The 53587-nt window shown below is 62.3% G+C and carries 68 protein-coding genes and 1 tRNA gene (1 of these 69 cut by a window edge); 15 read left to right on the top strand and 54 right to left on the bottom strand.

The genetic code is table 11. The features are described 5' to 3' along the window. The 7 genes from thiL to nrdR all read right to left on the bottom strand — a co-directional run. A protein-coding gene (gene thiL / locus RAC97_RS07520) for a thiamine-phosphate kinase (RefSeq protein WP_375099183.1) crosses the window boundary here: on the bottom strand, nucleotides 1-536 show its 5' portion. 427 nt of this gene lie to the left of the window's left edge; only the first 536 of its 963 coding nucleotides appear in the window; the start codon lies at nucleotides 534-536; its stop codon lies off the left edge, out of view. An 18-nt stretch (nucleotides 537-554) separates the two neighbouring features. Then, nucleotides 555-1055, bottom strand: coding sequence for a transcription antitermination factor NusB (gene nusB, locus RAC97_RS07515; RefSeq protein ID WP_375099182.1), 501 nt, complete (start codon nucleotides 1053-1055; stop codon nucleotides 555-557). Further along, a complete protein-coding gene (ribE, locus tag RAC97_RS07510; protein WP_186669179.1) occupies nucleotides 1052-1528 on the bottom strand; it encodes a 6,7-dimethyl-8-ribityllumazine synthase in 477 nt (158 codons plus the stop codon). The genes nusB and ribE overlap by 4 nt, the downstream gene beginning before the upstream one ends. A 91-nt stretch (nucleotides 1529-1619) precedes the next feature. Next, a complete protein-coding gene (ribBA, locus tag RAC97_RS07505) occupies nucleotides 1620-2711 on the bottom strand; it encodes a bifunctional 3,4-dihydroxy-2-butanone-4-phosphate synthase/GTP cyclohydrolase II (protein ID WP_375099181.1) in 1092 nt (363 codons plus the stop codon). 18 nt (nucleotides 2712-2729) lie between these two features. Continuing rightward, a complete protein-coding gene (locus RAC97_RS07500) occupies nucleotides 2730-3395 on the bottom strand; it encodes a riboflavin synthase (RefSeq protein ID WP_375099180.1) in 666 nt (221 codons plus the stop codon). 41 nt (nucleotides 3396-3436) lie between these two features. Then, nucleotides 3437-4567, bottom strand: a complete 1131-nt coding sequence (gene ribD / locus RAC97_RS07495; RefSeq protein WP_375099179.1) for a bifunctional diaminohydroxyphosphoribosylaminopyrimidine deaminase/5-amino-6-(5-phosphoribosylamino)uracil reductase RibD — start codon at nucleotides 4565-4567, stop codon at nucleotides 3437-3439. A gap of 2 nt (nucleotides 4568-4569) precedes the next feature. Then, entirely contained in the window at nucleotides 4570-5034 is a 465-nt protein-coding gene (gene nrdR, locus RAC97_RS07490; protein ID WP_375099178.1) for a transcriptional regulator NrdR, read from the bottom strand. 105 nt (nucleotides 5035-5139) lie between these two features. On the opposite strand from nrdR, the gene RAC97_RS07485 reads away from it, so the two are divergent. The 3 genes from RAC97_RS07485 to trxA are packed head-to-tail and all read left to right on the top strand — an operon-like array spanning nucleotide 5140 to nucleotide 7159. Then, complete coding sequence (locus RAC97_RS07485) at nucleotides 5140-5595, top strand: YbaY family lipoprotein (RefSeq protein ID WP_375099177.1); 456 nt, start codon at nucleotides 5140-5142, stop codon at nucleotides 5593-5595. Then, nucleotides 5596-6255: a methyltransferase gene (locus RAC97_RS07480; RefSeq protein ID WP_375099176.1), complete on the top strand. Its 660-nt coding sequence runs from the start codon at nucleotides 5596-5598 to the stop codon at nucleotides 6253-6255. 31 nt (nucleotides 6256-6286) lie between these two features. After that, a complete protein-coding gene (gene trxA / locus RAC97_RS07475; RefSeq protein WP_375099175.1) occupies nucleotides 6287-7159 on the top strand; it encodes a thioredoxin in 873 nt (290 codons plus the stop codon). A 52-nt stretch (nucleotides 7160-7211) separates the two neighbouring features. Here trxA and RAC97_RS07470 read toward each other — a convergent pair whose 3' ends face one another. Further along, nucleotides 7212-7559: a hypothetical protein gene (locus RAC97_RS07470; protein ID WP_375099174.1), complete on the bottom strand. Its 348-nt coding sequence runs from the start codon at nucleotides 7557-7559 to the stop codon at nucleotides 7212-7214. 132 nt (nucleotides 7560-7691) lie between these two features. Between RAC97_RS07470 and RAC97_RS07465 the strand changes: the two genes are divergently transcribed. The 5 genes from RAC97_RS07465 to RAC97_RS07445 all read left to right on the top strand — a co-directional run bounded on the left by RAC97_RS07465 (nucleotide 7692) and on the right by RAC97_RS07445 (nucleotide 11645). Continuing rightward, entirely contained in the window at nucleotides 7692-8279 is a 588-nt protein-coding gene (locus tag RAC97_RS07465; protein ID WP_375099173.1) for a DUF2796 domain-containing protein, read from the top strand. A gap of 1 nt (nucleotide 8280) precedes the next feature. Then, complete coding sequence (locus RAC97_RS07460; RefSeq protein ID WP_375099172.1) at nucleotides 8281-8991, top strand: ABC transporter ATP-binding protein; 711 nt, start codon at nucleotides 8281-8283, stop codon at nucleotides 8989-8991. Beyond that, entirely contained in the window at nucleotides 8991-10256 is a 1266-nt protein-coding gene (locus RAC97_RS07455; RefSeq protein WP_375099171.1) for an ABC transporter permease, read from the top strand. Before RAC97_RS07460 ends, RAC97_RS07455 begins: the two co-directional genes overlap by 1 nt. Before the next feature lie 54 nt (nucleotides 10257-10310). Beyond that, nucleotides 10311-10835, top strand: a complete 525-nt coding sequence (locus RAC97_RS07450) for a DUF3299 domain-containing protein (RefSeq protein WP_375099265.1) — start codon at nucleotides 10311-10313, stop codon at nucleotides 10833-10835. 126 nt (nucleotides 10836-10961) lie between these two features. Further along, nucleotides 10962-11645 (top strand): OmpW family protein, encoded by a 684-nt coding sequence (locus RAC97_RS07445; protein WP_375099170.1) that lies wholly within the window; start codon nucleotides 10962-10964, stop codon nucleotides 11643-11645. Between the two features lie 72 nt (nucleotides 11646-11717). Here RAC97_RS07445 and RAC97_RS07440 read toward each other — a convergent pair whose 3' ends face one another. Continuing rightward, the gene (locus RAC97_RS07440) at nucleotides 11718-12650 is read right to left on the bottom strand and encodes an NAD-dependent epimerase/dehydratase family protein (RefSeq protein WP_375099169.1); all 933 of its coding nucleotides are present in this window, start codon (nucleotides 12648-12650) and stop codon (nucleotides 11718-11720) included. After that, complete coding sequence (locus RAC97_RS07435; protein WP_375099168.1) at nucleotides 12643-13527, bottom strand: sugar nucleotide-binding protein; 885 nt, start codon at nucleotides 13525-13527, stop codon at nucleotides 12643-12645. The genes RAC97_RS07440 and RAC97_RS07435 overlap by 8 nt, the downstream gene beginning before the upstream one ends. Nucleotides 13528-13817: 290 nt before the next feature. On the opposite strand from RAC97_RS07435, the gene RAC97_RS07430 reads away from it, so the two are divergent. The 3 genes from RAC97_RS07430 to RAC97_RS07420 are packed head-to-tail and all read left to right on the top strand — an operon-like array spanning nucleotide 13818 to nucleotide 16525. Beyond that, the gene (locus tag RAC97_RS07430; RefSeq protein ID WP_375099167.1) at nucleotides 13818-14861 is read left to right on the top strand and encodes a TauD/TfdA family dioxygenase; all 1044 of its coding nucleotides are present in this window, start codon (nucleotides 13818-13820) and stop codon (nucleotides 14859-14861) included. A 17-nt stretch (nucleotides 14862-14878) separates the two neighbouring features. After that, the gene (locus RAC97_RS07425) at nucleotides 14879-15670 is read left to right on the top strand and encodes a TSUP family transporter (protein WP_375099166.1); all 792 of its coding nucleotides are present in this window, start codon (nucleotides 14879-14881) and stop codon (nucleotides 15668-15670) included. A 9-nt stretch (nucleotides 15671-15679) separates the two neighbouring features. Beyond that, nucleotides 15680-16525: an alpha/beta hydrolase gene (locus tag RAC97_RS07420; protein WP_375099165.1), complete on the top strand. Its 846-nt coding sequence runs from the start codon at nucleotides 15680-15682 to the stop codon at nucleotides 16523-16525. A 6-nt stretch (nucleotides 16526-16531) separates the two neighbouring features. Here RAC97_RS07420 and RAC97_RS07415 read toward each other — a convergent pair whose 3' ends face one another. Then, the gene (locus RAC97_RS07415) at nucleotides 16532-17344 is read right to left on the bottom strand and encodes a helix-turn-helix domain-containing protein (RefSeq protein WP_375099164.1); all 813 of its coding nucleotides are present in this window, start codon (nucleotides 17342-17344) and stop codon (nucleotides 16532-16534) included. A gap of 180 nt (nucleotides 17345-17524) precedes the next feature. On the opposite strand from RAC97_RS07415, the gene RAC97_RS07410 reads away from it, so the two are divergent. Beyond that, a complete protein-coding gene (locus tag RAC97_RS07410; RefSeq protein WP_375099163.1) occupies nucleotides 17525-18967 on the top strand; it encodes an alanine/glycine:cation symporter family protein in 1443 nt (480 codons plus the stop codon). A 74-nt stretch (nucleotides 18968-19041) separates the two neighbouring features. Beyond that, a complete protein-coding gene (locus tag RAC97_RS07405; RefSeq protein ID WP_375099162.1) occupies nucleotides 19042-20031 on the top strand; it encodes an asparaginase in 990 nt (329 codons plus the stop codon). 68 nt (nucleotides 20032-20099) lie between these two features. Here the strand turns inward: RAC97_RS07405 and RAC97_RS07400 are convergent. The 11 genes from RAC97_RS07400 to RAC97_RS07350 all read right to left on the bottom strand — a co-directional run bounded on the left by RAC97_RS07400 (nucleotide 20100) and on the right by RAC97_RS07350 (nucleotide 32263). Continuing rightward, a tRNA-Sec gene (locus RAC97_RS07400) sits at nucleotides 20100-20195 on the bottom strand. 6 nt (nucleotides 20196-20201) lie between these two features. Continuing rightward, complete coding sequence (gene selB, locus RAC97_RS07395) at nucleotides 20202-22121, bottom strand: selenocysteine-specific translation elongation factor (RefSeq protein ID WP_375099161.1); 1920 nt, start codon at nucleotides 22119-22121, stop codon at nucleotides 20202-20204. After that, nucleotides 22118-23545, bottom strand: coding sequence for an L-seryl-tRNA(Sec) selenium transferase (gene selA / locus RAC97_RS07390; protein ID WP_375099160.1), 1428 nt, complete (start codon nucleotides 23543-23545; stop codon nucleotides 22118-22120). Before selA ends, selB begins: the two co-directional genes overlap by 4 nt. A 159-nt stretch (nucleotides 23546-23704) precedes the next feature. Next, the gene (gene fdhE, locus RAC97_RS07385) at nucleotides 23705-24625 is read right to left on the bottom strand and encodes a formate dehydrogenase accessory protein FdhE (protein ID WP_375099159.1); all 921 of its coding nucleotides are present in this window, start codon (nucleotides 24623-24625) and stop codon (nucleotides 23705-23707) included. 4 nt (nucleotides 24626-24629) lie between these two features. Next, nucleotides 24630-25286 (bottom strand): formate dehydrogenase subunit gamma, encoded by a 657-nt coding sequence (locus tag RAC97_RS07380; protein WP_375099158.1) that lies wholly within the window; start codon nucleotides 25284-25286, stop codon nucleotides 24630-24632. Then, nucleotides 25283-26233: a formate dehydrogenase subunit beta gene (gene fdxH, locus RAC97_RS07375; RefSeq protein WP_375099157.1), complete on the bottom strand. Its 951-nt coding sequence runs from the start codon at nucleotides 26231-26233 to the stop codon at nucleotides 25283-25285. Before fdxH ends, RAC97_RS07380 begins: the two co-directional genes overlap by 4 nt. Then, on the bottom strand, nucleotides 26233-29301 hold the full coding sequence (gene fdnG / locus RAC97_RS07370) for a formate dehydrogenase-N subunit alpha (protein ID WP_375099156.1): 3069 nt from the start codon (nucleotides 29299-29301) through the stop codon (nucleotides 26233-26235). The genes fdxH and fdnG overlap by 1 nt, the downstream gene beginning before the upstream one ends. A 126-nt stretch (nucleotides 29302-29427) precedes the next feature. Then, nucleotides 29428-29616 (bottom strand): rubredoxin, encoded by a 189-nt coding sequence (locus RAC97_RS07365; protein ID WP_186596824.1) that lies wholly within the window; start codon nucleotides 29614-29616, stop codon nucleotides 29428-29430. 51 nt (nucleotides 29617-29667) lie between these two features. After that, nucleotides 29668-30606 carry a LysR family transcriptional regulator gene (locus tag RAC97_RS07360; protein ID WP_375099155.1) on the bottom strand — a complete coding sequence of 313 codons (939 nt, stop codon included), beginning with the start codon at nucleotides 30604-30606 and terminating at the stop codon, nucleotides 29668-29670. A gap of 103 nt (nucleotides 30607-30709) precedes the next feature. Continuing rightward, entirely contained in the window at nucleotides 30710-31579 is an 870-nt protein-coding gene (locus tag RAC97_RS07355) for a DMT family transporter (protein WP_375099154.1), read from the bottom strand. A gap of 66 nt (nucleotides 31580-31645) precedes the next feature. Beyond that, on the bottom strand, nucleotides 31646-32263 hold the full coding sequence (locus RAC97_RS07350; RefSeq protein WP_375099153.1) for a cation:proton antiporter: 618 nt from the start codon (nucleotides 32261-32263) through the stop codon (nucleotides 31646-31648). On the opposite strand from RAC97_RS07350, the gene RAC97_RS07345 reads away from it, so the two are divergent. Further along, nucleotides 32253-32414 (top strand): heme-binding protein, encoded by a 162-nt coding sequence (locus tag RAC97_RS07345; RefSeq protein ID WP_375099152.1) that lies wholly within the window; start codon nucleotides 32253-32255, stop codon nucleotides 32412-32414. The two genes, RAC97_RS07350 and RAC97_RS07345, sit on opposite strands and share 11 nt — an antisense overlap. A gap of 112 nt (nucleotides 32415-32526) precedes the next feature. On the opposite strand, the gene RAC97_RS07340 is transcribed toward RAC97_RS07345, so the two are convergent. Then, nucleotides 32527-33072, bottom strand: coding sequence for a single-stranded DNA-binding protein (locus RAC97_RS07340; RefSeq protein WP_375099151.1), 546 nt, complete (start codon nucleotides 33070-33072; stop codon nucleotides 32527-32529). A gap of 9 nt (nucleotides 33073-33081) precedes the next feature. After that, nucleotides 33082-34476 carry an MFS transporter gene (locus tag RAC97_RS07335; RefSeq protein WP_375099150.1) on the bottom strand — a complete coding sequence of 465 codons (1395 nt, stop codon included), beginning with the start codon at nucleotides 34474-34476 and terminating at the stop codon, nucleotides 33082-33084. A 129-nt stretch (nucleotides 34477-34605) separates the two neighbouring features. Between RAC97_RS07335 and uvrA the strand changes: the two genes are divergently transcribed. Then, entirely contained in the window at nucleotides 34606-37440 is a 2835-nt protein-coding gene (gene uvrA / locus RAC97_RS07330) for an excinuclease ABC subunit UvrA (RefSeq protein WP_375099149.1), read from the top strand. Between the two features lie 60 nt (nucleotides 37441-37500). Here uvrA and bfr read toward each other — a convergent pair whose 3' ends face one another. From bfr to rpsJ, 30 genes are all read right to left on the bottom strand, one after another. Next, the gene (bfr, locus tag RAC97_RS07325; protein WP_375099148.1) at nucleotides 37501-37965 is read right to left on the bottom strand and encodes a bacterioferritin; all 465 of its coding nucleotides are present in this window, start codon (nucleotides 37963-37965) and stop codon (nucleotides 37501-37503) included. Nucleotides 37966-38130: 165 nt separating this feature from the next. After that, on the bottom strand, nucleotides 38131-39570 hold the full coding sequence (locus RAC97_RS07320) for a catalase (RefSeq protein ID WP_375099147.1): 1440 nt from the start codon (nucleotides 39568-39570) through the stop codon (nucleotides 38131-38133). Nucleotides 39571-39742: 172 nt separating this feature from the next. Then, nucleotides 39743-40129: a 50S ribosomal protein L17 gene (rplQ, locus tag RAC97_RS07315; RefSeq protein WP_003255451.1), complete on the bottom strand. Its 387-nt coding sequence runs from the start codon at nucleotides 40127-40129 to the stop codon at nucleotides 39743-39745. A 42-nt stretch (nucleotides 40130-40171) separates the two neighbouring features. Further along, nucleotides 40172-41173: a DNA-directed RNA polymerase subunit alpha gene (locus RAC97_RS07310; protein ID WP_375099146.1), complete on the bottom strand. Its 1002-nt coding sequence runs from the start codon at nucleotides 41171-41173 to the stop codon at nucleotides 40172-40174. Nucleotides 41174-41195: 22 nt separating this feature from the next. Next, nucleotides 41196-41816 carry a 30S ribosomal protein S4 gene (gene rpsD / locus RAC97_RS07305; RefSeq protein ID WP_375099145.1) on the bottom strand — a complete coding sequence of 207 codons (621 nt, stop codon included), beginning with the start codon at nucleotides 41814-41816 and terminating at the stop codon, nucleotides 41196-41198. 15 nt (nucleotides 41817-41831) lie between these two features. Continuing rightward, on the bottom strand, nucleotides 41832-42221 hold the full coding sequence (gene rpsK / locus RAC97_RS07300; RefSeq protein WP_003255454.1) for a 30S ribosomal protein S11: 390 nt from the start codon (nucleotides 42219-42221) through the stop codon (nucleotides 41832-41834). A gap of 18 nt (nucleotides 42222-42239) precedes the next feature. Next, nucleotides 42240-42596: a 30S ribosomal protein S13 gene (gene rpsM / locus RAC97_RS07295; RefSeq protein ID WP_003255457.1), complete on the bottom strand. Its 357-nt coding sequence runs from the start codon at nucleotides 42594-42596 to the stop codon at nucleotides 42240-42242. Nucleotides 42597-42727: 131 nt separating this feature from the next. After that, the gene (gene rpmJ, locus RAC97_RS07290) at nucleotides 42728-42844 is read right to left on the bottom strand and encodes a 50S ribosomal protein L36 (RefSeq protein WP_002555468.1); all 117 of its coding nucleotides are present in this window, start codon (nucleotides 42842-42844) and stop codon (nucleotides 42728-42730) included. Between the two features lie 29 nt (nucleotides 42845-42873). Then, entirely contained in the window at nucleotides 42874-44205 is a 1332-nt protein-coding gene (gene secY / locus RAC97_RS07285) for a preprotein translocase subunit SecY (RefSeq protein WP_375099144.1), read from the bottom strand. Next, complete coding sequence (gene rplO / locus RAC97_RS07280; protein ID WP_375099143.1) at nucleotides 44206-44640, bottom strand: 50S ribosomal protein L15; 435 nt, start codon at nucleotides 44638-44640, stop codon at nucleotides 44206-44208. Nucleotides 44641-44643: 3 nt separating this feature from the next. Continuing rightward, nucleotides 44644-44820 carry a 50S ribosomal protein L30 gene (rpmD, locus tag RAC97_RS07275; RefSeq protein ID WP_023535007.1) on the bottom strand — a complete coding sequence of 59 codons (177 nt, stop codon included), beginning with the start codon at nucleotides 44818-44820 and terminating at the stop codon, nucleotides 44644-44646. Between the two features lie 2 nt (nucleotides 44821-44822). Then, nucleotides 44823-45323, bottom strand: a complete 501-nt coding sequence (gene rpsE / locus RAC97_RS07270) for a 30S ribosomal protein S5 (protein WP_003255465.1) — start codon at nucleotides 45321-45323, stop codon at nucleotides 44823-44825. A gap of 3 nt (nucleotides 45324-45326) precedes the next feature. Further along, nucleotides 45327-45677 (bottom strand): 50S ribosomal protein L18, encoded by a 351-nt coding sequence (gene rplR / locus RAC97_RS07265; protein ID WP_023629183.1) that lies wholly within the window; start codon nucleotides 45675-45677, stop codon nucleotides 45327-45329. Between the two features lie 10 nt (nucleotides 45678-45687). Then, nucleotides 45688-46221: a 50S ribosomal protein L6 gene (rplF, locus tag RAC97_RS07260; RefSeq protein ID WP_027594874.1), complete on the bottom strand. Its 534-nt coding sequence runs from the start codon at nucleotides 46219-46221 to the stop codon at nucleotides 45688-45690. A 13-nt stretch (nucleotides 46222-46234) separates the two neighbouring features. Beyond that, the gene (gene rpsH / locus RAC97_RS07255; protein ID WP_084857318.1) at nucleotides 46235-46627 is read right to left on the bottom strand and encodes a 30S ribosomal protein S8; all 393 of its coding nucleotides are present in this window, start codon (nucleotides 46625-46627) and stop codon (nucleotides 46235-46237) included. Nucleotides 46628-46836: 209 nt separating this feature from the next. Continuing rightward, nucleotides 46837-47142: a 30S ribosomal protein S14 gene (gene rpsN, locus RAC97_RS07250; RefSeq protein WP_003255472.1), complete on the bottom strand. Its 306-nt coding sequence runs from the start codon at nucleotides 47140-47142 to the stop codon at nucleotides 46837-46839. A gap of 13 nt (nucleotides 47143-47155) precedes the next feature. Continuing rightward, complete coding sequence (rplE, locus tag RAC97_RS07245; protein WP_003255474.1) at nucleotides 47156-47695, bottom strand: 50S ribosomal protein L5; 540 nt, start codon at nucleotides 47693-47695, stop codon at nucleotides 47156-47158. Between the two features lie 20 nt (nucleotides 47696-47715). Further along, nucleotides 47716-48030: a 50S ribosomal protein L24 gene (rplX, locus tag RAC97_RS07240; protein WP_013970637.1), complete on the bottom strand. Its 315-nt coding sequence runs from the start codon at nucleotides 48028-48030 to the stop codon at nucleotides 47716-47718. 11 nt (nucleotides 48031-48041) lie between these two features. After that, a complete protein-coding gene (rplN, locus tag RAC97_RS07235) occupies nucleotides 48042-48410 on the bottom strand; it encodes a 50S ribosomal protein L14 (protein ID WP_002555479.1) in 369 nt (122 codons plus the stop codon). A gap of 19 nt (nucleotides 48411-48429) precedes the next feature. Further along, complete coding sequence (rpsQ, locus tag RAC97_RS07230) at nucleotides 48430-48696, bottom strand: 30S ribosomal protein S17 (RefSeq protein WP_023534981.1); 267 nt, start codon at nucleotides 48694-48696, stop codon at nucleotides 48430-48432. A gap of 2 nt (nucleotides 48697-48698) precedes the next feature. After that, the gene (rpmC, locus tag RAC97_RS07225; protein ID WP_002555481.1) at nucleotides 48699-48890 is read right to left on the bottom strand and encodes a 50S ribosomal protein L29; all 192 of its coding nucleotides are present in this window, start codon (nucleotides 48888-48890) and stop codon (nucleotides 48699-48701) included. After that, a complete protein-coding gene (gene rplP, locus RAC97_RS07220; protein WP_009397508.1) occupies nucleotides 48890-49303 on the bottom strand; it encodes a 50S ribosomal protein L16 in 414 nt (137 codons plus the stop codon). The genes rpmC and rplP overlap by 1 nt, the downstream gene beginning before the upstream one ends. Nucleotides 49304-49315: 12 nt before the next feature. Then, nucleotides 49316-50002 (bottom strand): 30S ribosomal protein S3, encoded by a 687-nt coding sequence (gene rpsC, locus RAC97_RS07215; RefSeq protein ID WP_003255481.1) that lies wholly within the window; start codon nucleotides 50000-50002, stop codon nucleotides 49316-49318. Nucleotides 50003-50015: 13 nt separating this feature from the next. Further along, entirely contained in the window at nucleotides 50016-50348 is a 333-nt protein-coding gene (rplV, locus tag RAC97_RS07210; protein ID WP_003103908.1) for a 50S ribosomal protein L22, read from the bottom strand. An 11-nt stretch (nucleotides 50349-50359) separates the two neighbouring features. After that, complete coding sequence (gene rpsS / locus RAC97_RS07205; protein WP_010486981.1) at nucleotides 50360-50635, bottom strand: 30S ribosomal protein S19; 276 nt, start codon at nucleotides 50633-50635, stop codon at nucleotides 50360-50362. Nucleotides 50636-50651: 16 nt separating this feature from the next. Continuing rightward, nucleotides 50652-51476 (bottom strand): 50S ribosomal protein L2, encoded by an 825-nt coding sequence (rplB, locus tag RAC97_RS07200; RefSeq protein WP_375099142.1) that lies wholly within the window; start codon nucleotides 51474-51476, stop codon nucleotides 50652-50654. 14 nt (nucleotides 51477-51490) lie between these two features. After that, nucleotides 51491-51790, bottom strand: a complete 300-nt coding sequence (rplW, locus tag RAC97_RS07195) for a 50S ribosomal protein L23 (protein WP_003255484.1) — start codon at nucleotides 51788-51790, stop codon at nucleotides 51491-51493. After that, nucleotides 51787-52389, bottom strand: a complete 603-nt coding sequence (rplD, locus tag RAC97_RS07190; RefSeq protein WP_375099141.1) for a 50S ribosomal protein L4 — start codon at nucleotides 52387-52389, stop codon at nucleotides 51787-51789. The genes rplW and rplD overlap by 4 nt, the downstream gene beginning before the upstream one ends. Before the next feature lie 12 nt (nucleotides 52390-52401). After that, a complete protein-coding gene (rplC, locus tag RAC97_RS07185) occupies nucleotides 52402-53037 on the bottom strand; it encodes a 50S ribosomal protein L3 (protein ID WP_375099140.1) in 636 nt (211 codons plus the stop codon). Between the two features lie 81 nt (nucleotides 53038-53118). Then, nucleotides 53119-53430 carry a 30S ribosomal protein S10 gene (rpsJ, locus tag RAC97_RS07180; RefSeq protein ID WP_003186070.1) on the bottom strand — a complete coding sequence of 104 codons (312 nt, stop codon included), beginning with the start codon at nucleotides 53428-53430 and terminating at the stop codon, nucleotides 53119-53121. Nucleotides 53431-53587 lie beyond the last annotated feature (157 nt).

The raw sequence follows: 53587 nt of genomic DNA, 5'->3' as shown, positions 1-53587 counted from the left end.
GCAGGGGCCTGGCGTTCGCCGAGCACCAGCGCCAAGGCACCGGCAGCATCGCCGAGGTAGCCACCGACGCACAGCAGGTCGCCCGGGCGAGCGCCACTGCGGCGCAGGGCCTGGCCACTCGGGACACGACCGAACACGGTGACGGTGATGCTCAGGGGGCCACGGGTAGTGTCGCCGCCGATCAAGCTGAGGCGACACTGGCTGGCCATGCGTTCGAGGCCTTCGGCGAAGGCCTTGAGCCAATCGGCGCTGACCTCGGGCAAGGTCAGCGCCAGGGTGAAACCTACAGGTTCTGCGCCCATCGCCGCCAGGTCGCTGGCGGCCACGGCCAGCGCGCGCTGGCCGAGCAATGCTGGTTCGCAGGCAACAGGGAAATGCACGCCGGCAACCAGCGTGTCGGTAGAGATCGCCAGTTGCTGGCCTGTCGGCAGTTCCAGCAGCGCACAGTCGTCGCCGATGCCCAATGCCACGCCCTCGCCGCCCTGCGCACAAGGCGCGGCGGCGAAGTAATGGCGGATCAGCTCGAACTCACCCATGGCCGGTCAGCGCCGGAATCAGCGCTTGTTCGCCTTGACTTCCGCTTCACGCAGGTTCGGCGCGAGCTTGTCCAGCACACCGTTGACGAACTTGTGCCCGTCGGTGGCGCCGAAGACCTTGGCCAGCTCCACACCCTCGTTGATCACCACGCGGTACGGGACGTCGACACGCTTGATGAACTCCCAGGTGGACAGCCGCAGCACGGCCAGCTCGACCGGGTCGAGCTCATCGAGGGCCAGGTCCAGGCATGGCTTGAGGGCGTTGTCGATCTCGCCCTTGATGGCCGGAACCCCGTGGAGGATCTCGCGGAAATAGGCGCCATCGACATCGGAGAAATCGTTATCGACCCGGAATTGCGCTTCGATCTCGTTCAGCGAGTGCTGTGCCATGTGCCATTGGTACAGGGCCTGGGTCGCGAGCTTGCGGGCTTCGCGGCGCTTGGCGCTCTTCGATGGCTTGCCGGCATCGGCCGGTTGTGGATCGCGCGGGTTGAAACGATCGCTGTCGTCGCTAATCACTTGGCCTCCAACTGCGCCAGCAGGCTGACCATTTCCAGGGCGGAAAGGGCTGCTTCGGCGCCCTTGTTACCGGCCTTGGTGCCGGAACGCTCGATGGCTTGCTCGATCGAGTCGACGGTCAGTACGCCGAAGGCGACCGGAACGCCGAACTCCATGGACACCTGGGCCAGGCCCTTGGTGCACTCGCCCGCCACGTATTCGAAGTGCGGGGTACCGCCACGGATCACCGCACCCAGGGCGATGATCGCGCTGTAGTCACCTTGCTGGGCGACCTTTTGTGCCACCAGCGGGATCTCGAAGGCACCCGGGGCACGGATGATGGTGATGTCGCTTTCGCTGACGCCGTGGCGTACCAGGGCATCAACGGCACCGCTCACCAGGCTTTCGACGACGAAGCTGTTGAAGCGGCCAACCACCAAAGCATAGCGACCTTTGGGGGCGATGAAGGTACCTTCGATGGTCTTCAGGGTCATTCCGGAGTTCTCATCTTAAAGAGCGAGGCCGCGCTAGGCGGCCTACAGGAGGGTTTGGACACGAGCGGCAGGCTTTATGGCAACGCCTGTGTCACTCGGAGGGCACGTATTCTACAACTTCCAGATCGAATCCGGATATCGCGTTGAACTTCATCGGCGAGCTCATCAGGCGCATCTTGCGCACGCCAAGGTCACGCAGGATCTGCGAACCGGCACCCACCGTGCTGTAGGTGGACGGCGACTTGGTGTGCACCTCGCCTGCGCTTTCGCGGATATGCGCCAGCAGGACGTCGCCATCCAGCGGGTGGCCCAGCAGCAGCACCACGCCGCTACCGGCCTCGGCCACGGCGCTCATCGCCGCGCGCAGGCTCCAGCGGCCCGGTTGCTTGACCATCAGCAGGTCGCGCAGCGGGTCCATGTTGTGCACCCGCACCAGGGTCGGTTCTTCGGCGCAGATCTTGCCCAGGGTCAGGGCCATGTGCACGTCGCCTTCCACCGAGTCGCGGAAGGTGACCAGGTTGAACTGGCCCAGTTCGCTGTCCAGCGGCTGCTCGGACACGCGCTGCACGGTGCGCTCGTGGATCATGCGGTAGTGGATCAGGTCGGCGATAGTGCCGATCTTCAGGTTGTGCTCGGCGGCGAACACTTCAAGCTCCGCGCGGCGCGACATGGTGCCGTCGTCGTTCATCACCTCGCAGATCACCCCGCTCGGCTCGAAACCGGCCATGCGCGCCAGGTCGCAGGCCGCCTCGGTATGCCCGGCGCGGGCCAGGGTGCCGCCGGGCTGGGCCATCAGCGGGAAGATGTGGCCAGGGCTGACGATGTCCTCGGCCTTGGCGTCCTTCGCGGCGGCGGCCTGTACGGTACGGGCGCGGTCGGCAGCGGAGATGCCGGTGGTGACGCCTTCCGCGGCCTCGATCGACACGGTGAACTTGGTGCCGAAGCCCGAGCCATTGCGCGGCGCCATCAGCGGCAGCTTCAGCGTTTCGCAACGCTCGCGGGTCATCGGCATGCAGATCAGGCCGCGCGCGTGCTTGGCCATGAAGTTGATGTGCTCGGGCAGGCAGCATTCGGCTGCCATGATGATGTCACCTTCGTTCTCACGGTCTTCGTCGTCCATGAGGATGACCATTTTGCCCTGGCGAATGTCTTCGACCAGTTCTTCGATGCTGTTGAGCGCCACTCGGCACCCCCTTCTCAATCAGGATTTCAAGAAGCCGTTGGCGGCCAGGAAGCTTTCGGTGATGCCACTGCCTTTGCTCGGCTCAGCGGCCTTGTCGCCCAGCAGCAGACGCTCCAGGTAACGGGCCAGCAGGTCGACCTCAAGGTTGACCCGACGACCTGGGCGGTAGTCGGCCATGATGGTTTCGGACAGGGTGTGCGGGACGATGGTCAGTTCGAACTCGGCGCCATCGACCTCGTTGACCGTCAGGCTGGTGCCATCGACGGTGATCGAGCCCTTGTGGGCAATGTACTTGGCCAGCTCCTTCGGCGCACGCACGCGGAACTGGATGGCGCGGGCGTTATCGCTGCGCGAGATGATTTCGCCGACACCGTCGACATGGCCGCTGACCAGGTGGCCGCCCAGGCGGGTGGTGGGGGTCAGGGCCTTCTCCAGGTTGACCCGGCTGCCGCTCTTGAGGTCGACCATGGCGGTGCGCTTGAGCGTCTCGACGCTGACGTCGGCCCAGAAGCCGTCGCCCGGCAGCTCCACGGCGGTGAGGCAGACGCCGTTGACCGCGATGCTGTCGCCGAGCTTGACGTCGCCCAGGTCGAGCTTGCCGGTCTCGACGTAGACGCGCACGTCACCGCCCTTGGGGGTCAGGCTGCGGATGGTGCCGATGGATTCGATGATGCCGGTGAACATGGGTGCTCCTCAAATACGGGCTGCGCGAAGGCAGCCAGGCATTATACGCCGACCGCGGGCGAGGGGATGGCAGTGACTTGCCAGTCATCGCCAACCGCGCGCATGCCGGTAATCTTCAAGCGCGGCGCCTCGCTCATCTTCGCCAGGGGCCAGTCCAGCAGCGGGCGCGCCTGGGAGCCGAGGAAGGTGCCGGCGACGAACAATCGGTATTCATCGACCAGCCCTCGCTGGGCAAAGGCGCCGACCAGACCAGCGCCGGCCTCCAGCAATATTTCGTTGACCCCGCGCGCGGCCAGGGCCTGCAACAGTGCAGGCAGGTCGACCCGACCGTCACTCCCCGGCAGGCTCAGCAACTCGTGGCCGGCCTCGGCGTAACGCGGGTCCGGCGCCTGGGCGGTGACCACCAGCGCTGGGCCTGCCTGGAAGAACGGGGCCTCCAGCGGCAGGCGCAGGCGTCCGTCGACCAGCACGCGCAGCGGCGGGCGCGAGAGCGCCAGGGCGGTGAGCGCCTCATCCAGGCCCAACTCGGCAGCGCGCACGGTCATCCGGGCGTCGTCGGCCAGCACGCTCTGGGCACTGGTCAGCACCACGCTGGAACGTGCGCGCAGGCGCTGCACCGCGGAACGTGCGGCGGGCCCGGTGATCCACTGGCTCTCGCCGCTGGCCATGGCGGTGCGTCCGTCCAGGCTCATGGCCAGCTTGGCGCGCACGTACGGCAGGCCATGCTCCATGCGCTTGAGAAAACCGGGGTTGAGGGCGCGGGCTTCGGCCTCCAGCACACCGCTGGCGACCTCGATACCCGCCTCGGCCAGACGCCGCAGGCCATTGCCGGCCACTTGCGGGTTCGGGTCCTGCATCGCCGCCACCACCCGCGCCACACCGGCCTTGACCAGCGCCTCGGCGCACGGCGGCGTGCGGCCATGGTGGCTGCACGGTTCGAGGGTCACGTAGGCCGTGGCGCCACGGGCCAGCTCGCCGGCCTGGCGCAGGGCATGCACCTCGGCATGGGGCTCGCCGGCACGCTCATGCCAACCTTCGCCGACCACCTGGCCGTCGCGCACGATCACGCAGCCTACGCGGGGGTTGGGGTGGGTGCTGTAGAGGCCCTTGCGGGCCAGCTCCAGGGCGCGCGCCATGCACTGGGCGTCGAGGACGGCGGTCTGGCTGGGCATGCTCATTCCTTGGCAGGCTCGCGGGCCAGGCGGTCGATTTCCTCGCGGAATTCATCGAGGGCCTGGAAACGCCGGTAGACCGAGGCGAAACGAATGTAAGCGACTTCATCGAGCTTGCGCAGCTCGGCCATCACCAGCTCGCCCACCACCAGCGACTTGACCTCGCGCTCGCCGGTGGCGCGCAGCTTGTGCTTGATGTACGCCAGTGCCGCTTCCAGGCGCTCGACGCTCACCGGGCGTTTTTCCAGCGCGCGCTGCATGCCGGCACGCAGTTTGTCTTCATCGAAGGGCTGGCGGGTGCCGTCCTGCTTGATCAGGCGTGGCAGTACCAGTTCGGCGGTTTCGAAGGTGGTGAAACGCTCGCCGCAGGCGACGCATTCACGACGGCGACGCACCTGCTCGCCTTCGGCGACCAGACGTGAGTCGATGACCTTGGTGTCGTTGGCACCGCAAAAGGGACAGTGCATGGTGGCAGGCAACAAAAAAAGGGATCGCCATGGTAGCGCATCCCACTGGCAAGACAAGCCAAAGGGGTTACCATCCTGGGAAATCTGCCCGTGAAGGATTACCCCATGCATCATCGCGCGCTCGTCGTACTGAGCATTGCCGCCCTACTGGCCGCCTGTGGCAGCGACCGGCCCAAGCCCGAGCAGGCCCCGCCCCCCGTACCAGCAAGGACCGTGGTCAAGCAGCCGGAAACGCCCGGCCCGCTGCCGGCGCACCAGCGCGAACTGAGCGGCACCCTGCTGGAGGTTCCGCCCGGCGCCAAGGTCGAGCTGGCCCTGCTGGTGATCGACGAACGCGGCCGACCGCAGCGCCTGCTGGCCAGCGAGACCTTCACCGGCACCGGCCAGGCCCTGCCCTACCACCTGCGTTTCAACCCCGAGGCCTTTCCTGCCGGGGCTCGCGTCGAGCTGCGCGGTCGCGCCACCCAGTCGGGGCAACTGATCCTGCACTTGCCGCCGCGGCTCGTCGCCCAGGCCGAAACCCAGGCCATCGGCCCGCTGCGTTTCGAAAAGGCGCCCTGAATGGCTCCGCGGCAACTGCAACAGGCACTGAGCGGGCTGATCGGCGAGGCGCGCCTGGTGACCAGCGAACTGCCTGGCTGCGCGCTGAAGCTCTGGCTGGTGGACGCGCAGAACATGGACCGCGCCTTCAGCCCCGATGAAACCCGGCGCATTCTCGAAGACCCGCCCTACTGGAGCTTCTGCTGGGCCAGCGGCCTGGCCATGGCACGCTTTCTGGCCGAGCACCCCACGTGGGTGCGTGGCAAGCGCGTGCTGGACTTCGGCGCAGGCTCGGGTATCGCCGGTATTGCCGCCGCTCGTGCCGGCGCACTGGAAGTGGTTGCCTGCGACCTCGACCCGCTGGCACTGGACGCCTGCCGGGCCAACGCGGCGCTCAATGGCGTAACGTTGAGCTACAGCGACGATTTCTTCGCAGAAGCCGACCGCTTCGACCTGGTGCTGGTCGCCGACGTACTCTACGACCGCGCCAACCTGCCGTTGCTCGATCAGTTCCTCAGCCGTGGCCGCCAAGCGCTGGTGGCCGACTCACGGGTACGCGACTTCAACCACCCGCTGTACCGCCCCCTGGGCGTGCTTGAGGCCCTGACCTTGCCGGACCTGGCCGAGCCGCACGAATTCCGCCGGGTCAGCCTGTACCACGCCAGCCGCGAGCCTTTATAGTGCTGGCATTCAGAGATTTGCGAGAGTCACCATGAGCCAAGCCACGCCGTACATCTTCGACGCCACCGACGCCACCTTCCAGCAGCTGGTGATCGAGAACTCCTTCCACAAGCCGGTGCTGGTCGACTTCTGGGCCGAGTGGTGCGCGCCGTGCAAGGCGCTGATGCCATTGCTGGCGAAAATCACCGAGGGCTACCAGGGCGAGCTGCTGCTGGCCAAGGTCGACTGCGACGCGCAGCAGCAGATCGTCGCCCAGTTCGGCATCCGCAGCCTGCCGACCGTGGTGCTGTTCAAGGATGGCCAGCCGGTCGATGGCTTTGCCGGCGCCCAGCCGGAGTCGGCCATTCGCGCCATGCTCGAACCCCATGTGCAAATGCCTGCCGCACCCACGGCGTCGCCCCTGGAACAGGCCAAGGCGCTGTTCGCCGAAAGCCGCTTCAGCGAGGCCGAGGCCGTGCTGACGGCGTTGCTGGGTGAAGACAACAGCAATGCCGAGGCGTTGATCTACTACGCCCGCTGCCTGGCCGAGCGCGGCGAGCTCGGTGAGGCGCAAGTGGTGCTGGACGCGGTCAAGACCGACGAACACAAGGCAGCCCTGGCAGGCGCCAAGGCCCAGCTGACCTTCCTGAGCCAGGCCGCCAGCCTGCCGGACGCCGCCGAGCTGAAGAGCCGCCTGGCGCAAAACCCGCAGGATGACGAAGCGGCCTACCAGTTGAGCATTCAGCAACTGGCACGCCAGCAGTACGAGCCGGCACTGGACGGGCTGCTCAAGCTGTTCCAGCGCAACCGTGGCTATGAGAACGGCTTGCCGCAGAGGGCCCTGTTGCAGGTGTTCGAACTGCTCGGCAGCGACCATCCGCTGGTGGGCGTGTACCGCCGCAAGCTGTCGGCGGCGATGTTCTAAGCGCACCGGCCTCCTGCAGGCGCGGGCAAGCCCGCGCCTGCAGGTGATGCTTTCAGCCCACCCAGTGATAAACGGGTGCATCCGCCCCGGCTTCCACCTTCACCTCGCTGCTGTGGCGCAAACGCACCAGCAGCCGCTTGCCCGCCGCGACGCTACCGGCGACGCCCTCCAGTTGCGCCAACAGCTCAGGCCCGCTGAGCTGGCCCGCCTCGCGCAACAGCTCCCGCGCCGCCATCCATTGCCCATCATCCTGGCGGGGTGCCGCGCTAACCGTCGACGTAGGCGCCACTGCGCCCGCAGGCACCTCATCGAGCTTGCGACCCAGTTGCGCCCACTCCTCGGGGGCCAGTTCGATGCTCAGGTCTACCGGCCAATCGCCGATCTGTCCGCGAATTCTCACGATGATTTCCTAAAGTCCGGGCCAATGCGCCATGCTCCCATGAACATGAAACCTACGCCAGGCGGGCTGGCACGCCGCGGAAAAGTTGTTATAACATTGCGAAATCCTTTCATTCCCGCTTCGGAGTCGTCCATGCGCCGCCTGCTCCTCGCCCTGCCCTTCGCCCTGCTGCCCCTGGCCGTTGCCCAGGCCCATAGCGATCACGACCATGACCACGATCACGCCCACGGCACCCTGGGTGCCCATGAGCACGGTGTCGCACGCCTGAACGTGGTGTTGGACGGCGCCACCCTGGAGCTGGAGTTGGACAGCCCGGCGATGAACCTGGTGGGCTTCGAGCATGTCGCTACAAGCGATGCCGACAAGGCCAAGGTCGCCGCCGCCCGCAAGCAACTGGAAGAGCCCCTGAAGTTGTTCGGCCTGGCCACCGCGGCAGGCTGCCAGGAAGAAAACCAGGAACTGGAGAGCCCGCTGTTCGGCGACCAACCCTCGGCCAAGGACGACGATGGCGACCATGACCATGACCATGAACATGGCCACAGCGAAATACACGCCCATTACCAGCTGGCCTGCGCCACCCCTGGCAAGCTTACCCAGGTCGATCTGGCACCGCTGTTCAAGGCCTTCCCGCAAACCCAGAAGATCAACGTGCAGTTGATTGGCCCGAATGGCCAGAAAGGCCTGGAAATCACGCCATCCAAGGCCGTGGTCGGTTTCTGAAATGAGTCAGCCGCTGATCGAGTTGCATGACCTGGCGTTCGCCTGGCCAGGCCAGGCGCCGCTGCTGGACATCCCCGCATTCCGCCTGGAGGCGGGCGAGGCGCTGTTCCTCAAAGGCCCCAGCGGCAGCGGCAAGACCACCCTGCTCGGCCTGCTGGGCGGGGTGAACCGCCCAGGCCAGGGCGGCATTCGCCTGCTGGGGCAGGATTTGGCCCAGCTGGGCCAGGGCGCCCGCGACCGCTTCCGGGTCGACCACACCGGCTACATCTTCCAGCAGTTCAACCTGCTGCCGTTCCTCAGCGTGCGGGAAAACGTCGAGCTGCCCTGCCGCTTCTCGAAGACCCGCGCCGAACGTGCCGTGCAACGCCACGGCAGCATCGACCAGGGCGCAGTGCAACTGCTCGCCCACCTGGGCCTGGACGACCCGGCGCTGCTCGCGCAGCGCGCAGGCAACCTGTCGATCGGCCAGCAACAGCGTGTCGCCGCGGCCCGCGCACTGATCGGCCAACCGGAACTGGTGATTGCCGACGAGCCCACCTCGGCGCTCGACGCCGATACCCGCGAGGCGTTCATTCGCCTATTGTTCGATGAATGCCGCGCCGCCGGTTCCAGCCTGCTGTTCGTCAGCCACGACCAGAGCCTGGCGCCACTGTTCGACCGTCACCTGTCCCTGGCCGAGCTCAACCGCGCCGCCAAGCCCCGGGAGGCCTGATGTACCTGCTTCGCCTTGCCTTGGCCAGCCTGGCCAACCGTCGTTTCACCGCCTTCCTCACCGCCTTCGCCATCGCCTTGTCGGTGTGCCTGCTACTGGCTGTGGAGCGCGTACGCACCGAGGCCCGCGCCAGCTTCGCCAGCACCCTCAGTGGCACCGACCTGATCGTCGGCGCGCGCTCAGGCTCGGTGAACCTGTTGCTGTACTCGGTGTTTCGCATCGGCAACGCCACCAACAACATCCGCTGGGACAGCTACCAGCACTACGCCCAGGACCCCCGAGTGAAATGGGCCATTCCCATTTCCTTGGGCGACTCGCACCGCGGCTACCGGGTGATGGGCACCACCGACGACTACTTCAGCCACTACCAGTACGGCCGTCGACAGAACCTGCAACTGAGCCAGGGCCGCCCCTTCGCCGACGATCCGTTCGAAGTGGTACTCGGCGCCGAAGTGGCCGAGGCGTTGCACTACAAGCTCGGCGACACGCTGGTGCTGGCCCATGGCGTAGCCGCCATCAGCCTGGTCAAGCACGACGACAAGCCCTTCACCGTAGTCGGCATACTGCAACGCACCGGCACCCCGGTGGATCGCACCCTGCACATCAGCCTGGCGGGCATGGAGGCGATCCATGTCGATTGGCACAATGGCGTACCCGCCCGCGGCGCAGGGCGCATCAGTGCCGAGCAGGCACGTGGCATGGACCTGCAACCGACCGCGATCACCGCCTTCCTGCTCGGTCTGAACAGCAAGATCGCCACCTTCAGCCTGCAGCGGGAAATCAACGAATACCGCGGCGAGCCGCTGCTGGCGATCCTTCCGGGGGTGGCTTTGCAAGAGCTGTGGAGCCTGATGGGCACTGCGGAGCAGGCGCTGTTCGTGGTGTCGCTGTTCGTGGTGCTGACCGGGTTGATCGGCATGCTCACGGCGATCCTCACCAGCCTCAACGAACGCCGCCGGGAAATGGCCATCCTGCGCTCGGTCGGTGCGCGTCCCTGGCATATCGCTGGGCTCTTGGTGCTCGAAGCCCTGGCCCTGGCGCTGAGCGGCATCGCGGCCGGGCTGGGCCTTTTGTATGCCGGCATAGCCCTGGCCCAGGGCTATGTGCAGGCCAACTATGGGCTATACCTGCCGTTGGCCCTACCCAGCGCGCACGAATGGACGCTGCTGGCTGTTATCCTCGGCGCAGCACTGCTGATGGGCAGCGTGCCGGCCTGGCGCGCCTACCGGCAGTCGTTGGCCGATGGCCTGTCGATCCATCTTTGAGACCTGTTCATGTTCAGCCAGCTCGAAAACAACACCGCGCCCTCGCACAGAGCGCTGCAGATACTTCTGCTGCTCCTGCTGGTGCTGATCATCCCGGCATGGGCCAGTGAGCCAAGGGAACTGGACTGGCCGGCGCTGATCCCCGAAGGCGCGCCGGTGATCCCGCCGCAGTTGACGCCCCTGCACGACCTGTCGCAGATGGGCAGTTCGCTGAGCGATGCCCTGGCCGCCGAGTCTGCCCCGGCGGCGCGCCAGCCGGGCCCCGATGCCCCGGTGGTCAAGGCGCTGGACGGGCAGCAGGTGAAGCTACCCGGCTACATCGTGCCGCTGGAGGTTAGCGAAGAGGGCCGCACAACCGAATTCCTGCTGGTGCCGTACTACGGCGCCTGCATTCACGTGCCCCCGCCACCGGCGAACCAGATCGTGCATATCGTCAGCGAGATGGGCGTGCGCGTCGACGACCTTTACCAGCCTTATTGGATCGAAGGCCGCATGCAGGTAAAGGCTACCCGCAGCGAGCTGGCGGATGCCGGTTACCAAATGGAAGCCGAGAAAATCTACGCCTATGAACTGCAATAGGTAGCTGGCCGTTTTTTGAGCCAGATCAAGGCTTGATCCAGGGTGGCTTGAGCTGGGTCAAACCTTCTGTTTAAGCGGTTGCTTACCATTGGACTACTCACTTACACACGTCCTTTGGGAGCTTCCATGAACAAGACCTTGCTCAGCGCCTCACTCATTGCCCTCGCGCTGGCAGCCCCCGTCGCTCACGCCCACAAGGCCGGTGACTTCATCGTCCGCTCCGGCGCCATCACCACCGCGCCGAACGAGAACAGCGGCGACCTTAGGCTCGACGGCGCCAAGGTCTCGGGCACCAAGGCCACCTTGACCAGCGACACCCAGCTGGGCCTGACCTTCGCCTACATGCTCACCGACCACGTCGGCATCGAGCTGTTGGCCGCCACACCGTTCAAGCACGAAGTCGGTGTGAAAGGCCTGGGCGCAGGCCTCGACGGCAAGCTGGCGGACGTCAAGCAACTGCCTCCGACCCTGTCGCTGCAATACTACCCGCTGGATGCCGGCTCGAAGTTCCAGCCCTACGCTGGTGTCGGTATCAACTACACCCTGTTCTTCGATGAAGACCTGACCGGGAACCGCAAGCAGCAGGGCTTCAGCAACATGAAGGTGCAAGACTCGATCGGCTTCGCCGGCCAGTTGGGCATGGACTACATGATCACCGACAACCTGCTGGTGAACGCCGCGGTCTGGTACATGGACATCGACACCAAGGCCACCATCAACGGCCCGACCGCACTGGGCGTGGGCAAGACCAAGGTCGACGTGGATGTGGACCCGTGGGTCTACATGGTCGGGATCGGCTACAAGTTCTGAAGCCCCCCGCCGCTGCCGCAAAAAAAACGCCGCTCTCACGAGCGGCGTTTTTTGTGTAGACAAGCCTGAAGATCAAGCCTTGCCCAGCAATTTCGCCAGCCCCTCGACCATCGAGGTCGGCTCGGGGAAGTCGAAGCGCGCCAGCAGGCGCGAGTTGTCCGCCCGCGAATGGCGGATATCGCCCGAACGCGCCGGCCCGTGGCTGACCGCCGGCAGGCTGCCGACCACTTCGCCCAGCGCCGTCAGCAACTGGTTCAGCGAAGTGGCCTGGTTCAGGCCAATGTTCACCGCCCCTTCCTCGACCTGCGCCAACTCCAGTGCCTGCACCATCACCTTGACCAAGTCGCCGACATAGAGGAAGTCGCGGGTCTGCTCGCCATCGCCGAACACCGTGATCGGCACGCCCTGGACGGCGCGCTCGCAGAAGATGCTGATGACCCCGGAGTACGGCGAGGAGGGGTCCTGGCGTGGGCCGAAGATGTTGAAGAAGCGGAACACCGCCGGCTCCAGGCCGTGCTGGCGACGGTAGAAGTCCAGGTAGTGCTCGCTGGCCAGCTTGTCGGACGCATAAGGCGTCAACGGCGCCTTGGGCGTGTCCTCGGAGATCGAATGGCCTTCGCCGTTGTTGCCGTATACCGCCGCGCTGGAGGCGTACAGCACACGGCGCACGCCGTTGAGGCGCATGGCCTCGCAAACATTGAGGGTGCCGATGAAGTTGCTCTGGTGGGTCTTGACCGGGTCTTCGACCGAAGCCTGTACCGAGGCGACCGCCGCCAGGTGCACCACCGCCGCGCAACCCTCGACGGCCCGGGCCACCAGTGCCGAGTCGGCGACGTCGCCTTCGATCAGTTGCAAGCCGGGGTGGTCGAGGCGCAGGTTGCTGCGTTTGCCGGTGGAGAGGTCGTCGAGCACTCGCACCCTGTAGCCTTTGTCCAGCAACGCATCGCACAGGTGGGAACCGATGAAGCCGGCACCGCCGGTAATCAGGATGGGGGCATCAGCCATGGCGATAAAACCGATCCAGTAGAGGGGGCAAGCCAGCACGCCAGGCGCGTGGCTTGATACCGAAGGTGTGAAGGATTTTCTTGCAGGCCAGCACCGCATGCTGCGGTTCTTCGCTTGCGTCCGGGCGCGCAGCGTGGGCCTGGGCGGTGGGGGCCTGCACGGCCAGCTTGTGCCACTGGGCGGCCTCGGAAAGGATAGCCTGCCCCAGCGCCAGTGGCGTGGTCGCCTCGTTGCCGGCGTAGTGGTAGGTGCCCCACAGTGGCGCCGTGCAATCGAGCTGTTTGAGCACCGAGAGGATCACCCGCGCAGCGTCGTCCACCGGTGTCGGGTTGCCGCGCCGATCATCGGCCAGCAGCAGTTCCTGGGGCTGCTCGGCGCGAGTCAGGAAACGCCCGAGCACACCGTCGATGCTCTCGTCGAGCAGCCAGCCGAAACGCAGCAGCACATGGTGCGGGCAGGTGGCGCGCACGCTCTGCTCGATGCGCCACAGCGCCTGGCCACGCTGGCCGAGTGGCACCGGCTCGTCCTTCTCGCTGTAGGCCGTCGCCCGCGAGCCGTCGAACACCCGGTAGCTGGAGGGTTGCACCAGGGTGATCTGGTGGTGCTGGCACAGCTCGGCGAGCCGCTCCACTGCCCGTTCCTGCTGGGCCAGGCGCGACTCGCTGACCGACTCGGCCTGGAACCAGTCGAAGTAATAAGCCAGGTTGACCAGCGCATCGGGGCGCTGTTCGTCGAGCAATAGCGTGAGGCTTGCCGCATCCCAGCCGTTTTCCGGCGGGCGCGGCGCCAGGAACGCGATGTCTTCTTCAGCCCCGAGACGAATCAGCGCTTGCCCAAGGGCATTGCCACCACCCAACAGCATCAGGCGCATACGCATAGAGTCAGCAGGTCCGCTCAGATCGATTGATGGAAAAGTGGCATTTTGCGGTTTCCGCCCAGGGAAGTCCAACCTGGGGCAGGAATGGGCGCCCTTCACCGTTTTGAAGTTTTTCGAGGCCCTTTTGGGACATCCCGGAAACGCCCTATAATCCGCGCGGAATCGGCTGACTACGCAAACCAGGTATTCATCCATTTCAATACCCGCCCGACCACTTTGTCGGCGAACAGCCCCTGTGGCACCCGACCGGCAAGGACTGCCAAGCACAACAATAACAAGGAAAGTTTCCCATGCAGGATTCAGAAGTTGCGTACCTGAGTTTTACTCAGATACAGGCTCAGGCGTTGTCCATCGCCAGCCAATCGCTCGCCCAACTCGGAGGCCCGCAAGCCGCCGGGGCAGCGCAACTGGCCCGCAAGCACGCGCAACAGCTAGCCCTCACCCTCGCCCCCCAACAACGTGAAACCCTGCGGCGTTTCGCTAGCGGGGAGCTGGCTGCCTTGATGTACACCGACATGACCTGCCCTGGCGAAGACCCCGCGCCCGAGCAGCTCCCGGCACTGTCGGCCCTCGAAGACGATGCCCGCTGCCTGTACCTCGCTGCACGTAACCAGCTGCTGTTAGAGCTGATGAGCTACCGGGCCTTTGCCTTCGATATCGACAACGAGGGCAAGCAGGTGCGCCTGGTCGGCAACTTCAAAGGCGGCGGCAGCACGCCGCGCCCCGACGAAACCCAAGGCGCACGGATAGAACTCAGTTCCCACGCAGGCCTGCGCCTCGGGCCGCACACCGAGGCGCCCTACAACTGTTCGGTGGTGGCTGCGAACGAACACTCCCCGGCACCTAGCGCGCTGATACTCAGCGCCCGATGGAACCCGGCCAACGAGCCGACGTATGTGATCCCCATGCGCGGCGCGATCGAACGGCTGAACGGCCTGCAAGCCCTGGCACTGACCTCGGCGTCGTTCGACTTCACCCGCAGCGATTGCTTCGTTGCCGGCCTGGGCGAACCCGAGCAAGCCACCTCGCTGCTGCAGTTCGACGCCAACGGCGGCTTTGCCCTGCGCTACAACTCCTACCGTTTCTCGGTCAACGACCATGCCAGCCAAGCCGCCACCGACGCTTTCGATGCCTTCCAGGAAGCCGTTGCACAGGCCCAAGCGCTGCCATTTCTGCTGCAACCGGACACCGCGCTGGTGATCAACAACTGCCGCGCCTTGCACGGCCGCGACATCGTCAAGGACAACCGCCGCCTGCTGGTGCGTCTGTTCGGTTATTCCCCTTTTGCCCAGCCGGTGGTGATCTGCGAAGACCCACTGCTGGTACGCGGTTGAGCCCAAGGAAAACGTCCATGGAAATTGATATCACTCTGCTGCTAACCCTGGCCTCGGTCGCGCTGATGGCTGGCTTTTTCGATGCGATTGCCGGGGGCGGCGGCCTGATCACCCTGCCGGTGCTGTTCGTGGCCGGTATCGACCCGCTGGCGGCGATCGCGACCAACAAGTTCCAGGCCGCCTCGGCGACGGTGTCGGCGACCGTGGCGTTCGCGCGCAAGGGCATGATCGACTGGAAAAGCGGCCTGCCGATGGCCGCCATGGCATTCACCGGCGGCGCACTGGGGGCGTTGTCGGTGAGCCTGGTGCCCAAGGAATGGTTGCAGGCCTGTGTACCGGTGCTGCTGATACTGGTAGCTGCCTACTTCGCCTTCAGCCCAAAGCCGGATGACCACCAGCGCAAGGCGAAGATATCCACCGGTGTGTTCTGCCTCACCGCTGCGCCGTTGATCGGCTTCTACGACGGGGTATTCGGCCCTGGCGTGGGCTCGTTCTTCATGCTCGCCTGCGTGATCCTGCTGGGCCAGCACCTATTGCGCGCGCTGTGCAACAGCAAGCTGCTCAACGCTGCGTGCAACCTCGGTGCGCTGTCGGTATTCTCGCTGAGCGGGGCGATCATCTGGCCCCTGGCCCTGGCGATGGCCGCCGCTGCGTTCATCGGCGCGCAGCTGGGCGCGCGCTGTGCAGTGCGCTTCGGCCCCAGGTTGATCAAGCCGTTGCTGGTATGCGTGTGCTGCGTGATGGCGCTGAAGCTGTTGCTGGGTGCAGGCAACCCGCTCGGCGAGTGGCTGCAGCATCAGTTTCTTTGAAGAGGCGCAATGGACTTCGCGATCACGACCCCGCAACGCGACACCTGGCAGTACGATGAACCGGCCCCGGGCGTAGAACGCTTCGTCACTGAACGGTTCGAGGGCTACCAGCAGCAGGCCCGGCTGCTGGTACCGGACATCGAGCGAGCGCCGCCGCTGTTCGTGGTCGGTGGCGCACGCTCCGACTTCACCCGCCTGAACCCTCTGCTCTACCGCTTGCAGCAGCAAGGCATCGGCTCGCTCTGCGCCAACCTGTCGGGGCACAGCCGGGCCAGCGAGCCCGGTGCGCCAGCGCCCACGCTGGCCATCAACCTGCAGGAAGCGCTGCGCTTCCACCAGCACGTCGCATCGCGCTGCACCACCCTGGTCGGCCACAGCCTGGGCGGCGCCATCGCACTGAAGCTGGCGGCGCAGCTGCCGACGGTCGATACGCTGGTGCTGATCTGCCCGGCGGTCTACCCCGATACGGCCCACGACCAACCCTTCGGCCCGGCATTCACCGCTGCGATTCGCAAGCCCTTTGGCTTCCTGGAGTGCGACAGCTATGCCTTCCTGCGCCAGTTCCCGGGGCGGGTGCTGCTGGTGATCGGTGAATACGACGGGCTGAACTCCAAGGCCTACGGTCAAGGCGCCGGGACCTCGGCAGGCACCCGTTGGCTGGCTGGCGTGCAACGCTACAGCCCGATCCCCGAAGAAGTCACCCATGCGCTGTTGCGCTCTGTACCCGCGCCGCATGTGGAGTGCCTGATGCTCACCGACTGCGACCATGGCATTGCCGCGCACCTGCGCGATGCACCCGAGGTGGCAGACCAGGTGGCCGAGACCGTGGCAGGGTTCATTCTAGAGCAGCGCTGAGCGACGCTATTCGATCTCGAACAGGCCGTTGCTCAGCGGGCCGACACTCAGGCGGTCACGCACGTCGTCATCGATACGCGGGTCGTCCGGACGGTACAGCTTGACCTGGCGGTAGGCGTTGATGCGGTTGATCTCCTCGCCCAGGTATTCCCACACCACCCGGGTGCAGGCCGGGTTGCGCCGGTCGCCGCTGGAAACACCGGTCTTCAGGCCGTTCAGGCGGCTGATACGGCTCTTGAAGCTGGGGATGAGGATGGTCTGGCTCATTTCGTTGAAAGTCAGCGACTCGTAGTCGATCAGGAACACCCGATCCTGCAACTGGAACGCCGCGCCCAGGTAGCGACAGCGAACTTCGCCACCCTGGTTGGTGGCGGTGCTGCGCTCCTGGCGCTCCTGACGCTCGAACAGGAAGCTGCCGCGCTCTTCCCACAGATGCACCAGCGACACCAGGATCGCCCCTGGTACCGACATGCAGTTGGAATATTCGAAGTAGTACCCGCAGTAGCGCGACAGGTTGCCGCTCTGCGCATGCAGGGGCTTGAACAATTCGCTGATCGGGTCGCACTGGGGGCTGGCCGGCGCCGTCGGATTACGTGCGCCGATCAGGCGGGCGAACTGTTCCGGTGGTGCGGCCAGCTCGAAATCCTCGACCCCGAAGAAATCGCCGATGCGCTTGAGGTTATAGGCCGTCGGCCGGCTCTGCCCGTTCAAATAGCGGTTGAACTGCGCCCGGTTGATCGACAGCTGCCGGCAGACCTCCGAGATAGAGCGGTAGTGGCTACAAGCGAGCTTGAGGTTGGCGGCGAAATGATCGGCCATGAAAAAGCGTTCCAGATGATGCGAGTGACGCCATTCTAGCATCAAGTCGCACCAAAATAGAGCAAGACGCGAAATTGTAACCTTTGGTGTCATGGCCAAACATGCGCGCAAACGGCAGCGGTGCGCCTGTAATACCGCTGGTCATTCCACACGAAGAATAAGAATCGAGGTCATTTTTCAATGCTTGAAGCCCTCAACGATTTCCTTTCCGGGAAACTGCTCATCGTGCTGATCGTCGGACTCGGCGGTTATTTCACCCTCCGCTCGCGGTTCGTCCAGTTCCGCCACTTTGGCCATATGTTCGGTGTGTTCAAGGAATCGCTTCGCGGCCAGGCAGGCCAGCTGAGCTCGTTCCAGGCGCTGATGCTGAGCCTGGCCGGCCGGGTCGGTGCAGGTAATATCGCCGGCGTCGGTATCGCCGTTACCCTCGGCGGCCCAGGCGCGGTGTTCTGGATGTGGGTCACTGCACTGGTGGGCATGTCCAGCAGCTTCTTCGAGTGCACCCTGGCCCAGGTCTACAAGCGCGCCGATGGCGATGGCCTGTACCGCGGTGGCCCGGCGTACTACATCCAGCACGGCCTGAAGCTGAAAAGCATGGCGATCGTGTTCTCGATCCTGCTGCTGGTCACCTACGGCTTCGCCTTCATCGGCCTGCAGTCGTACACCGTGACCCACTCGCTGCAGAACGCCTTCGCCTTCGATCCGAAACACACCGGTATCGTCCTGGCGGTGCTGCTGGCCATCACCTTCATCGGCGGCATCAAGCGCATCGCGGCAGTGTCCGACCTGCTGGTACCGATCAAGACCCTGGCCTACATCGGCGTGACCCTGTATGTGATCGGTACCCAGATCGACCATGTACCGGCCATGCTGGAAACCATCTTCAAAAGCGCCTTCGGCCTCGACCCGGCCTTCGCCGGCCTGCTCGGCAGCGCCATCGTCATGGGCGTGAAGCGCGGCGTATTCGCCAACGAAGCGGGCCTGGGCAGTGCGCCGAACGTAGCCGCCGTTGCCGCCGTGAAGCACCCGGGTGCACAAGGCGTGGTGCAGGCGTTCAGCGTGTTCCTCGACACCTTCGTTATCTGCACCTGCACCGCGTTGCTGATCCTGCTGTCGGGCTTCTACACCCCGGGCTTCGAAGGTGACGGCATCGTCCTGACCCAGAACTCGCTGGCGGCAGTGGTCGGTGACTGGGGCCGGATATTCGTCAGCGTCGCGCTGTCGCTGTTCGTCTTCACCTGCATCCTCTACAACTACTACTTGGGCGAGAACAGCCTGCAGTTCATGACCCGCAACCGCGCGGCACTGATGACCTTCCGTGGCCTGGTGCTGGCCCTGGTGGTATGGGGTTCGATGCAAGACCTCTCGACCGTGTTCGCCTTTGCCGACATCACCATGACCTGCCTGGCGTTCGTCAACCTGATCGCCCTGGCCCTGCTGTTCAACATCGGCCTGCGGGTGATGCGCGACTACGACCAGCAGCGCAAGGCCGGCATCAAGCAGCCGGTGTTCGACGCCAGCAAGTTCGCCGACCTGGACCTGGACCGCGCCGCCTGGCCGACCCCAGCGCAAGCTGAAACAGCCGCTGACAAAATGACTGGCGAACTCCAGCACCAGCGCTGATACCCTGCCCCGTTTAAGCCGCCCCGTCCGCGGGCGGCTGCCCTCCTCCTCGCTCCTCGCAACGGAACCTTTCCATGGGTGCAGTGCAGAACCTTCTCGTCCTCTATACCGGCGGCACCATCGGCATGCTGCAGACCCCTGCAGGCCTGGCCCCCGCCGGCGGCTTCGACGCACGGATGCGTGAACACCTGGCCCAGCGCCCGGATGCCCCACAACTGCAATGGACTCTGCGAGAACTGACCCCCCTGCTCGACAGCGCCAACATGCAGCAAGCCAACTGGCTGGCCATGCGTGATGCCATCGTCGAAGCGGTAGAGCGTGACGGCCATGACGGCGTGCTGGTGCTGCACGGCACCGACACCCTGGCCTACAGCGCGGCGGCATTGTCGTTCCTGCTGCTGGCGCTGCCGGTGCCGGTGCTGCTGACCGGCTCGATGCTACCGGCAGGAGCCCCGGGCAGCGACGCCTGGGACAACCTCTGCGGCGCCCTGGCGCTGTTCGAAAGCGGCCTGCCAGCGGGCGTGCAGCTGTACTTCCATGGCCAGCTGTTGCACGGCTGCCGCGCCTCGAAGCTGCGCAGCGAAGCATTCGACGCCTTCACCGCCCCGGCCCGCCACCGCGAGGGCGAACGCGCCAGCGCGATTCCCGCCGACCTCGATTACCACCATCCGCGCAAGCCGGTCGACCTGGCGGTGTTGCCAGTATTCCCGGGCCTGGGTGCCGGGCACGTACAGGGGCTGCTAGGCACCGGCGTGCAGGGCCTGGTGCTGGAGTGCTATGGCAGCGGAACCGGGCCTTCGGATGACGAAGCGCTCCTGGATGTGCTGCATGAGGCGCGCCGCAGCGGGGTGATGATCGTTGCGATCAGCCAGTGCCCCGAAGGCTCGGTAGTGTTCGACACCTATGCCGCCGGCAGCAAGCTGCGCGATACCGGGCTGGTCAGCGCAGGCGGAATGACGCGCGAGGCGGCGCTGGGCAAGTTGTTCGCGCTGCTGGGTGCCGGGCTCGATGTTCAGACGGCCGAACATTGGTTCGCGCTGGACCTGTGTGGTGAGCGCGCCTAAGCGTTTCGCCTGGTCGTACGCATTCGCGGCGGTTCGGCGCGAATGCGTTCGAGGCGTCGAAACGAAATTGGCGGAAGGCAGCGGGAGTCGAACCTGCCCGGGAACGGCTGCCGTCCCCAACCGGGTTTGAAGCCCGGCCGCGCCACCGGGCGCGATTGCCTTCCTTGAACTCAGGGACTGGCCTGCTGGGCCAGCGCGCTGTCGGCGCGGATGTAACGTTGGTCGGCCACCCTGCGGGTAAGGCCGAGGCGGTCGAAGTACTCCAGTATCTGTACGCTGCGCTTGCGACCGATGCCCAACATATCGCGAAATGCAGCCACCTGCACTATCGGGGTATCGACTGATTGCTGCAACAGCAACTCGGCCATGCGCTGGATCGTATCCTGGTGATAGAACAAGTCCCGCACCACCTGGTGCAGCACACCCAGCCGCGCCAGCTTGCGCAGCAATAGGCGCACCTCGCTTTCCTCCACCTGCTCTTCGCCGGCCAGGGTTCGCACCCAGGGCGGGTCGAACGCGCCTGCCAGCAGGCGCGGTTGCAGGCGCGCCCACAGCGCTGCATCGGCCTCGCTCAACTGCACGTTGTGATCGGGCAGGTGCAGCCAGGGGCCACTGCTGGCGATGGCACCCTCGGCAAGTGCTTCATCCAGCAGGCTGACGAACGCTGGCCGCTCCAGCGGCAAGGCGCAGAACCTGCGCAGGCGGTCGCGGTCCGGGCCAAGCTGGTCGGGCTCCTGCAGATGGAACTGGGCCAGCTGCGCCAGCACTTGCGCCTTCAGCGCCCGCCATTGCGCGCGGGCGAACAGCAACTGCCCTTGGCGGGTCGCGATGACCTGCACGTCCTCCGGCAATTGCCAGGTTTCCCGCAGCCGGTTGAACTGCCGTTCCAGACGCTGCGGGTCGAGCCCGGCCGGGGCAGTTTGCAGCAAGGCCGACAGGCCCTGCTCCAGGCTTGTGGCATCGCGTAGCACCTGCAACTGCCCCAGGCGGGCCTCGCTTCGGCGCTGGCGGCTGGGCGCGAACGGGTCGAGCACGCGGCCGCCGCCAAGGGTGCGCTGGGCGCGTTGGTCGCGTAGCACCAGCCTGTCGCCATGCACCGCCTGCAAAGGTGCGTTGAGCAGCAACTGGGCGAACATGCGCTGGCCCGCCTCCAGCGTCTCGCCTTCGAGCAGCGCGACCCTGGCAGTGACATCCTGGGTACCAAGGTGCACGTGGACGGCGCTGAAGTGTTCGAACGCCCGCGCCTCGCCAGGCAGCAACGCCAGCTCGATATCCACCCGTGTGCTCGGCGCGTGCAGCCATTGCGGCAGCAGCCAATCGCCACGGCGAACCTGCTCGACGGCCAGACGCTCGGCACTGATGTTCAACGCAACGCGTTGTCCGGCCTCGGCCACCAGCGCTGGCTGGTTCTGCGCATGCAGGCCGCGCACACGCACCGGCTTTCCGGCCTTGCCCAGCAGCAATGTGTCGCCTGCCGTGACCCGGCCTGCCAGCGCGGTCCCGGTCACCACCACGCCGGCGCCCGGCACCGCGAACGCGCGGTCTATCGCCAGGCGAAAGCCGCCGTGCGCACTGCGCTGCCGTCGCTGCGCCGCCGCCTCGAGCAACGCGCCCCGCAGGGCATCGACACCCTCGCCGGTGACGCTGGACAACGCGAACTGCCGAGCCTCGGCATAAGGCCCCGGCGCCAGCAACTGCGCCACTTGCGCCTGGACCTCGATCACTCGCCCCGCCTCCACCCGGTCGCATTTGCTGATCGCCACGAGGGCCTGGGGGATACCCAGCAGCTCAATGATCGCCAGGTGCTCGCGGGTCTGTGGCATCACCCCGTCGTCGGCAGCCACCACCAACAGCACCAGGTCGATGCCGTGGGCGCCAGCGAGCATGTTGTGGATAAAGCGCTCATGCCCCGGTACATCGATGAAGCCGGTCAGCGGCGCACCGTCGGCCAGGGCCGCATAGCGGTAGCCGAGGTCGATGGTCATGCCCCGCGCGCGCTCTTCCTGGCGCTGGTCCCCGGCCTGGCCGGTCAGGGCCTGGAGCAGCGCGGTCTTGCCATGGTCGATATGCCCGGCGGTGCCGACGATCACTGCACGGGCCCCAGCCGCAGGGCCGGCAGTTGCGCCAGCCAGCCAGCCTCGTCGTCGAGCTGGCGCAGGTCGAGCCACAGGGCATCGTCGTCGATACGCCCCAGCACCGGCACAGGCAGCTCGCGCAGTGCGCGCTCCAGCACCCGCAGGCTGCGCCCACGCAGCTTTTTCGAGACCAACGGGCGCAGGCACAACGCAGCGCTGGGCAGGCGCGCCACCGGCTGGCTACCGCTGCCGATCATGCCCAGGGCCTGCTCTACCGAAACTGCCCACTGCTCGCCCAGACGCGCAGCCAGCTCCGGCGCCAGACGCTCGGCCTGGGTGGCGATATCGGCCTGGGGCCGAGTGAGCAGGCGCAAGCTGGGCAGGCGTTCGGCCAGGCGGTCCGGGTTGCGGTACAGCGCCAGCACCGCCTCCAGGGCAGCCAGGGTGATCTTGTCGACGCGCAGGGCGCGCTTGAGTGGGTTCTTCTTGATCCTGGCGATCAAGTCCTTGCGCCCGACGATGATCCCGGCCTGCGGACCACCAAGCAGCTTGTCGCCGCTGAAGGTGACGATGTCGGCGCCATCGGCCAGCGCCTGGCGTACCGTGGGCTCGGCGGGCAGGCCCCAGCGGGTCAGGTCGAGCAGGCTGCCGCTGCCCAGGTCTTCGAGCAATGGCAGGCCATGGCGCTGGGCGATCTGCGCAAGCTCGGCAGTAGGCACCTGGGTGGTGAAGCCCTGGATGCTGTAGTTGCTGCAATGCACGCGCATCAGCAGGCCGGTGCGCGGGTTGATCGCTATTTCGTAGTCGCGGGCGTGGGTGCGGTTGGTGGTGCCGATCTCGTGCAGGCGCACACCGGCGCGGGCCATGATGTCGGGAATGCGGAAGGCGCCGCCGATCTCGATCAGCTCGCCCCTGGAGATGACGCCTTCCTTGCGAGCGCCCAGGCTGTTCAGCGCCAGTAATACGGCAGCGGCGTTGTTGTTGACCACGGTGACCGCCTCGGCGCCGGTCAGCTCGCGAATCAGGCCTTCGATCAAGTCGTCGCGGTCACCGCGCTTGCCGGTGGCCAGGTCGAACTCAAGGTTGAGCGGGTAACGCGCAGCGGTTTCCATCGCCTGCACCGCCTCTTCCGGCAGCAAGGCGCGGCCGAGATTGGTGTGCAGCACGGTGCCGGTAAGGTTGAAGACGCGGCGTACCTGGCTTTTCTGCTGGTTGGCCAGGCGTTCGCCAGCGCGGCCCAGAAGCACTTCGGCAGCCAGTTCGGCGCTGCCCAGTTGGCCGAGGCGCGCGGGTTCGCGCAGCTCGTCGAGCAACTGGCGCAGGGCGGCCAGGGTGGCTTCGCGGCCATGGCGGTCGATCAGCGGAAGGCCGGCGGGGTGGCGTAGCAGGGTATCGATGGAGGGCAGACGTGGGGCTTGGCTGGGGAGGCTTGAAGACATGCGGTACGACCTTCGACTGATCCGGTGTCTGTGATGGCCCTTTCGCGGGTAAACCCGCTCCCACAGGTACCCCACTGTTCTCGAAAGCAGTGGGGTACCTGTGGGAGCGGGTTTACCCGCGAAGAGGGCGACTCGGTGATGGAGTGTAGACGGCGCCCGTCAACCCGGCGCCAGCAGCAGGTTCGGCGCCAGACGCTGGAAGCCTTCGTCGTCCAGGCGGATATCCAGCGCCAGGCTGGCCAAATCATCGGCCAATGCGTCCGCTGCGGTGTCGTTCTCCAGGTAGCAATGCTTGAGGTAGGTGTTGCACCCCGGGCAGCACTCGGCTCGCAGCGGCGCCTTGCCCGGTGCGTGCCGGTCGTCTTCCAGGCTGGTGTAGCGCAGGTCCTTGCTCGACTCGCAGTACACGCACTTGACCCGCACCACATGCCACTCGCAGGCGCACAGCGAGCAGGCCAGGTAGCGCAGCCCATTGTGCTTGCCCCGGTTGCGCACCAGTCCAGCCATGGCCGGCGAGCCGCACGCCGGGCATTGACCCAGGCTGCCAGCAGGCTTGAGTTCCGTCGGCGGCAGCGCCAGCAGCCAGCTGGACCACGCCGCTTGCAGGGCTGCGCCAATGAACGGCACCAGCGCCGCTGGCACGGCATCGTACTGGCCACCGAGCAGGGCGATGCCCCAGCCTTTGCGCTGGGTTTCATCGCTCTCGCGCAGCGTTCGAAGTGCCTGCGCCAACGGCCCCGCCTCCGGGGCTTGCAATGCGTCTATCAACGCCTGCAACCAGGCCAGCCAGGCACCCTCGCGCACCAGGCTGTCAGCGGCCAGGGGCGGCAAGCCGTGGTCAAGGCACAAGCGCTGGCGGGCCTCGGCCACCGGCAGGCCACTGGGAGGGTGATCGAGCAGGCGTTGCTGTAGCTGGCAAAGCTGGGCGACCAAGTGCAGGTAGTCACCCAACGCATGGCCCTCGGCAAGCCGCTCCAGCCGCGCAGCGCGCAGTTCGAACAGGTTGGCGGGGGGCAGGTGCAGGAACGGCGGCGTCACCGCCGAGGCTTCGATCTGCCCAGGTTCGAGTATCGTGCTCAAGCGTTCATCCTTCTTTTCCACCATGACGCGGCGGCGACTTGTCGCCGGTCACGTCGCGGTACCACAGTTCATGGTGCTTGCGTGCCCAGGCGCGGCTGACCCAGCCATGCAGCATGGCGCCAACCGAGCCCTTGATCCAGATCCCCGCGTAGATGTGCACGATGATGCTCAGCACCAGCACGAAGGCCGCCAACGCGTGCAGCAGGCTGGCCAGGCGAATGGCGCCGATACCAAAGAACTCGCTGAAGTAGGCACGCCAGATCACCACGCCGCTCACCAGCAGCACCAGCATGCACAGCAGCAGGGTCCAGAACAGCAGCTTCTGCCCGGCGTTGTACTTGCCAATCGGCGGCACGCCCTCTTCTTCGTTGCGCATCACCCGGTCGATACGGCGCAACCACAGGCGATCGTTGGCGGTGATGGAGTTGGCGCGCCAGAAACGCAGCACCAGGCCGAGGAAAAACACGAACATCGCCACGCCCAGGAACGGGTGCAGGATGCGCGTCCACGGGCCACCACCGAACAGGTGGCTGAGCCAGAACAGCGCCGGATGAAACAGCGCCAGCCCGGAAAGGCCGGCCATGACGAACAGGATCGCAACGATCCAGTGGTTGGTGCGCTCGTTGGCGCTGTAGCGCAGGATGGGCTTGTCGTCTCTCATGGCCGCTGCTCCCCTTGACCGCCGGGCTTGCCCGGGTCATAGACGTGGACCGCAGGGTCCACCTGGTGCACGCTGGTATCGGTTGGCGTGGGGTGTTCATCCTCCTCCACCCGCTGCGGGCCGACACGCACATAGTGGAAGAACCCGGCCAGCACCGCCGCCCCCATGGCCAGCAGCGCCAGCGGTTTACTGATGCCCTTCCACAGCCCCACCAGCGGGCTGATCACCGGCTGGTCCGGCAGGCCGGCGTACAGGCGCGGGGTGTCGGCGTGGTGCAGCACGTACATCACGTGGGTGCCGCCGACGCCGTCCGGGTCGTAGAGCCCGGCGTTGTCGTAGCCACGGGACTTGAGGTCGACGATACGTTCGTCGGCATGCACCTTCATCTCCTCCTTGCTGCCGAAGACGATCGCCCCGGTCGGACAGGTCTTCACGCAGGCCGGCTCCAGGCCCACGGCCACGCGGTCGGAACACAAGCTGCACTTGTAGGCCTTATGGTCCTTCTGCGAGATACGCGGGATATTGAACGGGCAGCCGGTGATGCAGTAGCCGCAGCCGATGCAGTGGTCCTGGTTGAAGTCGACGATGCCATTGGCGTGCTTGATGATCGCGCCAGGGCTCGGGCAGGCCTTCAGGCAGCCGGGGTCGGCGCAGTGCATGCAGCCGTCCTTGCGGATCAACCATTCGAGGTTGCCGTCTTCGCGCTCGTGCTCGGTGAAGCGCATCAGCGTCCAGGTGTCGGCGGTCAGGTCCTGGGGGTTGTCGTAGGTGCCGTGGTTGTGGCCGACCTCGTCACGCAGTTCGTTCCACTCCGAGCACGCCACTTGGCAGGCCTTGCAGCCGATGCACTTGGTGGTGTCGATCAGCTTGGCCACTTCCTGCTGCTGGCGTACCGAAGAAGGTACGGTCGTGGTGGCCGAGCGGGCGATGATATCTTGCTGGGCCATCAGACTTTCTCCACGTTGACGAGGAACGACTTGGATTCCGGCGTCTGGGTATTGCCATCACCGAGGAACGGCACCAGGGTGTTGGTCAGGTAGCCATGCCGGGCGGAACCGGTGAAGCCCCAGTGCAACGGGATGCCGATCTGGTGCACGGTCTGGTTGTTGACCTGCAGCGGGCGAATCCGCTTGGTCACCACCGCCACCGCCTCGATGAACCCGCGCTTGCTCGACACTCGCACCCGGTCACCGGCCTTGATGCCCTTCTCGGCAGCCAGCACCTCGCCGATCTCGACGAACTGCTCGGGCTGGATGATCGAGTTGAGCTGGCAGTGCTTGCTCCAGAAGTGGAAGTGTTCGGTCAGCCGATAGCTGGTGGCCGCGTAGGGGAATTCCTCGTGCTTGCCGAGCGTGTCCCACACCGAGTCGAACACCCGCCCGGCCGGGTTGCTGACGGCCTTCGGGTTATTCGGGTGCAACGGGTTGATGCCGATAGGCGTCTCGAACGGCTCGTAGTGCTCGGGGAACGGCCCTTCGGCCATCTTGTCGATGGCGAAGAAGCGCGCCACACCCTCGGGGTTCATGATGAACGGGTTCATTCCCGCTTCCGGTGGCGAGTCGACCTTGAAGTCCGGCACGTCGGTGCCGCTCCAGGCCTTGCCGTTCCACCACACCAGGCGTTTTTTCTCCGGGTCCCAAGGCCTGCCCTGGGGGTCGCTGGAGGCGCGGTTGTAGAGGATGCGGCGGTTCGCCGGCCATGCCCAGGCCCAGTTCTGCGCTTGGTGCATGCCGTAGGGGTCACTGTTGTCGCGCCGGGCCATCTGGTTGCCCTGCTCGGTCCAGCTGCCGCAGAAGATCCAGCAGCCCGAAGCGGTGCTGCCGTCGTCCTTGAGCTGGCCGAAGCCGGCCAGTTGCTGGCCGCTCTTGAGCGTGGCGCCCGTGGCGTCGGTAAGGTCGCTGACCGCCCAACCGTTCATCTCCTTGGCCAGCTCTTCCGGGGACGGCTCTTCGGGCACCTTGTAGGGCCAGCTGATGTTCAGCATCGGGTCGGGGAAGGCGCCGCCTTCGGCCTTGTAGCGCTCACGTAGACGCAGGAACAGCTCGCTCATGATGTGCACGTCGGTACGTGTCTCGCCCGGGCCGTCGGCGCCTTTCCAGTGCCATTGCAGCCAGCGGCTGCTGTTGACCAGCGAGCCGTCTTCCTCGGCAAAGCAGGTGGTGGGCAGTCGGATGACCTCGGTCTGGATGTTGGCCGTATCGACATCGTTGTACGGCCCGGCGTTGCGCCAGAACTCGGACGTTTCGGTGGCCAGGGGGTCCATGATGACCAGCCACTTGAGTTTGCCCAGTGCAGCGGTGACGCGGTTCTTGTCCGGCAACGCGGCGATCGGGTTGAAGCCCTGGCAGATATAGCCGTTGACCTTGCCCTGGCTCATCATCTCGAACATGCGCAGCACGTCGTAGGCCGGCACGTCGAGCTTGGGCAGCCAGTCATAGCCCCAGTTGTTCTCGGCGGTGGCATTGGCGCCGTACCAGGCTTTCATCAGGCTGACATGGAACTTGCCGTAGTTCTGCCAGTACGACAGCTGCCCCGGGCGCAGCGGCTTGGAGGCGCGCTTGTCGATGAAGGCGGCGTAGTCCTGCTCGGCGTCGCCACCCAAGGTGAGGTAGCCCGGCAGCGAGTTGGACAGCAGCCCGAGGTCGGTCAGCCCCTGGATGTTGGAGTGCCCCCGCAAGGCGTTGACGCCCCCGCCAGGCATGCCGACGTTACCCAGCAGCAACTGCACCATGGCTGCACTGCGGATGATCTGCGCGCCAATCGAGTGCTGTGTCCAGCCCAGGGCGTAGAGAATCGTCATGGTCTTGCCCGGCACCGAGCAGGTGGCGATCTCTTCCCAGATCTTCATCATCTGGTCCTGGGGCATGCCACAGGTCATGCTCGCCAGTTCCGGCGTGTAGCGGCTGTAGTGCTGCTTCATCAACTGGAACACGCAACGCGGGTGCTGCAAGGTCGGGTCGACCTTGGCGAAACCGTCCTCGCCAAGCTCGTAGCCCCAGCCAGACTTGTCCGCATAGATGCGTTTGGCGGCGTCATAGCCACTGAACAGGCCGTCCTCGAAGCCGTAGTTCTCTTTGACGATGAACGACACGTCGGTGTAGTTGCGCACGTACTCGTGCTGGATCTTGTCGGTACTCAGCAGGTAGTTGATCAACCCACCCATGAAAGCGATATCGCTCCCTGTACGGATAGGCGCGTAGTAATCCGCCACCGAGGCAGTGCGAGTGAACCGTGGATCGACCACGATCAGGCGGGCCTGGTTGTGCGCCTTGGCCTCGGTCACCCATTTGAAGCCACAGGGGTGCGCCTCGGCTGCGTTGCCGCCCATCACCAGGACCAGGTTTGCGTTGGCGATATCAGACCAATGGTTGGTCATCGCACCACGGCCAAACGTCGGGGCAAGACTTGCCACCGTCGGGCCGTGTCAGACACGCGCCTGGTTATCGAACCCCAGCATGCCGAGAGAACGAATGACCTTGTGGGTCAGGTAGCCGGCTTCGCTGGAGGCCGCAGAGGCGGCGAGGAAACCGGTGCTGACCCAACGGTTGACGGTCTGGCCCTGGGCGTTCTTCTCGATGAAGTTGGCGTCGCGGTCCTGTTTCATCAGCGTGGCGACGCGGTCGAGCGCTTCGTCCCAGCTGATGCGGGTCCACTCCTTGCTGCCCGCCTTGCGCACCTCGGGGTACTTGAGGCGGCTGGGGCTATGGATGAAGTCGAGCAGGCCCGCGCCTTTCGGGCACAAGGTGCCACGGTTGACCGGATGGTCCGCGTCGCCCTCGATGTGGATGATGCTCTGCTTGACGTTCTTCCCGGCATCGCCCTGGCTGTACAGGATCAGGCCGCAGCCGACCGAGCAGTAGGGACAGGTGTTACGGGTTTCCTTGGTGTGCGCCAGCTTGAAGTGGCGCACCTGCTCGGCGAACGCGGGTGTCGGGGCCATGCCCAACGCCGCGAGGCTCGAGCCTCCAAGGCCGATGGCAGCGGCCTTGAAGAACTGCCGACGGTTCAGATCCATCGTGCACTCCTGATCAGGTGGGGGCGCACGGGACATTGCCGGCGCCTCTCGGGACATCACGGTAGCGGTAGGTAGATACCGCCACGTTAAGCCTAGCCAAGAATCCGGGAAGTGCGATGACCCCGATCATGCATCGAGCGATTCGACACGAGGTACAAACGCTTCCTTGCCCAGCCCGCAGTCAGGGCAAAGCCAGTCATGTGGAATATCTTCGAATGCAGTCCCCGGCGCGATGCCATGCTCCGGATCACCTACCGTCGGGTCATAGGTGTACCAACAGGTTTCGCAATAGTACTCGGCAACCTGCGTAGCCATCGTATGCTCCTTTTTCCCATGGTCCGGTGCCGCACGAGGCCAGCCATTGCATCAGGTCATCTGTCCTGACCGGCGCAACGCACTCACCAGGTAGTCGACCATCACCTTGACCTTCTGCGACACATGCCGGCCGGGCTGATAGAGCGCCCAGGCCATCCCTTGCATCGCCCCCGCGTATCTCCACCCGGGCAACAACTCCACCAGGGCATTGGCGGAAATTGCTTCAGCCGCCAGCCCGGCCGGCAGGCAGGAAATCCCCAGGCCCGAGATCGTGGCATTGAGGACCGCCTCCGGACTGTCCGCGAAGTAGCGCCCCGAAACACTTACCTCGCACATTCCATGCGTTGAAATGAACTTCCAGTTCTGGATTTCGGTGGCCGCGGGAAATGGGATGCAACTGTGTTCCGCCAACACCGAGGGATGCTCAGGTCGCCCAAACTTTTCCAAGTAACTCTCGGCGGCACAGACAATGAAATCGACGGGGAACAACTTGCGCGCCACCAACCCCAGGGGAGGACTGTCCGTTATCTGGATTCCAATATCGATACCCTCGGCAATAAAGTCCGGTGCTCCCTCACTGGAAATGAGCTGTACATTGACGCCGGGGTAGCGGTACAAAAACTCCGGAACCAGCTGGTTACACGCCGCGTACAGCGAACGTGGCACCGCAATGCGAATAAGCCCTTGCGGTGCTTCGAGGAAGCGGTCCTTGAGGCGAAACACATTGGCCGAAGACTCCAGCAACTCTTTGCAGTGTGAGTAGATCTGGGCGCCTTCGGCATTCACTCTCAATTGCCGGGTGCTGCGCTCAAGCAAACGCAATGACAAGGCATTTTCAAGCTTTGACACTTGTTTGCTGACCGCCGAGGCAGTCAACCCCAGCCTGACCGATGCATCTACAAAACTACCGGTCTCGACGACCACTGCAAAAGCCGCCATGCAAGGCAACATATCAACATGACTTTTCGGAAGGCAGCCTCGATATTCCATTATTATGACCACTCATATCTACAGGCCAATAAACGAAAGCCTCCGCCCATGACCCAAGGACCCCAAAAAATTCACCGCAAACGTTTGCAACTTTGCGACAACATCATCCATAAAGATGCAAAAGCACAGCCCCCAACAACACCAGACACACACCGCCCACTTGAACGACCGACAACCGCTCGCGATAAAAGAAGTATCCGAGGATGGCCGCGATACCACCCGACAAGGTACTGATGACAGTAACGACTGAAACCGAACCGTTGAGCGCCCCCCAGGAAAAAGCCGAGAACCCTCCCAGGTTGAACAGGCTTGCGCCACACAGTGAACCCAATGTCTTCAAGCGGATCGTGGCATGATCGCGCAGCAGCCTGAAGGCTTCCGGAATCAAGAAGGCCACCCCGACGGCATAACCCAGCGCCAGCATGTTCACCGGCCCCAGCGCCGGCAAGGCGAACTTGCCTTGAATCCAGAAGCTGACGCCGTAAAGCATGGCCGCCAGCAACGCATACCCTATCGATACAGTGCCCTTTGCCTTGCGCTCGAAATCGCCGCCATGGTCACTGCGACTGGCCAGTAGTACACCGAAGAAGCAGACGAAGATACCGCTCACCTGCCAGGCTGACAGTGTGTCCCCGCCGAGCCAGGCCAGCAGCGTTGTAAAAACGCCATAGGAGGTGACCAACGGTGCCACGACAGCGGTCTTGCCAACCGCAAACGCTTTTGAAAGCGCCAACGCCCCGATCACGGTACATAGTGAAGCCACAATACCCAGTACCACCGCGCGTTTGGGAGCCGACAGGAACTTCTCCCACTGGCTGGCCGAAATGACAATAATGACTGTCATTAACAAAAGCCCCAGCAGTTGCCCGAAAAAGACCGCCCGCTTGACCCCTACCGCTCGTGCGTTCACACCGACCAGAAAATCCGTAGCCCCCCAGAACGCAGCGGCCAGCAACCCCATGAATACGTCCACAGCAATGTTCCTTATTTTTGGCTGATCCCTTTAATCTCCAGACAGTAATCGGGATGAACTCAAAAATCAAACACCTGTATGAGGTGAGACGTTGTAGCCAGCATCACTCTTACGGGCCGAGCGATTTAACAATGAAATTAACGGATTAGTTAAAGCCGTTGAAACAAGTGCAAGCATCAAAAGAACACTATAGGAACTTTCAGACAACACTCCCATCTGCAGTCCTACACCAAGTACCACTAATTCCACGAGTCCCTTGGTATTCATCAGCACACCGAGTTCCAATGAAACCTTTGGTGTCAGCCCCGACAGCCTGGCCCCGACATAAGAGCCCAGAACCTTGCCGACAATCCCCCCCACTAGAAACAACAGCAACCACAACCACAGAGTGGGATCGCTGAAAGCCCCGAGCGAAACCTGGATACCGGAACAGGCAAAGAAGATTGGTGTGAGAAACAGATGGCCGAACCTGCCGACCCAGCGGCGCCAGGCATGCTCCATCGAGAACAGGTCGTGAAAGACATAGGCCGCCAAGACTGCACCGATTGCCTCATGGAACCCAAGCATCGCGGTCACTTGCGCCGAAAACAGGCAGTAGAGCAAGGCAAGTGCCACCCGCGACCGCTCGCCCAGGACAGTGTAACCGGACCGGCTCGGCGAGCGCAGCGCCGCGTTGCCGGCCAATCCCTACGCCTCGCTGCCCGGCTTCACCCTACTGGAAGGCGGGCTGCCGATCATGGATGTGAACGGCAAACACATCGGCGGCATCGGCATCAGCGGAGCGACACCGGAACAGGACGCACAGTTTGCCAGGGCGGCACTCGAAGAAGGCTGACGCCTTGTCAGAGCACCGGCTCCGGACAAAAAGAAACCCGCTTCAGGCATGAAGCGGGTTTCTTGTTTAAGCTCTGTTTCGCTGTGGCACCATTGGCGCCACCAGGTAGTCGCTAGAACGGAATATCGTCATCGAAGCTGTCGAAGTCAGCCGCTGGCTGCGGCGCAGGCTGCTGAGGTGCCTGGCGCTGTTGCGCCTGCTGCGGGCGCGGAGCCTGCTGGCGTGGGGCCTGGTTGTACTGCTGCTGGCCGCCGCCTTGGTTGTAGTTGCCACCACCCTGGTTGTACGGGTCGCCGCCGCCCTGCTGGCCCTGCGGACGTCCGCCGAGCAGCTGCATGGTGCCCTGCATGTCGACGATGATTTCCGTGGTGTAACGCTTGATGCCGTCTTTTTCCCACTCGCGGGTTTGCAGCTTGCCCTCGATGTAGCACTGCGAGCCTTTGCGCAGGTACTCACCGGCGATCTCGGCGACCTTGCCGAACAGGGAGACGCGGTGCCACTCGGTGCGCTCGACCTTCTGGCCGGACTGCTTGTCGGTCCACTGCTCGCTGGTGGCCAGGCTCAGGTTGGTCACGGCGTTACCGTTGGGCAGGTAGCGGACTTCGGGATCCTGGCCGCAAGTGCCGACCAGAATGACTTTGTTAACCCCACGGGCCATAACATTCTCCTAGGCTTCGCACGCCGCTGAGGCTGGGTTCACCAGACGCTCGAGGGTCGCACGGTCCAAAATTTTCGTATCCAGTTTGATATAGATGGCAGCTTCTTCCGCCACCACCACGGCGTCGGTCACACCCGGCACGGCCATCAGGCGCTCGGCCAGCCCCGTTTCCTGGAGCGCCTCTGGCGTCAGCGGCATACGCAGGCTGGTGACATAGGGTGGCTCGTTCATGCCCAAGGCAGACACCAGCCAGACCGCACACAGTACCGCACAACCGATGAACACCCACCCCAGGCCACCGTGCTGGAACAACCAGCCACCGAGTATTCCGCCCAACGCAGCGCCGAGGAACTGGCTGGTGGAATACACCCCCATTGCCGTTCCCTTGCCGCCAGCAGGCGATACCTTGCTGACCAGCGAAGGCAAGGACGCTTCCAGCAGGTTGAATGCAGTGAAGAATACCACGGTGCCGATCACCAGTCCCCGCAAGTTGTCGGCCCACTGCCAGAAGAACACTTCGACCAGCAGCAGGACACTGACCGCGCCAAGCAGGACGCTTTTCATCTTGCGCTTCTTTTCGCCGTAGATGATGAACGGGACCATTGCAAAAAATGAGACCAGCAGCGCGGTCAGGTATACCCACCAATGTTCTTCCTTCGGCAGGCCGCCACGCTCGACGAAGGCCAGGGGCAGCGCAACGAAGCTGGCCATGAGGATGGCATGGAGGATGAAGATACTCACGTCCAGGCGCAGAAGGTCCGGATGACGCAGGGTCGGGCCCAACGCCTGGCGTGCTACACCCGACTCACGGTGCTGCAACGTGTTGTGGGCGCTGGGCACCACGAAGGCCACCAGGGCTATGCCTACGACGGCAAGTCCTGCCGTTGCGAGGAACAATCCTGACAAACCAAAGGCACTGGTCAACAACGGCCCGATCACCATCGCCACTGCAAACGACAGGCCGATGCTCATGCCGATCATGGCCATGGCCTTGGTGCGGTGCTGCTCGCGGGTAAGGTCGGAAAGCAGCGCCATGACCGCTGCGGAAATCGCCCCGGCGCCTTGCAGGATACGTCCGGCGATCACCCCCCAGATGGAATCGGCTTGGGCGGCCAGCACGCTGCCCAAGGCGAAAATCACCAGCCCCAGGTAGATCACCGGGCGGCGCCCGATGCGGTCGGAAATCACCCCGAACGGAATCTGCAGCACCGCCTGGGTCAGGCCGTAGGCGCCAATGGCCAGGCCGATCAGCGCTGGCGTGGCACCGGCCAGGTCCATGCCATAGGTCGCAAGCACCGGCAACACCATGAACATGCCCAGCATACGAAAGGCAAAGACCAACGCCAGGCCGCTCGCCGCGCGGGTTTCGCTGCCACTCATGCGCTCGTTGTGGGTGTCGTGCATGGATTAACCTCGTGTGAACCGGCGGCGATTCTATCAGTCCGACGGCAAGACGGCATATACGCGACGCTTTGCCGCGTGGTGGCAGCGCGCCGTATACTTCTTTGTTTACGCCCGCCGAGCGAGGCTGCAGTGGATAAGATCCTGATCCGTGGGGCACGCACCCACAACCTGAAGAACATCGACCTGACCCTGCCCCGGGACAAGCTGATCGTGATCACCGGCCTGTCCGGCTCCGGCAAGTCGTCCCTGGCGTTCGACACTCTCTACGCCGAGGGTCAGCGCCGCTACGTAGAGTCGCTGTCGGCCTACGCCCGGCAATTCCTTTCGATGATGGAAAAGCCCGACGTCGACACCATCGAAGGCCTGTCGCCCGCTATTTCCATCGAGCAAAAGTCGACCTCGCACAACCCCCGCTCGACCGTCGGCACCATCACCGAGATCTATGACTACCTGCGCCTGCTGTACGCGCGGGTCGGCACACCGCGCTGCCCAGACCACGACATTCCGCTGGAGGCGCAAACGATCAGCCAGATGGTCGACCTGGTGCTCGAGCAACCCGAAGGCAGCAAGCTGATGCTGCTGGCCCCGGTGGTACGCGAACGCAAGGGTGAACACCTGGCGGTGTTCGACGAGCTGCGCGCCCAGGGCTTCGTCCGCGCCCGGATAAATGGCAAGTTGTACGAGCTCGATGAGCTGCCCAAGCTCGACAAGCAGAAGAAGCACAGCATCGATGTGGTGGTGGACCGCTTCAAGGTGCGCAACGACCTGCAGCAGCGCCTGGCCGAATCCTTCGAAACCGCGCTGAAACTGGCCGACGGTATCGCCCTGGTGGCGCAGATGGACGACGAAAGCGCCGAAGACATGATCTTCTCCGCGCGCTTCGCCTGCCCGGTCTGCGGCCATGCGATCAGCGAGCTGGAACCCAAGCTGTTCTCGTTCAACAACCCCGCCGGCGCTTGCCCGACCTGTGATGGCCTGGGCGTGAAGCAATTCTTCGACACCAAGCGCCTGGTCAACAGCGAGCTGACCCTGGCTGAAGGCGCGATTCGCGGCTGGGACCGGCGTAACGTCTACTACTTCCAGATGCTCGGCTCCCTGGCTGCGCATTATGGCTTCAGCCTCGAGGAGCCGTTCGGCCAGCTATCGGCAGAACACCAGAAGGTGATCCTGCAGGGCAGCGGCAAGCACAGCGTTGACTTCAAGTACCTCAACGACCGCGGCGACATCGTCAAGCGTTCGCACCCGTTCGAAGGCATCGTGCCGAACCTCGAGCGGCGTTATCGCGAGACCGAGTCGGCCACCGTACGGGAGGAACTGGCCAAGTTCCTCGGCACCCAGCCCTGCCCGGACTGCCGCGGCACCCGACTGCGCCGCGAGGCGCGCCATGTGTGGGTAGGCGAGAAGACCCTGCCGGCAGTGACCAACCTGCCGATTGGCGATGCCAGCGAGTACTTCGCCGGCCTGAGCCTGACCGGTCGACGCGGTGAGATCGCGGCGAAGATCCTCAAGGAGATCTGCGAGCGCCTGCAGTTCCTGGTGAACGTCGGCCTCGACTACCTGACCCTCGACCGCAGCGCCGAGACACTTTCGGGCGGCGAGGCCCAGCGTATCCGCCTGGCCAGCCAGATCGGCGCTGGCCTGGTGGGCGTGATGTACATCCTCGACGAACCATCGATCGGCCTGCATCAGCGCGACAACGACCGCTTGCTGGCCACGCTCAATCACCTGCGCGACCTGGGCAACACGGTCATCGTGGTGGAGCACGACGAAGACGCCATTCGCCTGGCCGACTACGTGGTGGACATTGGCCCTGGCGCCGGCGTGCATGGGGGCCGGATCGTCGCCGAAGGCACGCCCGAGGAAGTGATGGCGCACCCGGAATCGCTGACCGGCAAGTACCTCTCCGGGCGCAAGAAGATCGTCGTGCCGGCCAAGCGTACGCCCCGCAACAAGAAGCTCTCGCTCAAGCTCAAGGGCGCACGGGGCAACAACCTGCAGAACGTCGACCTCGAGGTACCGATCGGCCTACTGACCTGTGTGACCGGGGTATCCGGCTCGGGGAAGTCGACCTTGATCAACAACACCCTCTTCCCCCTGGCAGCTACCGCGCTCAATGGCGCGAGCAGCCTGGAACCAGCGGCGCACACCAGCATGGATGGGTTGCAGCACCTGGATAAAGTGGTCGACATCGACCAGAGCCCGATTGGTCGTACCCCGCGCTCGAACCCCGCGACCTACACCGGTATCTTCACACCGATCCGCGAGCTGTTCGCCGGGGTGCCGGAGTCGCGCTCGCGCGGCTATGGGCCGGGGCGTTTCTCGTTCAACGTCAAGGGCGGGCGCTGCGAGGCGTGCCAGGGTGACGGGCTGATCAAGGTGGAGATGCACTTCCTGCCGGATATCTACGTACCGTGCGATGTGTGCAAGAGCAAGCGCTACAACCGCGAAACCCTGGAAATCAAGTACAAGGGCAAAAACATCCACGAGGTGCTGGAAATGACCATCGAGGATGCCCGCGGGTTCTTCGACGCGGTGCCTGCACTGGCGCGCAAGTTACAAACGCTGATGGACGTGGGGCTTTCCTACATCAAGCTGGGGCAGTCGGCTACGACCTTGTCCGGCGGTGAGGCGCAGCGGGTGAAATTGTCCCGCGAACTGTCCAAGCGCGACACCGGCAAGACCCTGTATATCCTCGACGAGCCGACCACCGGCCTGCACTTCGCGGATATCCAGCAACTGCTGGACGTACTGCACCGTCTGCGCGACCACGGCAACACCGTGGTAGTGATCGAGCACAACCTGGACGTTATCAAGACCGCTGACTGGCTGGTGGACCTGGGGCCGGAAGGCGGTTCCAAAGGCGGCCAGATCATCGCCAGCGGTACGCCAGAGGAATTGGCGAAGATGAAACAGTCGTATACGGGCCACTACCTCGCGCCGCTCCTGGAGCGAGACCGGGCCTGACGAAAAAGCCCCTGGCATGTAAATGCCAGGGGCTTTTTCTTTCGCAGCAAACCGGCCGGTTTACATCTGCGATTGCAGGTAGTTCTGCAGGCCGATGGACTTGATCAGACCTTGCTGCTTTTCCAGCCAGTAGGTGTGGTCTTCCTCGGTATCAGCCAACTGCGCACGCAAGATGTCACGGCTGATGTAGTCCTTGTGCAGCTCGCACAGCTCGATGCCTTTGCACAGTGCAGCGCGCACCTTGTACTCGAGGCGCAGGTCAGCGGCGATCATGTCGGGCACGGTGGAGCCGACGTCCAGGTCGTCCGGGCGCATGCGTGGTGTGCCTTCGAGCATCAGGATGCGGCGCATCAGGGCATCGGCGTGTTGCGCCTCTTCTTCCATCTCGTGATTGATACGCTCGTAGAGCTTGGTCAGGCCCCAGTCTTCGTACATGCGCGAGTGGATGAAATATTGGTCACGCGCCGCCAGTTCGCCCGTCAGCAACGTGTTGAGGTAATCGATTACGTCCGGGTGACCTTGCATCGCCCTGCTACTCCCTGAATGAAACGTTGATAAGGAGATAGTGTGAACCATGATTTCGCCAAGGTCACTGAAAAGCGCGCAATTTGTTGGAAAAAAGTCGGCAAACAGTAGTGATATTCATTGAAAAACCGCCCAAATGAGGGCGGTTCTACTTATCATTTCGACTCAGGCGAGATTTACGCCCAACGCCTTGGCTATGCCCTCGCCGTAGGCCGGATCCGCCTTGAAGAAGTACTGCAACTGACGCTGCACCACATCTTCACTGACGCCTGCCATGGTGCCGGCGATGTTGTCGATCAGCAGTGCCTGCTGCTCGGCGCTCATCAAACGGAACAACGCACCCGCCTGGCTGTAGTAGTCAGTGTCTTCGCGGTGATCGTAGCGATCGGCCGAACCGCTCAAGGCCAGCGCAGGCTCTGCGTGACGAGGCGACTGCTTCGGTGCGTCGGCGTAGCTGTTCGGCTCGTAATTTGGCGCGCTGCCGTAGGCACCGAATGCCATCGCACCGTCACGCTGGTAGCTGTTGACCGGGCTACGAGGCGCGTTAACCGGCAGATGCTGGTGGTTCGTACCCACACGGTAGCGGTGCGCGTCAGCGTACGCGAACACGCGGCCCTGGAGCATGCGATCAGGCGACAGCCCCACGCCTGGCACCATGTTGCTCGGACCGAAAGTGGCTTGCTCGACTTCAGCGAAATAGTTGAGCGGGTTGCGGTTGAGCTCAAGCACGCCTACCTCGATCAGCGGGAACTCCTTCTGCGACCAGGTCTTGGTCACGTCGAAGGGGTTTTCCGCACGGTTGGCGGCTTGCTCCTCGGACATCACCTGGATGCAGGCGGTCCAACGCGGGTAGTCACCACGCTCAATAGCCTCGAACAGGTCACGCTGCGCGTAATCCGGGTCGGTGCCTGCCAGGCGCGCTGCATCGGCGGGCGAAAGGTTCTTGATGCCCTGCTGGGTCTTGAAGTGCCACTTCACCCAGGTACGCTCACCCTTGGCGTTGATCAGGCTGTAGGTGTGGCTGCCGAAACCATGCATGTGGCGGTAGCCGTCCGGGATACCACGATCGGAGAACAGAATGGTGACCTGGTGCAGCGCCTCCGGCGAATGCGACCAGAAGTCCCACATCATCTGGGCATTCTTCAGGTTGGTCTGCGGGTGCCGTTTCTGGGTATGGATGAAATCGGGGAACTTCAACGGGTCACGGATGAAGAAAATTGGCGTGTTGTTGCCGACGATGTCCCAGTTGCCTTCCTCGGTATAAAACTTAAGGGCGAAACCGCGCGGGTCGCGCTCGGTGTCAGCCGAGCCACGCTCACCACCGACGGTGGAGAAACGCAGGAACGTTTCGGTCTGCTTCCCAACGGCTTCGAACAAGCGAGCACTGGTGTATTGGGTGATATCGCGGGTGACCGTGAAAGTGCCATAGGCACCGGAGCCTTTTGCATGCACACGGCGCTCGGGAATGTTCTCGCGGTTGAAGTGGGCGAGCTTCTCGATCAGGTGGAAGTCATCGAGCAACAGCGGACCGCGTGGGCCTGCGGAGCGGGAGTTCTGGTTGTCGGCGACGGGGGCACCGCTGGCGGTAGTAAGAATCTTGCTCATGATCTCTCCTGATCGGTCTCGAAATGCCGGCTAAACGGCTTGAAGAGAAGTATCGGGAAAGAACACCTCGAGATCTAATGCATTAAGAAACTAGCATCGATAGATATTTGCAATTCAAGCAGACACAAAAAACCGGGCACGGGGCCCGGTTCCTTGTAGCAGACTAAACGTCTTACTCAGCAGCTTCTACAGCACCGCCGACCGGACGATCAACCAGCTCGACATACGCCATAGGCGCGTTGTCGCCAGCGCGGAAACCGCACTTCAGGATGCGCAGGTAGCCGCCCTGACGGGTGGCGTAACGCTTGCCCAGGTCGTTGAATAGTTTGCCAACAGCGGACTTCGAACGGGTACGATCGAAGGCCAGACGGCGGTTAGCAACGCTGTCTTCCTTGGCCAGGGTGATCAGCGGCTCGGCAACGCGGCGCAGTTCCTTGGCTTTCGGCAGGGTGGTTTTGATCAGCTCGTGCTCGATCAGCGACACAGCCATGTTCTGGAACATAGCCTTGCGGTGAGAGCTGGTACGGCTCAGGTGACGTCCACTTTTACGATGACGCATGATTCATTCCTTACCAAACACTACGTTCGGTGATTACGACGATCAGGCAGTCGCCTTGTCGTCTTTCTTAAGGCTTGCAGGCGGCCAGTTGTCGAGGCGCATGCCGAGAGACAGACCACGGGAGGCCAGGACGTCCTTGATTTCAGTCAGGGACTTCTTGCCGAGGTTCGGAGTTTTCAACAGCTCTACTTCGGTGCGCTGAATCAGGTCACCAATGTAGTAGATGTTCTCCGCCTTCAGGCAGTTGGCCGAACGTACGGTCAGTTCCAGGTCGTCAACCGGGCGCAGCAGGATCGGATCGATCTCGTCTTCCTGCTCGACCACAACGGGCTCGCTGTCGCCTTTGAGGTCGACGAACGCGGCCAGCTGCTGCTGCAGGATGGTCGCGGCACGACGGATAGCCTCTTCAGGGTCCAGGGTACCGTTGGTTTCCAGATCGATGACCAGCTTGTCCAGGTTGGTACGCTGTTCAACACGGGCGTTCTCGACCACGTAGGCGATACGACGCACCGGGCTGAACGAAGCGTCCAGCTGAAGACGGCCAATGCTGCGGCTTTCATCTTCGTCGGTCTGACGGGAGTCGGCCGGCTCGTAACCGCGACCACGAGCTATGGTGAGCTTCATGTTCAGGGCGCCGTTGGACGCCAGGTTCGCGATTACGTGATCGGGGTTGACGATCTCGACATCGTGATCCAGCTGAATATCGGCAGCGGTAACCACCCCCGAACCCTTTTTCGACAAGGTCAGCGTAACTTCGTCACGACCGTGCAGCTTGATAGCCAGGCCTTTCAGGTTCAACAGGATTTCAATGACGTCTTCCTGTACACCTTCGATCGCGGAGTACTCATGGAGTACGCCATCGATCTCGGCCTCGACTACTGCACAGCCAGGCATGGAGGACAACAGGATGCGGCGCAGCGCGTTGCCCAGGGTATGGCCAAAACCACGCTCGAGAGGCTCGAGGGTGATCTTGGCGCGGGTTGGACTGACAACCTGCACATCAATGTGGCGAGGCGTCAGGAACTCATTTACCGAAATCTGCATGGATGCACCTATTTTCTAGCCCTTACTTGGAGTAGAGCTCGACAATCAGGTTTTCGTTGATGTCGGCGGACAGGTCACCGCGAGCAGGAACGTTCTTGAAAACGCCCGACTTCTTGGCAGTATCCACGTCAACCCACTCAACGCGGCCACGCTGGGCGCACAGTTCAAGGGCTTGAACAATGCGCAGCTGGTTCAGCGACTTCTCGCGAACCGCGACCACGTCACCCGGACGAACTTGGTAGGATGGAATGTTTACAGTCTTACCGTTGACGCTGATCGCTTTGTGCGAAACCAGCTGACGGGACTCGGAACGAGTGGAACCGAAGCCCATACGGTAGACGACGTTATCCAGACGGCACTCGAGCAGTTGCAGCAGGTTCTCACCGGTGGCGCCTTTTTTCGAGGCAGCAGCTTGGTAGTAACCGCGGAACTGACGCTCCAGAACACCGTAGATACGACGGACTTTTTGTTTCTCGCGCAGCTGGGTACCGTAGTCGGACTGACGGCCACGGCGCTGGCCGTGGATACCTGGGGCTGCTTCGATGTTGCACTTCGATTCCAGAGCGCGAACGCCGCTCTTCAGGAACAGGTCGGTGCCTTCACGACGAGACAGTTTGCATTTTGGACCAATGTAACGTGCCATTCTTCTGTCTCCTGATTACACGCGACGCTTCTTCGGCGGACGGCACCCGTTGTGCGGGATTGGCGTCACGTCGGTGATGCTGGCGATCTTGTAGCCGCAGCTGTTCAGTGCACGAACGGCGGATTCACGACCTGGACCTGGACCCTTGACGTTGACGTCGAGGTTCTTCAGACCATATTCCAGCGCAGCTTGACCAGCACGCTCAGCAGCGATCTGGGCTGCGAACGGGGTGGATTTGCGCGAACCACGGAAACCCGAACCACCGGAGGTCGCCCAGGACAACGCGTTGCCCTGACGGTCGGTGATGGTCACGATGGTGTTATTGAAAGACGCATGGATGTGGGCGATGCCATCAACCACTGTCTTTTTGACTTTCTTACGAGGACGAGCAGCAGGTTTTGCCATGTCTATATTCCTGGGCGATTACTTGCGGATCGGCTTACGCGGGCCCTTACGGGTGCGTGCGTTGGTCTTGGTGCGCTGACCGCGAACCGGCAGACCTTTACGATGACGCAGGCCGCGGTAGCAACCCAGGTCCATCAAGCGCTTGATCTTCATGTTGATGTCACGGCGCAGGTCACCTTCGGTGGTGAACTTCGCGACTTCGCCACGCAGGGTTTCGATTTGCTCGTCGCTCAGATCCTTGATCTTAGCGGCTGGGTTTACACCAGCGTCTGCACAGATTTTCTGTGCAGTAGTGCGACCGACACCATAGATGTAGGTCAGCGAGATAACAGTATGCTTGTTATCTGGAATGTTGACGCCTGCAATACGGGCCATTCAGTGGGACTCCAATTGACAGCTACCTACGCCCCGGAAGCCAAGAAATAGGGCGCGAGATAATATCGCTGTAGAAACGAATAATCAACCCAGCAGCACACTAGCTGCTGGGTTTGAAGCGCAGATCACACTCAGCCTTGGCGCTGCTTGTGACGCGGTTCCGCGCTGCAGATCACGCGAACAACACCTTCGCGACGAATGATCTTGCAGTTGCGGCACAGCTTTTTCACCGATGCACGAACTTTCATTACCGACTCCTCGAACCTTAGGGGGTCTATCAGCGCAGCAAGCCGCTGCCACCGTAGCCTTTCAGGTTGGCTTTCTTCATCAGGGATTCGTACTGGTGCGAAACGAGGTGCGATTGTACTTGGGACATGAAGTCCATCACAACCACTACCACAATCAGCAACGAGGTCCCGCCAAGGTAGAACGGAACGTTTGCCGCCACCACCAGGAACTGGGGCAGAAGGCACACGGCCGTCATGTAAAGAGCACCGAACATGGTCAGACGAGTCAGGACGCCATCAATGTAGCGAGCCGACTGTTCACCAGGACGGATACCCGGAATAAAGGCACCGGACTTCTTCAGGTTTTCCGCTACGTCTTTCGGGTTGAACATCAACGCTGTGTAGAAGAAGCAGAAGAAAACGATCCCTGCACTAAACAGCAGAATGTTCAACGGCTGACCAGGAGCGATCGACTGCGAGATGTCCTGCAGCCAGCCCATACCATCGGACTGACCGAACCAGGCACCCAGCGAAGCCGGGAACAGCAAGATGCTGCTCGCGAAAATGGCCGGAATTACACCCGCCATGTTCACCTTCAGCGGCAGGTGGCTGGTCTGTGCAGCGAAGACCTTGCGGCCCTGCTGACGCTTGGCGTAGTGAACGGCGATACGACGCTGACCACGCTCAATGAACACCACGAAGCCGATAATCGCTACTGCAAGCAAACCGATAGCGACCAGGGCGAAAATGTTGATATCGCCTGTGCGTGCAGACTCGAAAGACTGCCCGATTGCTCTCGGAAGACCGGCAACGATACCTGCGAAGATCAACATCGAGATACCGTTGCCCACACCGCGCTCGGTGATCTGCTCGCCCAGCCACATCATGAACATTGCGCCGGCCACGAAGGTGGCGACAGCAACGACATGGAAGCCCAGGCCTACAGAAAACGCCACGCCCTGGTTGGCCAGGCCAATGGACATGCCAATGGCTTGAACCAGCGCCAGGATAACGGTGCCGTAGCGGGTGTACTGGCTGATCTTGCGACGGCCAGCTTCACCTTCCTTCTTCAACTGCTCCAGCTGTGGGCTGACCGCGGTCATGAGCTGCATGATGATCGACGCCGAGATGTACGGCATGATCCCCAATGCAAAGATGCTCATGCGCTCCAGCGCACCGCCGGAAAACATGTTGAACAGGCTAAGAATGGTCCCCTCATTCTGTCGAAACAGATCCGCCAGACGGTCTGGGTTGATGCCAGGCACCGGGATATGCGCGCCGATCCGATAGACGATGATCGCCAGGAACAGGAAGCGCAGACGAGCCCAGAGTTCCGACATCCCGCCCTTACCGAGCGAAGAGAGAGCACCTTGCTTAGCCATTTATTCCTCGAATTTGCCGCCAGCTGCTTCGATAGCCGCACGCGCACCCTTGGTGGCGGCGATACCCTTGATGGTGACTGCGCGAGTGACTTCGCCCGACAGCATGATTTTCACACGCTGAACGTTCTGGCCAATCACGTTGGCATCCTTCAGGGACTGCACGGAGACGATGTCGCCTTCCACCTTGGCCAGCTCGGACAGACGCACTTCTGCGCGGTCCATGGCTTTCAGGGAAACGAAACCGAACTTCGGCAGGCGACGGTGCAGAGGCTGCTGACCGCCTTCGAAGCCAGGAGCGATCGAACCACCGGAACGGGAGGTCTGACCTTTGTGGCCGCGGCCGCCAGTCTTACCCAGACCGCTACCGATACCACGACCCGGACGATGCTTCTCGCGACGGGAACCCGGCGCTGGACTCAGATCATTGAGTTTCATCGATTAACCCTCGACCTTCAGCATGTAGTAAGCCTTGTTGATCATCCCGCGGTTCTCGGGAGTATCCTGGACTTCTACAGTGTGACCGATGCGACGCAGACCCAGGCCTTTAACACACAGGATGTGGTTAGGCAGGCGGCCGGCGGTGCTCTTGATCAGCGTTACTTTTACGGTTGCCATGATCAGAAGATCTCCTCGACGCTCTTGCCGCGTTTGGCAGCAATGGATTCAGGAGATTGCATGGCTTTCAGACCCTTGAAGGTGGCGTAGACCACGTTCACTGGGTTGGTCGAACCGTAGCACTTGGCCAGAACGTTCTGGACACCAGCAACTTCCAGGACAGCACGCATTGCGCCGCCGGCGATGATACCGGTACCTTCCGAGGCAGGCTGCATGTAGACCTTCGAGGCGCCGTGGGCAGCCTTGGTGGCGTACTGCAGGGTGGTGCCCTTCAGGTCAACCTGGATCATGTTGCGGCGAGCAGCTTCCATGGCCTTCTGGATCGCGGCAGGTACTTCGCGCGACTTGCCACGGCCGAAGCCAACACGGCCCTTGCCATCACCCACCACGGTCAGCGCGGTGAAGGTGAAGATACGGCCGCCTTTTACGGTTTTGGCAACGCGGTTAACTTGAACCAGCTTCTCGATGTAGCCTTCGTCGCGCTTTTGATCGTTATTTGCCATAACTTAGAACTCCAGCCCGCCTTCACGAGCAGCATCAGCCAGCGCTTTGACGCGGCCATGGTACTTGAAGCCGGAACGGTCAAAGGCAACTTGAGATACACCGGCGGCTTTCGCGCGCTCAGCTACCAGCTTGCCAACCTTAGTGGCCGCGTCGATGTTGCCAGTGGCACCATCACGCAGTTCTTTGTCCAAGGTCGAGGCACTTGCCAGAACCTTGCTGCCGTCGGCCGAAATGACCTGGGCGTAGATGTGCTGCGAGGAGCGGAACACGCACAGGCGCACGGCTTCGAGCTCGTGCATTTTCAGGCGTGCTTTGCGAGCGCGACGCAGTCGAATAACTTTTTTGTCGGTCATTTGCTAGGCCCTACTTCTTCTTGGCTTCTTTACGACGGACTACTTCGTCCGCGTAACGCACACCTTTGCCTTTGTAAGGCTCTGGCGGACGGAAGTCGCGGATTTCAGCGGCCACCTGACCTACCAGCTGCTTGTCGATACCCTTGATCAGGATGTCGGTCTGGCTAGGCGTTTCAGCGGTGATACCAGCTGGCAGTTCGTAGTCCACTGGATGAGAGAAGCCCAGCGCCAGGTTCAGGATGGTGCCCTTGGCCTGTGCCTTGTAACCAACACCGACCAGCTGGAGCTTGCGCTCGAAGCCTTGGCTTACGCCCTGGACCATGTTGTTGACCAGAGCACGGGTAGTACCGGCCATGGCACGAGCTTGCTGGTCACCGTTGCGAGCGACGAAGCGCAGTTCGCCGGACTCTTCGGTAACTTCAACAGACGAGTGAACGTTCAGTTCGAGAGTGCCCTTGGCACCCTTCACCGAAAGCTGCTGGCCGGCGAATTTGACTTCGACACCGGATGGCAGCTTAACGGGGTTCTTAGCGACGCGAGACATGCCTATCTCCCCCTTAGAACACTGTGCACAGAACTTCGCCGCCGACACCGGCAGCGCGCGCAGCGCGATCAGTCATCACACCTTTGTTGGTGGAGACAATAGACACGCCCAGGCCGCCACGAACTTTCGGCAGGTCTGCGACGGACTTGTACTGGCGCAGGCCTGGACGGCTGGAGCGCTTCAGTTCCTCGATGACCGGACGGCCTTCGAAGTACTTCAGTTCGATCGACAGGGAAGGTTTGGCTTCGCCACTGACCTGGTAGCCAGCGATGTAACCTTCGTCCTTCAGAACTTTGGCAACCGCGACCTTCAGCGTGGAGGAAGGCATGCTTACGACGGACTTTTCAGCCATCTGGGCATTACGGATGCGAGTTAGCATGTCCGCTAACGGGTCCTGCATACTCATGGGCTAGATGCTCCTGATACAAGAATTATTAGCCTTGCGGCTATCACAACCACCTGAGCAGGCAGGGCAAAAAACCCAGGCTCAGGTGAGCCGGTCATTCTAGACACAAGACAGAAACGAAACAAGCCCCACGAGGGGGCTTGTTTCGTTGCGATATCACCGGTGGTCGGAAGATCTCTCCTCCTGCGCCGGGATCACAGCAACCGATGTTACCAGCTGGCCTTGACCAGGCCTGGAACATCACCGCGCATTGCAGCTTGACGCAGCATGTTACGGCCCAGGCCAAACTTACGGTATACACCGTGCGGACGACCGGTCAGGCGGCAACGGTTACGCAGGCGCGAGGCACTGGCGTCACGTGGCTGCTTCTGCAGTGCGACTACGGCAGCAAAACGCTCCTCAGGGGAGGCGTTCAGGTTGACGATGGTCGCTTTCAGCTCAGCGCGCTTCTTAGCGAACTTGGCTACCGTCAGCTGACGCTTCAGCTCACGGTTCTTCATGCTCTTCTTGGCCATTTTCCTACTCCAATCAGTTGCGGAACGGGAACTTGAAAGCACGCAGCAGTGCGCGGCCTTCGTCGTCCGAACGAGCAGTGGTGGTCAGGGTGATGTCCAAACCGCGCAGAGCATCGATCTTGTCGTAATCGATTTCCGGGAAGATGATCTGCTCTTTCACGCCCATGCTGTAGTTGCCACGACCATCGAAGGACTTGGCGTTCAGGCCGCGGAAGTCGCGAACCCGAGGCAGGGAGATCGCCAGCAGGCGGTCCAGGAATTCGTACATCTTGTCGCTACGCAGGGTCACCTTGACGCCGATCGGCCAGCCCTCACGGACTTTGAAGCCCGCGATGGATTTACGAGCGAAAGTCACGACCGGCTTTTGTCCGGTGATCTTTTCCAGGTCGGCAACAGCGTGCTCGATGACTTTCTTGTCGCCGATCGCTTCGCCCAGACCCATGTTCAGGGTGATCTTGGTAACGCGCGGAACTTCCATTACGTTCGAAAGCTTAAGTTCTTCCTTAAGCTTGGGAGCGATTTCGTTCCGGTAAATCTCTTTCAGTCGTGCCATGGTCTTCTACCTAGCAGTGTTCAAGCATCAACCGCTTTTTGGGTCGACTTGAAGACACGAATTTTTTTACCGTCTTCTACTTTGAAACCAACGCGGTCAGCCTTGTTGGTTTCGCCGTTGAAGATGGCGACGTTGGAAGCGTGCAGAGGCGCTTCTTTCTCGACGATACCGCCCTGGACGCCCGCCATCGGGTTAGGTTTGGTATGACGCTTGACCAGGTTCACACCACCGACGACCAGACGGTTGTCAGCCAGAACCTTCAGCACCTTACCGCGCTTACCCTTGTCTTTGCCGGCGATCACGATGATCTCGTCGTCACGACGAATCTTTTGCATGTCGGATCTCCTTACAGCACTTCAGGGGCGAGCGAGACGATCTTCATGAACTTCTCAGTACGAAGTTCACGGGTCACTGGCCCGAAGATGCGAGTACCGATCGGCTCTTGCTTGTTGTTCAGCAGAACAGCAGCGTTGCCGTCGAAACGAATGATGGAACCGTCAGCGCGACGTACACCGTGACGGGTACGGACGACAACAGCGGTCATCACCTGGCCTTTTTTGACCTTACCGCGCGGAATGGCTTCCTTGACGGTTACTTTGATGATGTCACCGATGCCGGCGTAACGGCGGTGAGAACCGCCGAGCACCTTGATGCACATGACGCGACGAGCGCCGCTGTTATCGGCCACATCGAGCATGGATTGAGTCTGAATCATAAAATTTGACCCCTAGCCCTTAGACTTCAACAGCGCGTTCGAGGACTTCAACCAGTGCCCAGGACTTGGTCTTGGCCAGCGGACGGGTTTCGGTAATGGAAACCTTGTCGCCGATCTTGCACTGGTTGGTTTCGTCGTGCGCGTGCAGCTTAGTCGAACGCTTAACGTATTTACCGTAGATCGGGTGCTTGACGCGACGCTCGATCAGAACGGTGATGGTCTTGTCCATTTTGTCGCTGACGACACGGCCAGTCAGCGTACGGACGGTTTTTTCAGCTTCAGCCATGATCACTTACCTGCCTGCTGGTTGAGCACAGTTTTCACGCGAGCGATGTCACGCTTAACTTGCGAGAGCAGGTGCGACTGCCCCAACTGGCCAGTTGCTTTCTGCATACGCAGATTGAACTGGTCGCGCAGCAAGCCGAGCAGTTGCTCATTCAGTTGCTGTGCCGATTTTTCACGAAGTTCATTCGCTTTCATCACATCACCGTCCGCTTAACAAAGGAGGTGGCGAGAGGCAGCTTTGCAGCGGCCAGGGCGAAAGCTTCGCGCGCCAGCTCTTCAGAAACACCCTCGATCTCGTACAGGACTTTGCCTGGCTGGATCTGGGCAACCCAGTACTCCACGGAACCCTTACCTTTACCCATACGAACCTCGAGAGGTTTCTTGGTAACCGGCTTGTCCGGGAATACGCGGATCCAGATCTTGCCGCCACGCTTTACGTGACGGGTCAGAGCACGACGTGCCGACTCGATCTGGCGGGCGGTGAGGCGACCGCGAGCAACAGCTTTCAGGGCGAACTCGCCGAAGCTGACCTTGCTACCGCGCAGTGCCAGACCACGGTTGTGGCCGGTCATCTGCTTGCGGAATTTTGTACGCTTTGGTTGCAACATTTGGCGTACCCCTTACTTAGCAGCTTTTTTACGAGGCGCTGGTGCTTGAGGCTTCAGCTCTTCCTGGCGGCCACCGATGACCTCGCCTTTGAAGATCCAAACCTTCACACCGATCACACCGTAGGTGGTGTGAGCTTCGTAGGTGTTGTAGTCGATATCGGCACGCAGGGTGTGCAGGGGCACACGACCTTCGCGATACCACTCGGTACGTGCGATCTCGGCACCGCCGAGACGACCGCTCACCTGGATCTTGATGCCCTTGGCACCAATACGCATGGCGTTCTGTACAGCGCGCTTCATGGCGCGACGGAACATAACGCGGCGCTCCAGCTGCTGGGCTACGCTCTGCGCAACCAGCATGGCGTCGAGTTCCGGCTTGCGGATCTCTTCGATGTTGATGTGCACGGGCACACCCATCTGCTTGGTCAGGTCCTGACGCAGCTTCTCAACATCTTCACCTTTCTTACCGATAACGATACCGGGACGAGCGGTGTGGATGGTGATGCGTGCAGTTTGAGCCGGGCGATGAATATCGATACGGCTTACGGACGCGCTTTTTAGTTTGTCTTGGAGGTACTCACGCGTTTTCAGATCCTTCAACAGGTAATCTGCGTAAGTAGCGCCGTCTGCATACCAGACGGAGGTGTGCTCCTTGACGATTCCCAGGCGAATGCCAGTGGGATGTACTTTCTGACCCATCTGATCGACTCCGTTACTTGTCCGCAACCTTGACAGTGATATGGCAAGACCGCTTGACGATGCGATCAGCGCGGCCTTTGGCACGCGGCATGATGCGCTTCAGCGAACGCCCTTCGTTGACGAAAACGGTGCTGACCTTCAGGTCATCAACGTCTGCGCCTTCGTTGTGTTCGGCGTTGGCAACGGCCGACTCGAGGACTTTCTTCATGATTTCAGCGGCTTTTTTGCTGCTGAAGGCCAACAGGTTGAGCGCTTCGCCCACCTTCTTCCCGCGGATCTGGTCGGCGACCAAGCGGGCTTTCTGGGCGGAGATGCGAGCGCCCGACAACTTAGCGGCTACTTCCATTTCCTTACCCCTTAACGCTTGGCTTTCTTGTCAGCCACGTGCCCGCGATAGGTGCGGGTACCGGCGAACTCGCCCAGTTTGTGGCCGACCATGTCTTCGTTCACGAGAACTGGGACGTGTTGGCGACCGTTGTGTACCGCGATGGTCAGACCGACCATTTGTGGCAGGATCATCGAACGGCGCGACCAGGTTTTCACTGGCTTGCGATCGTTCTTCTCCACCGCCACTTCGATCTTCTTCAGCAGGTGAAGATCGATAAAAGGACCTTTTTTCAGAGAACGTGGCACTGTCGTATCCCTCTAGTTACTTGCGACGACGGACGATCATGTTGTCGGTACGCTTATTACCGCGGGTCTTCGCACCCTTGGTTGGGAAGCCCCATGGCGATACCGGATGACGACCACCGGAGGTACGACCTTCACCACCACCATGTGGGTGGTCAACCGGGTTCATGGCAACACCACGAACGGTTGGGCGAACGCCGCGCCAGCGTTTGGCACCAGCTTTACCCAGCGAGCGCAGGCTGTGCTCGGAGTTCGAGACTTCACCCAGGGTCGCACGGCACTCGGCCAGTACTTTACGCATTTCACCGGAGCGCAGACGCAGAGTCACGTAGGCACCTTCACGAGCGATCAGCTGAGCCGAGGCACCAGCGGAACGAGCGATCTGAGCACCTTTACCTGGCTTCAGTTCGATGCCGTGAATGGTGCTACCTACTGGGATGTTGCGCAGCTGCAGGGAGTTACCAGCCTTGATTGGGGCCAGGGCACCTGCGATCAGCTGGTCGCCAGCGCTCACGCCTTTAGGGGCGATGATGTAGCGACGCTCGCCGTCTGCGTAGCACAGCAGGGCGATGTGAGCAGTACGGTTCGGGTCGTATTCGACGCGCTCGACAGTGGCTGGGATGCCATCTTTGTCGTTGCGACGGAAGTCGACCAGACGGTAGTGCTGCTTATGACCACCACCCACGTGACGCGTGGTGATGCGGCCATTGTTGTTACGACCACCAGACTTCGATTTTTTCTCGATCAGCGGTGCGTGAGGAGCGCCTTTGTGCAGCTCCTTGTTGACCACCTTGACCACGAAACGGCGGCCAGGGGAAGTCGGTTTGCATTTAACGATTGCCATGATGCACCCCTTCCTTACTCAGCACTGCTGCTGAAATCGAGATCTTGGCCTGGCTGAAGGGAGACGATCGCCTTCTTCCAGTCATTACGCTTGCCCAGACCACGTGCGGTACGCTTGGTTTTACCCAGAACGTTAACAGTCGACACGTTTTCAACTTTTACGTTGAACAGGCCTTCGACAGCTTTCTTGATTTCCAGCTTGGTTGCGTCGGTAGCAACCTTGAATACGAACTGGCCTTTCTTCTCAGCCAGAACGGTAGCCTTCTCGGAAACGTGCGGGCCAAGGAGGACTTTGAATACGCGTTCCTGGTTCATCCCAGCAGCTCCTCGAATTTCTTCACGGCCGAGACAGTGATCAACACTTTCTCGTATGCGATCAGACTGACCGGGTCGGAACCCTGGACGTCACGTACATCGACGTGCGGCAGGTTACGAGCAGCCAGGTACAGGTTCTGATCAACAGCGTCGGAAACGATCAACACATCGCTCAGACCCATGCCGTTCAGCTTGTTCAGCAGGTCTTTGGTTTTCGGTGCTTCGACAGCGAAGTCCTGAACCACGACCAGACGCTCGCTACGAACCAGCTCGGAGAGGATGGAGCGCAGAGCTGCGCGATACATCTTCTTGTTGAGCTTCTGCGAGTGGTCTTGAGGGCGAGCTGCGAAGGTTACACCACCGCCGCGCCAGATCGGGCCACGGGTGGTACCAGCACGCGCGCGGCCAGTACCCTTCTGACGCCATGGGCGCTTACCGCCACCAGCCACGTCGGAACGGGTCTTCTGCTGCTTGGTGCCCTGACGGCCGCCGGCCATGTAGGCCACGACTGCTTGGTGTACCAGCGTCTCGTTGAATTCGCCACCGAAAGTCAGTTCGGAAACTTCGATCGCCTGAGCGTCATTTACATTAAGTTGCATGTCAGTTTCCCCTTAACCGCGAGCCTTGACAGCTGGACGCACGACCACGTCGCCGCCAGTAGCGCCTGGAACGGCACCCTTGATCAGCAGCAGGTTGCGTTCAGCGTCTACGCGTACTACTTCCAGGGACTGCACAGTCACGCGCTCAGCGCCCATGTGACCGGACATCTTCTTGCCCTTGAATACACGACCAGGAGTCTGGCACTGGCCGATGGAGCCAGGGACACGGTGCGATACGGAGTTACCGTGGGTGTTATCTTGGCCACGGAAGTTCCAACGCTTGATGGTACCGGCGAAGCCTTTACCTTTGGACTGACCAGTAACGTCTACCAGCTGGCCTGCAGCGAAGAGTTCAGCTTTGATCAGATCGCCAGCCTGGAAATCGCCTTCTTCAAGACGGAACTCCCAAACACCGCGACCAGCGGCAACGTTAGCCTTGGCGAAGTGACCTGCCTGAGCGGCAGTCACACGCGAAGCACGACGCTCGCCGACAGTGACTTGCACTGCACGGTAGCCATCGGTTTCTTCAGTTTTGAACTGGGTGACGCGATTCGGCTCGATCTCGATGACCGTGACCGGAATGGAGACACCTTCTTCGGTGAAAATGCGGGTCATACCGCACTTGCGACCGACTACACCAATAGTCATGTTGTAAACCTCATGAGTGTACGGGGCTTTCACCCGCTATGGCCGCCCATTTCAGAGCGTTACACGACTCAGACCGAAGTCTTAGCCGAGGCTGATCTGTACTTCCACGCCAGCCGCGAGGTCGAGCTTCATCAGCGCGTCAACGGTTTTATCCGTTGGCTGGACGATGTCCAGAACACGCTTATGAGTGCGAATCTCGTACTGGTCACGCGCGTCTTTGTTGACGTGCGGGGAGACCAGAACGGTGAAACGCTCTTTGCGGGTTGGCAGTGGAATAGGACCACGCACTTGTGCACCAGTACGTTTCGCGGTTTCCACGATTTCCTGGGTGGATTGGTCGATCAGGCGATGGTCAAAAGCCTTCAACCTGATACGGATTTGCTGATTTTGCATTGGATTTCAGACTCCAGGCTGTTCCCATCGGGCGCACTACGCCCGTTAAAAGGAGGCGTGATTCTATAGACGCCCCCATTTAGTGTCAACCCAATAAAAAAAACCCCCGCTAAGCGGGGGTTTTTTCAACCGACCGAGTAATTACTCGATGATTTTG

Source organism: Pseudomonas sp. LS_2 (assembly GCF_042709235.1).
GTDB lineage: Bacteria > Pseudomonadota > Gammaproteobacteria > Pseudomonadales > Pseudomonadaceae > Aquipseudomonas.
The sequence above is the reverse complement of the archived record's forward strand: the minus strand, read 5'-3'. Positions and strand labels throughout refer to the sequence as shown.

What these genes read in the sequence shown, in the direction of transcription:
- rplQ (WP_003255451.1), bottom strand. Translation starts at nt 40,129, where the DNA reads ATGCGTCATCGTAAAAGTGGACGTCACCTGAGCCGTACCAGCTCTCAC.
- RAC97_RS07480 (WP_375099176.1), top strand. Translation starts at nt 5,596, where the DNA reads ATGGCTCCGCGGCAACTGCAACAGGCACTGAGCGGGCTGATCGGCGAG.
- RAC97_RS07445 (WP_375099170.1), top strand. Translation starts at nt 10,962, where the DNA reads ATGAACAAGACCTTGCTCAGCGCCTCACTCATTGCCCTCGCGCTGGCA.
- rplV (WP_003103908.1), bottom strand. Translation starts at nt 50,348, where the DNA reads ATGGAAGTAGCCGCTAAGTTGTCGGGCGCTCGCATCTCCGCCCAGAAA.
- RAC97_RS07360 (WP_375099155.1), bottom strand. Translation starts at nt 30,606, where the DNA reads ATGGAATATCGAGGCTGCCTTCCGAAAAGTCATGTTGATATGTTGCCT.
- selA (WP_375099160.1), bottom strand. Translation starts at nt 23,545, where the DNA reads ATGTCTTCAAGCCTCCCCAGCCAAGCCCCACGTCTGCCCTCCATCGAT.
- bfr (WP_375099148.1), bottom strand. Translation starts at nt 37,965, where the DNA reads ATGCAAGGTCACCCGGACGTAATCGATTACCTCAACACGTTGCTGACG.
- rplD (WP_375099141.1), bottom strand. Translation starts at nt 52,389, where the DNA reads ATGCAACTTAATGTAAATGACGCTCAGGCGATCGAAGTTTCCGAACTG.
- fdxH (WP_375099157.1), bottom strand. Translation starts at nt 26,233, where the DNA reads ATGGCCCAGCAAGATATCATCGCCCGCTCGGCCACCACGACCGTACCT.
- rplN (WP_002555479.1), bottom strand. Translation starts at nt 48,410, where the DNA reads ATGATTCAGACTCAATCCATGCTCGATGTGGCCGATAACAGCGGCGCT.
- ribE (WP_186669179.1), bottom strand. Translation starts at nt 1,528, where the DNA reads ATGACCCTGAAGACCATCGAAGGTACCTTCATCGCCCCCAAAGGTCGC.
- RAC97_RS07310 (WP_375099146.1), bottom strand. Translation starts at nt 41,173, where the DNA reads ATGCAGATTTCGGTAAATGAGTTCCTGACGCCTCGCCACATTGATGTG.
- rpsN (WP_003255472.1), bottom strand. Translation starts at nt 47,142, where the DNA reads ATGGCCAAGAAGAGCATGAAGAACCGTGAGCTGAAGCGTCAGCTGACG.
- rpsD (WP_375099145.1), bottom strand. Translation starts at nt 41,816, where the DNA reads ATGGCACGTTACATTGGTCCAAAATGCAAACTGTCTCGTCGTGAAGGC.
- rpsK (WP_003255454.1), bottom strand. Translation starts at nt 42,221, where the DNA reads ATGGCAAAACCTGCTGCTCGTCCTCGTAAGAAAGTCAAAAAGACAGTG.
- RAC97_RS07340 (WP_375099151.1), bottom strand. Translation starts at nt 33,072, where the DNA reads ATGGCCCGTGGGGTTAACAAAGTCATTCTGGTCGGCACTTGCGGCCAG.
- nrdR (WP_375099178.1), bottom strand. Translation starts at nt 5,034, where the DNA reads ATGCACTGTCCCTTTTGCGGTGCCAACGACACCAAGGTCATCGACTCA.
- rpsJ (WP_003186070.1), bottom strand. Translation starts at nt 53,430, where the DNA reads ATGCAAAATCAGCAAATCCGTATCAGGTTGAAGGCTTTTGACCATCGC.
- RAC97_RS07415 (WP_375099164.1), bottom strand. Translation starts at nt 17,344, where the DNA reads ATGGCCGATCATTTCGCCGCCAACCTCAAGCTCGCTTGTAGCCACTAC.
- RAC97_RS07420 (WP_375099165.1), top strand. Translation starts at nt 15,680, where the DNA reads ATGGACTTCGCGATCACGACCCCGCAACGCGACACCTGGCAGTACGAT.
- rpmC (WP_002555481.1), bottom strand. Translation starts at nt 48,890, where the DNA reads ATGAAAGCGAATGAACTTCGTGAAAAATCGGCACAGCAACTGAATGAG.
- RAC97_RS07380 (WP_375099158.1), bottom strand. Translation starts at nt 25,286, where the DNA reads ATGAGAGACGACAAGCCCATCCTGCGCTACAGCGCCAACGAGCGCACC.
- rpsH (WP_084857318.1), bottom strand. Translation starts at nt 46,627, where the DNA reads ATGAGTATGCAGGACCCGTTAGCGGACATGCTAACTCGCATCCGTAAT.
- RAC97_RS07365 (WP_186596824.1), bottom strand. Translation starts at nt 29,616, where the DNA reads ATGGCTACGCAGGTTGCCGAGTACTATTGCGAAACCTGTTGGTACACC.
- rpmJ (WP_002555468.1), bottom strand. Translation starts at nt 42,844, where the DNA reads ATGAAAGTTCGTGCATCGGTGAAAAAGCTGTGCCGCAACTGCAAGATC.
- RAC97_RS07335 (WP_375099150.1), bottom strand. Translation starts at nt 34,476, where the DNA reads ATGCACGACACCCACAACGAGCGCATGAGTGGCAGCGAAACCCGCGCG.
- rpsE (WP_003255465.1), bottom strand. Translation starts at nt 45,323, where the DNA reads ATGGCAAATAACGATCAAAAGCGCGACGAAGGCTACATCGAGAAGCTG.
- secY (WP_375099144.1), bottom strand. Translation starts at nt 44,205, where the DNA reads ATGGCTAAGCAAGGTGCTCTCTCTTCGCTCGGTAAGGGCGGGATGTCG.
- rplR (WP_023629183.1), bottom strand. Translation starts at nt 45,677, where the DNA reads ATGACCGACAAAAAAGTTATTCGACTGCGTCGCGCTCGCAAAGCACGC.
- RAC97_RS07430 (WP_375099167.1), top strand. Translation starts at nt 13,818, where the DNA reads ATGCAGGATTCAGAAGTTGCGTACCTGAGTTTTACTCAGATACAGGCT.
- rplC (WP_375099140.1), bottom strand. Translation starts at nt 53,037, where the DNA reads ATGACTATTGGTGTAGTCGGTCGCAAGTGCGGTATGACCCGCATTTTC.
- rplW (WP_003255484.1), bottom strand. Translation starts at nt 51,790, where the DNA reads ATGAACCAGGAACGCGTATTCAAAGTCCTCCTTGGCCCGCACGTTTCC.
- rpsC (WP_003255481.1), bottom strand. Translation starts at nt 50,002, where the DNA reads ATGGGTCAGAAAGTACATCCCACTGGCATTCGCCTGGGAATCGTCAAG.
- rplB (WP_375099142.1), bottom strand. Translation starts at nt 51,476, where the DNA reads ATGGCAATCGTTAAATGCAAACCGACTTCCCCTGGCCGCCGTTTCGTG.
- RAC97_RS07435 (WP_375099168.1), bottom strand. Translation starts at nt 13,527, where the DNA reads ATGCGTATGCGCCTGATGCTGTTGGGTGGTGGCAATGCCCTTGGGCAA.
- RAC97_RS07425 (WP_375099166.1), top strand. Translation starts at nt 14,879, where the DNA reads ATGGAAATTGATATCACTCTGCTGCTAACCCTGGCCTCGGTCGCGCTG.
- rplP (WP_009397508.1), bottom strand. Translation starts at nt 49,303, where the DNA reads ATGTTGCAACCAAAGCGTACAAAATTCCGCAAGCAGATGACCGGCCAC.
- rpsM (WP_003255457.1), bottom strand. Translation starts at nt 42,596, where the DNA reads ATGGCCCGTATTGCAGGCGTCAACATTCCAGATAACAAGCATACTGTT.
- RAC97_RS07465 (WP_375099173.1), top strand. Translation starts at nt 7,692, where the DNA reads ATGCGCCGCCTGCTCCTCGCCCTGCCCTTCGCCCTGCTGCCCCTGGCC.
- rplF (WP_027594874.1), bottom strand. Translation starts at nt 46,221, where the DNA reads ATGTCTCGCGTCGCTAAGAACCCCGTTAAGCTGCCATCCGGTGTCGAA.
- RAC97_RS07405 (WP_375099162.1), top strand. Translation starts at nt 19,042, where the DNA reads ATGGGTGCAGTGCAGAACCTTCTCGTCCTCTATACCGGCGGCACCATC.
- RAC97_RS07320 (WP_375099147.1), bottom strand. Translation starts at nt 39,570, where the DNA reads ATGAGCAAGATTCTTACTACCGCCAGCGGTGCCCCCGTCGCCGACAAC.
- RAC97_RS07410 (WP_375099163.1), top strand. Translation starts at nt 17,525, where the DNA reads ATGCTTGAAGCCCTCAACGATTTCCTTTCCGGGAAACTGCTCATCGTG.
- rpmD (WP_023535007.1), bottom strand. Translation starts at nt 44,820, where the DNA reads ATGGCAACCGTAAAAGTAACGCTGATCAAGAGCACCGCCGGCCGCCTG.
- rplO (WP_375099143.1), bottom strand. Translation starts at nt 44,640, where the DNA reads ATGAAACTCAATGATCTGAGTCCAGCGCCGGGTTCCCGTCGCGAGAAG.
- rpsQ (WP_023534981.1), bottom strand. Translation starts at nt 48,696, where the DNA reads ATGGCTGAAGCTGAAAAAACCGTCCGTACGCTGACTGGCCGTGTCGTC.
- RAC97_RS07440 (WP_375099169.1), bottom strand. Translation starts at nt 12,650, where the DNA reads ATGGCTGATGCCCCCATCCTGATTACCGGCGGTGCCGGCTTCATCGGT.
- trxA (WP_375099175.1), top strand. Translation starts at nt 6,287, where the DNA reads ATGAGCCAAGCCACGCCGTACATCTTCGACGCCACCGACGCCACCTTC.
- rplE (WP_003255474.1), bottom strand. Translation starts at nt 47,695, where the DNA reads ATGGCACGACTGAAAGAGATTTACCGGAACGAAATCGCTCCCAAGCTT.
- RAC97_RS07500 (WP_375099180.1), bottom strand. Translation starts at nt 3,395, where the DNA reads ATGTTCACCGGCATCATCGAATCCATCGGCACCATCCGCAGCCTGACC.
- RAC97_RS07460 (WP_375099172.1), top strand. Translation starts at nt 8,281, where the DNA reads ATGAGTCAGCCGCTGATCGAGTTGCATGACCTGGCGTTCGCCTGGCCA.
- RAC97_RS07455 (WP_375099171.1), top strand. Translation starts at nt 8,991, where the DNA reads ATGTACCTGCTTCGCCTTGCCTTGGCCAGCCTGGCCAACCGTCGTTTC.
- rplX (WP_013970637.1), bottom strand. Translation starts at nt 48,030, where the DNA reads ATGCAAAAGATTCGTCGTGACGACGAGATCATCGTGATCGCCGGCAAA.
- RAC97_RS07485 (WP_375099177.1), top strand. Translation starts at nt 5,140, where the DNA reads ATGCATCATCGCGCGCTCGTCGTACTGAGCATTGCCGCCCTACTGGCC.
- ribD (WP_375099179.1), bottom strand. Translation starts at nt 4,567, where the DNA reads ATGCCCAGCCAGACCGCCGTCCTCGACGCCCAGTGCATGGCGCGCGCC.